This window comes from Bifidobacterium sp. ESL0732 (genome assembly GCF_029395535.1).
Taxonomy (GTDB): domain Bacteria; phylum Actinomycetota; class Actinomycetes; order Actinomycetales; family Bifidobacteriaceae; genus Bifidobacterium.
The window spans coordinates 2,133,846-2,191,516 of sequence record NZ_CP113920.1 but is presented as its reverse complement, the minus strand read 5'-3'; the positions used below and the strand labels follow the sequence as shown (position 1 = coordinate 2,191,516).

44 protein-coding genes and 2 tRNA genes (2 of these 46 cut by a window edge) are annotated in these 57,671 nt (G+C 52.6%); 21 read left to right on the top strand and 25 right to left on the bottom strand.

Annotated elements, in window-relative coordinates; genetic code table 11:
• From OZX70_RS08370 to OZX70_RS08355, 4 genes are all read right to left on the bottom strand, one after another.
• Positions 1–1,348: the 5' portion of a sucrose-6-phosphate hydrolase gene (locus tag OZX70_RS08370; RefSeq protein ID WP_277180697.1), read on the bottom strand. It extends 200 nt beyond the left edge of the window; only the first 1,348 of its 1,548 coding nucleotides appear in the window; it begins with the start codon at positions 1,346–1,348; its stop codon lies off the left edge, out of view.
• A 152-nt stretch (positions 1,349–1,500) separates the two neighbouring features.
• Positions 1,501–2,859 carry an MFS transporter gene (locus OZX70_RS08365; protein ID WP_277180695.1) on the bottom strand — a complete coding sequence of 453 codons (1,359 nt, stop codon included), beginning with the start codon at positions 2,857–2,859 and terminating at the stop codon, positions 1,501–1,503.
• Between the two features lie 445 nt (positions 2,860–3,304).
• Positions 3,305–4,372, bottom strand: coding sequence for a LacI family DNA-binding transcriptional regulator (locus OZX70_RS08360; protein ID WP_277180693.1), 1,068 nt, complete (start codon positions 4,370–4,372; stop codon positions 3,305–3,307).
• Between the two features lie 228 nt (positions 4,373–4,600).
• A complete protein-coding gene (locus tag OZX70_RS08355) occupies positions 4,601–7,543 on the bottom strand; it encodes a BspA family leucine-rich repeat surface protein (protein ID WP_277180691.1) in 2,943 nt (980 codons plus the stop codon).
• Between the two features lie 484 nt (positions 7,544–8,027).
• Between OZX70_RS08355 and OZX70_RS08350 the strand changes: the two genes are divergently transcribed.
• The 4 genes from OZX70_RS08350 (at position 8,028) to OZX70_RS08335 (ending at position 11,436) form a co-directional block, all read left to right on the top strand.
• The gene (locus OZX70_RS08350; protein ID WP_277182185.1) at positions 8,028–8,957 is read left to right on the top strand and encodes a DUF1524 domain-containing protein; all 930 of its coding nucleotides are present in this window, start codon (positions 8,028–8,030) and stop codon (positions 8,955–8,957) included.
• Positions 8,958–9,523: 566 nt separating this feature from the next.
• Entirely contained in the window at positions 9,524–10,579 is a 1,056-nt protein-coding gene (locus OZX70_RS08345) for an NAD(P)-dependent alcohol dehydrogenase (RefSeq protein WP_277180689.1), read from the top strand.
• A gap of 226 nt (positions 10,580–10,805) precedes the next feature.
• Entirely contained in the window at positions 10,806–11,165 is a 360-nt protein-coding gene (locus OZX70_RS08340; protein ID WP_277180687.1) for a DUF1516 family protein, read from the top strand.
• A gap of 198 nt (positions 11,166–11,363) precedes the next feature.
• Positions 11,364–11,436: transfer RNA gene (locus OZX70_RS08335), tRNA-Lys, on the top strand.
• Between the two features lie 83 nt (positions 11,437–11,519).
• Here OZX70_RS08335 and OZX70_RS08330 read toward each other — a convergent pair.
• Positions 11,520–11,849, bottom strand: a complete 330-nt coding sequence (locus tag OZX70_RS08330; RefSeq protein WP_277180684.1) for a metalloregulator ArsR/SmtB family transcription factor — start codon at positions 11,847–11,849, stop codon at positions 11,520–11,522.
• Between the two features lie 76 nt (positions 11,850–11,925).
• Here OZX70_RS08330 and OZX70_RS08325 point away from each other — a divergent pair, with 76 nt between their 5' ends.
• Positions 11,926–12,273, top strand: a complete 348-nt coding sequence (locus OZX70_RS08325) for a carboxymuconolactone decarboxylase family protein (RefSeq protein ID WP_277180682.1) — start codon at positions 11,926–11,928, stop codon at positions 12,271–12,273.
• Positions 12,274–12,570: 297 nt separating this feature from the next.
• On the opposite strand, the gene OZX70_RS08320 is transcribed toward OZX70_RS08325, so the two are convergent.
• Both OZX70_RS08320 and OZX70_RS08315 read right to left on the bottom strand, forming a co-directional pair.
• Positions 12,571–13,557, bottom strand: coding sequence for a 2-dehydro-3-deoxygalactonokinase (locus OZX70_RS08320; protein WP_277180680.1), 987 nt, complete (start codon positions 13,555–13,557; stop codon positions 12,571–12,573).
• 34 nt (positions 13,558–13,591) lie between these two features.
• Positions 13,592–14,227: a bifunctional 4-hydroxy-2-oxoglutarate aldolase/2-dehydro-3-deoxy-phosphogluconate aldolase gene (locus OZX70_RS08315; protein WP_277180678.1), complete on the bottom strand. Its 636-nt coding sequence runs from the start codon at positions 14,225–14,227 to the stop codon at positions 13,592–13,594.
• A gap of 233 nt (positions 14,228–14,460) precedes the next feature.
• Between OZX70_RS08315 and dgoD the strand changes: the two genes are divergently transcribed.
• The 6 genes from dgoD to OZX70_RS08285 all read left to right on the top strand — a co-directional run bounded on the left by dgoD (position 14,461) and on the right by OZX70_RS08285 (position 21,949).
• Positions 14,461–15,612, top strand: a complete 1,152-nt coding sequence (dgoD, locus tag OZX70_RS08310) for a galactonate dehydratase (protein ID WP_277180676.1) — start codon at positions 14,461–14,463, stop codon at positions 15,610–15,612.
• Positions 15,613–15,664: 52 nt separating this feature from the next.
• On the top strand, positions 15,665–16,981 hold the full coding sequence (locus tag OZX70_RS08305) for a sugar ABC transporter substrate-binding protein (RefSeq protein ID WP_277180674.1): 1,317 nt from the start codon (positions 15,665–15,667) through the stop codon (positions 16,979–16,981).
• An 85-nt stretch (positions 16,982–17,066) separates the two neighbouring features.
• Positions 17,067–17,963: a sugar ABC transporter permease gene (locus tag OZX70_RS08300; protein ID WP_277180672.1), complete on the top strand. Its 897-nt coding sequence runs from the start codon at positions 17,067–17,069 to the stop codon at positions 17,961–17,963.
• Positions 17,950–18,783, top strand: coding sequence for a carbohydrate ABC transporter permease (locus OZX70_RS08295; RefSeq protein WP_277180670.1), 834 nt, complete (start codon positions 17,950–17,952; stop codon positions 18,781–18,783). Before OZX70_RS08300 ends, OZX70_RS08295 begins: the two co-directional genes overlap by 14 nt.
• Positions 18,784–18,942: 159 nt before the next feature.
• A complete protein-coding gene (locus tag OZX70_RS08290) occupies positions 18,943–19,764 on the top strand; it encodes an IclR family transcriptional regulator (protein ID WP_277180668.1) in 822 nt (273 codons plus the stop codon).
• Between the two features lie 364 nt (positions 19,765–20,128).
• A complete protein-coding gene (locus tag OZX70_RS08285) occupies positions 20,129–21,949 on the top strand; it encodes a C69 family dipeptidase (protein WP_277180666.1) in 1,821 nt (606 codons plus the stop codon).
• A 158-nt stretch (positions 21,950–22,107) separates the two neighbouring features.
• Here the strand turns inward: OZX70_RS08285 and OZX70_RS08280 are convergent, their stop codons facing one another.
• Together OZX70_RS08280 and OZX70_RS08275 are read right to left on the bottom strand one after the other, a co-directional pair.
• On the bottom strand, positions 22,108–23,145 hold the full coding sequence (locus OZX70_RS08280; RefSeq protein ID WP_277180664.1) for a glycosyltransferase family 2 protein: 1,038 nt from the start codon (positions 23,143–23,145) through the stop codon (positions 22,108–22,110).
• A 159-nt stretch (positions 23,146–23,304) separates the two neighbouring features.
• The gene (locus OZX70_RS08275; protein ID WP_277182184.1) at positions 23,305–24,156 is read right to left on the bottom strand and encodes a TetR/AcrR family transcriptional regulator; all 852 of its coding nucleotides are present in this window, start codon (positions 24,154–24,156) and stop codon (positions 23,305–23,307) included.
• A 101-nt stretch (positions 24,157–24,257) separates the two neighbouring features.
• Here OZX70_RS08275 and ftsY point away from each other — a divergent pair, with 101 nt between their 5' ends.
• The 5 genes from ftsY to OZX70_RS08250 all read left to right on the top strand — a co-directional run bounded on the left by ftsY (position 24,258) and on the right by OZX70_RS08250 (position 33,920).
• Complete coding sequence (gene ftsY, locus OZX70_RS08270; protein ID WP_277182183.1) at positions 24,258–25,592, top strand: signal recognition particle-docking protein FtsY; 1,335 nt, start codon at positions 24,258–24,260, stop codon at positions 25,590–25,592.
• A gap of 472 nt (positions 25,593–26,064) precedes the next feature.
• A complete protein-coding gene (locus OZX70_RS08265) occupies positions 26,065–27,360 on the top strand; it encodes an ammonium transporter (RefSeq protein ID WP_277180662.1) in 1,296 nt (431 codons plus the stop codon).
• Positions 27,360–27,698, top strand: a complete 339-nt coding sequence (locus tag OZX70_RS08260; RefSeq protein WP_277180660.1) for a P-II family nitrogen regulator — start codon at positions 27,360–27,362, stop codon at positions 27,696–27,698. Before OZX70_RS08265 ends, OZX70_RS08260 begins: the two co-directional genes overlap by 1 nt.
• A 598-nt stretch (positions 27,699–28,296) precedes the next feature.
• Positions 28,297–31,575: a hypothetical protein gene (locus OZX70_RS08255; protein ID WP_277180658.1), complete on the top strand. Its 3,279-nt coding sequence runs from the start codon at positions 28,297–28,299 to the stop codon at positions 31,573–31,575.
• Positions 31,576–31,883: 308 nt separating this feature from the next.
• A complete protein-coding gene (locus OZX70_RS08250) occupies positions 31,884–33,920 on the top strand; it encodes an isopeptide-forming domain-containing fimbrial protein (RefSeq protein WP_277180656.1) in 2,037 nt (678 codons plus the stop codon).
• Between the two features lie 48 nt (positions 33,921–33,968).
• On the opposite strand, the gene OZX70_RS08245 is transcribed toward OZX70_RS08250, so the two are convergent.
• A complete protein-coding gene (locus tag OZX70_RS08245; protein WP_277180654.1) occupies positions 33,969–34,157 on the bottom strand; it encodes a hypothetical protein in 189 nt (62 codons plus the stop codon).
• A gap of 272 nt (positions 34,158–34,429) precedes the next feature.
• Between OZX70_RS08245 and OZX70_RS08240 the strand changes: the two genes are divergently transcribed.
• A complete protein-coding gene (locus tag OZX70_RS08240; RefSeq protein ID WP_277180653.1) occupies positions 34,430–35,566 on the top strand; it encodes a class C sortase in 1,137 nt (378 codons plus the stop codon).
• A 207-nt stretch (positions 35,567–35,773) separates the two neighbouring features.
• Here the strand turns inward: OZX70_RS08240 and OZX70_RS08235 are convergent.
• Both OZX70_RS08235 and OZX70_RS08230 read right to left on the bottom strand, forming a co-directional pair.
• Positions 35,774–35,861, bottom strand: a tRNA-Ser gene (locus OZX70_RS08235).
• A gap of 436 nt (positions 35,862–36,297) precedes the next feature.
• Entirely contained in the window at positions 36,298–36,699 is a 402-nt protein-coding gene (locus OZX70_RS08230) for a glycerophosphodiester phosphodiesterase (protein WP_277180651.1), read from the bottom strand.
• Positions 36,700–37,504: 805 nt separating this feature from the next.
• On the opposite strand from OZX70_RS08230, the gene OZX70_RS08225 reads away from it, so the two are divergent.
• Positions 37,505–39,370, top strand: coding sequence for a GH25 family lysozyme (locus OZX70_RS08225; protein ID WP_277180650.1), 1,866 nt, complete (start codon positions 37,505–37,507; stop codon positions 39,368–39,370).
• 136 nt (positions 39,371–39,506) lie between these two features.
• Here the strand turns inward: OZX70_RS08225 and rfbA are convergent, their stop codons facing one another.
• The 7 genes from rfbA to OZX70_RS08190 all read right to left on the bottom strand — a co-directional run bounded on the left by rfbA (position 39,507) and on the right by OZX70_RS08190 (position 47,149).
• On the bottom strand, positions 39,507–40,394 hold the full coding sequence (rfbA, locus tag OZX70_RS08220) for a glucose-1-phosphate thymidylyltransferase RfbA (protein WP_277180648.1): 888 nt from the start codon (positions 40,392–40,394) through the stop codon (positions 39,507–39,509).
• Positions 40,395–40,403: 9 nt separating this feature from the next.
• On the bottom strand, positions 40,404–41,852 hold the full coding sequence (locus OZX70_RS08215; RefSeq protein WP_277180646.1) for a bifunctional dTDP-4-dehydrorhamnose 3,5-epimerase family protein/NAD(P)-dependent oxidoreductase: 1,449 nt from the start codon (positions 41,850–41,852) through the stop codon (positions 40,404–40,406).
• Between the two features lie 83 nt (positions 41,853–41,935).
• A complete protein-coding gene (rfbB, locus tag OZX70_RS08210) occupies positions 41,936–42,955 on the bottom strand; it encodes a dTDP-glucose 4,6-dehydratase (RefSeq protein WP_277180644.1) in 1,020 nt (339 codons plus the stop codon).
• Positions 42,956–43,088: 133 nt separating this feature from the next.
• A complete protein-coding gene (locus tag OZX70_RS08205; RefSeq protein WP_277180642.1) occupies positions 43,089–44,231 on the bottom strand; it encodes an acyltransferase in 1,143 nt (380 codons plus the stop codon).
• A 103-nt stretch (positions 44,232–44,334) separates the two neighbouring features.
• The gene (locus OZX70_RS08200) at positions 44,335–45,387 is read right to left on the bottom strand and encodes an acyltransferase family protein (RefSeq protein WP_277180640.1); all 1,053 of its coding nucleotides are present in this window, start codon (positions 45,385–45,387) and stop codon (positions 44,335–44,337) included.
• A 126-nt stretch (positions 45,388–45,513) separates the two neighbouring features.
• On the bottom strand, positions 45,514–46,284 hold the full coding sequence (locus OZX70_RS08195) for an ABC transporter ATP-binding protein (RefSeq protein ID WP_277180638.1): 771 nt from the start codon (positions 46,282–46,284) through the stop codon (positions 45,514–45,516).
• Position 46,285: 1 nt separating this feature from the next.
• Complete coding sequence (locus tag OZX70_RS08190; protein WP_277180636.1) at positions 46,286–47,149, bottom strand: ABC transporter permease; 864 nt, start codon at positions 47,147–47,149, stop codon at positions 46,286–46,288.
• A 172-nt stretch (positions 47,150–47,321) separates the two neighbouring features.
• On the opposite strand from OZX70_RS08190, the gene OZX70_RS08185 reads away from it, so the two are divergent.
• The gene (locus OZX70_RS08185; protein WP_277180634.1) at positions 47,322–48,155 is read left to right on the top strand and encodes an NAD-dependent epimerase/dehydratase family protein; all 834 of its coding nucleotides are present in this window, start codon (positions 47,322–47,324) and stop codon (positions 48,153–48,155) included.
• A 76-nt stretch (positions 48,156–48,231) separates the two neighbouring features.
• On the opposite strand, the gene OZX70_RS08180 is transcribed toward OZX70_RS08185, so the two are convergent.
• Together OZX70_RS08180 and OZX70_RS08175 are read right to left on the bottom strand one after the other, a co-directional pair.
• A complete protein-coding gene (locus OZX70_RS08180; protein ID WP_277180632.1) occupies positions 48,232–49,320 on the bottom strand; it encodes an acyltransferase in 1,089 nt (362 codons plus the stop codon).
• Between the two features lie 24 nt (positions 49,321–49,344).
• Entirely contained in the window at positions 49,345–51,237 is a 1,893-nt protein-coding gene (locus tag OZX70_RS08175; protein ID WP_277180630.1) for a rhamnan synthesis F family protein, read from the bottom strand.
• A 183-nt stretch (positions 51,238–51,420) separates the two neighbouring features.
• Here OZX70_RS08175 and OZX70_RS08170 point away from each other — a divergent pair, with 183 nt between their 5' ends.
• On the top strand, positions 51,421–52,812 hold the full coding sequence (locus OZX70_RS08170) for a DUF6056 family protein (protein ID WP_277180628.1): 1,392 nt from the start codon (positions 51,421–51,423) through the stop codon (positions 52,810–52,812).
• Between the two features lie 9 nt (positions 52,813–52,821).
• Here OZX70_RS08170 and OZX70_RS08165 read toward each other — a convergent pair whose 3' ends face one another.
• Positions 52,822–54,009 (bottom strand): glycosyltransferase 87 family protein, encoded by a 1,188-nt coding sequence (locus tag OZX70_RS08165; RefSeq protein WP_277180626.1) that lies wholly within the window; start codon positions 54,007–54,009, stop codon positions 52,822–52,824.
• Positions 54,010–54,047: 38 nt separating this feature from the next.
• Entirely contained in the window at positions 54,048–55,007 is a 960-nt protein-coding gene (locus OZX70_RS08160) for a glycosyltransferase family 2 protein (protein ID WP_277182182.1), read from the bottom strand.
• Positions 55,008–55,429: 422 nt separating this feature from the next.
• On the opposite strand from OZX70_RS08160, the gene OZX70_RS08155 reads away from it, so the two are divergent.
• Positions 55,430–56,302: a glycosyltransferase family 2 protein gene (locus tag OZX70_RS08155; protein WP_348519432.1), complete on the top strand. Its 873-nt coding sequence runs from the start codon at positions 55,430–55,432 to the stop codon at positions 56,300–56,302.
• A gap of 22 nt (positions 56,303–56,324) precedes the next feature.
• On the opposite strand, the gene OZX70_RS08150 is transcribed toward OZX70_RS08155, so the two are convergent.
• Both OZX70_RS08150 and OZX70_RS08145 read right to left on the bottom strand, forming a co-directional pair.
• A complete protein-coding gene (locus OZX70_RS08150) occupies positions 56,325–57,431 on the bottom strand; it encodes a glycosyltransferase (RefSeq protein WP_277180622.1) in 1,107 nt (368 codons plus the stop codon).
• A 94-nt stretch (positions 57,432–57,525) separates the two neighbouring features.
• Positions 57,526–57,671, bottom strand: partial view of a hypothetical protein gene (locus OZX70_RS08145; protein WP_277180619.1) — the 3' portion only. The gene runs 760 nt beyond the window's last position; the window shows 146 of its 906 coding nt (coding positions 761–906); its start codon lies beyond the right edge, outside the window; it ends in the stop codon at positions 57,526–57,528.

Genomic DNA, 57,671 nt, shown 5'->3' with positions numbered 1-57,671 from the left:
GCTCGGCGTCGGTGAGCTTGGCGGCGCGATAGCCGCGATCGCCGCGGGCCGCGGCCTGACGGTCGACGACCACCGTTCCGGCCTGCGCGTCATAGGCGACGTAGGTATAAGAACCGTCGGAGGTGGCGTGCACCTTGAGACCCGCGCGCTCGGCGGTGGTGTTCTTCAGATTGATGTTGAGCTCGATTTCCACGGCCTCGGCGTCCTCGTCCACGAGCGCCTCTTCGTTGGCCTCGATGGGGCGGGCGACATGCTCGAACGTGTTGATGCGCAACTTGTCGATCTCGGGCACCGGCACGGTGTGCAGGTCGCCGTCGGCGCCGAGGAAGCATTCGCGCGGCAGGGTCATCTGGCCGCACCAGCCGTCGGACTGCATCGGCGCGTTCTCGCTGAACGGGCTCATCCAGCCGTACATGATGCGGCGGCCGTTGGCCTCGAATGACTGGGGCGCGTAATAGTTCGCGCCGGCGTCGAGCAGACGGAATTCGGTCTCGGGCTTGAAGGCCTCGCCCGGCTCCCAGGTACCGATCATGTAGCCGGCGTTGTTCTCGTTGCGGTTCATGTAGCCCTTGGCCTTCGAACCCATAGCGGAGAAGACGATAACCCACTTGGTGTTGCCGTCCTTGTCCTTCAGGGGGAAGAAATCGGGGCATTCGAGCATGAAGACGTCCGGGTCCGGATCGTCATAAAGCACGTTCTGGAATTCCCAATTGACCATGTCTTTGGAGGTGTAGGCCCAGATCTGGCCGCGATGGTCGGCGGTGGAGACCCCGTGGATCAGATGCCAGACACCATCCTGCTTCCAGACCTTCGGGTCGCGGAAGTGCGAGTCTACGCGTTCGCGCGGGCAGTCGATGACCATACCGAGTTTGTTGAGCTTGGTGGCCTCGTCATCCTCGGCTTCGGCGAGCATCTGGACCTGCCACTGGCCGTCGGCGTCGTCGCGCCCGTTGGTCCAGCGGTGGCCGGTGTAATAGAACTTGAGTTTGCCGTCGTCATCGATCACGGCCGAGCCGGAGAAGACGCCGTCTTTTTCCTGCTCAAGGCTGGGGGCCATGGCGATGGGCTCGCGGCGCCAGGAGACCATGTCCGCGCTGGAGACGTGGCCCCAGTGCATTGGGCCCCACTGCGTGCCGTAGGGGTGCAGCTGATAGTAGACGTGCCAGCGGCCCTTGTAGTAGCACAGGCCGTTCGGGTCGTTGATCCAACCGCCGTTCGAAGCGATATGGAACTTGGGGTACCAGCGGTCCTCGCGCTCGAGGGCGAGCGTTTCGACGCCGGCCTCAGCCTTGGCGAGTTCCTTTTCGTGGTCGCGGATCGGGGTGTAAACAGGAGATTCAGTAGTCATCGTTGATGTCTTTCTCGTAACTGTTATTAATAATTGTTGTTTATTTGCGTAAGGCCCCCACGCCTAATGATGGGTGCGGAGGTCTTGTGGCGCTATGAAATTTTGTGGAAGGCACCGCGCGCAGGTAAATGGGCGCGGTGCCGTTTTGTCAATCAGGCAGGGAGCTGGTCGTTGGCGGCTTCGGCCTGGATGGCCTCGCCCTGAGCCTCGGCAGCCTTACGGTCCTTAATGCGGATGAACGGATCGCCGCCCACCTGCTGATCATCCTTCTTGATCACGAAGTATCCGTAGATCAAAGCGAGAAGGACGATGCCGGAGATGATGAAGAAGGTCGGACGGGCGCCAACGCGGTCGCGCAGCAGGCCGAGCGGGTTGGACATGATGACCTGGCCCAGCTGGGATGCGATCTGGAAGCCGACCATGTAGAGCGTTGCGGACAGCTTCGTATCGTAATGCAACGTGAAGTAGCGGAAGGCGGGAAGGCTGAAGAGCGGGGTTTCGATGGCGTGGAACATCTTGACAACGGAGATCATCACCGGGTCGTGGAAGACGCCGCACAGGCCGATACGCAGGCACATCACCACAGCCCCGAGCAGCAGCGAGTTGCGCACGCCGATGTGGTCCATGATCACCGGGACGATGCCCATCATCGCGGACTCGCAGAACACCTCGGCGGCGTTGAGCACGGAGTACCAGTTATTGCCCTGGGCCGTAGTGGCGAAGAGGCTGGTGTAGTAGTTCGGGAACATCTGCTGGTCGAAGACCGTGTAGAAGGTGTTGGTGAAGAACATGAAGATGATCAGCGCCCAGAGCGAGCCCATGCCGAGCACGGAGACCATTTCCTTGACGGTCGGGTTAGTGCGCGGCGCGTTCGGGTCGGCTTCCTTCTTAAGCTCCTCTTTCTGTTCTGCCGGACGCCAGAAGGCGTAGACACAGATCATGCCGAGGCCGAAGAGCGAACCAAGCCAGAAGTTCAGGCGCATGTCGATGTTGAAAAGCGGGCCTGCAATCAGCGCAACGACCGCGTAACCGAAAGAACCCCAGGCGCGGGACTGGCCGTATTCGAAGCCGAAGTGGCGACTGTAGCGTTCGGTCAGCGCCTCGAAGAGGGAGCAGCCGGCCATGAAGCCCGCGGAGAGGACGACGGAACCGATGAGCACGCCGATGAAGCGGGTGGTGCCGCCGGCTTTAAGCATCGGGGTGTAAATGAACTGGGCAAACGGGCCGACGCAGGCCGCGATGCAGGAGACCACTATGACCAGGCGGCGCTTGATGCCGAGATTGTCTTGCAGAACCCCGTAGACGAACATGATGATCAGCGTCACCGCCGAGTTGATGGAGTAGATGGTGCCCTGCTGCTGAGCGGTCATCCCCAGGCCCTTGGTCGGGTCGGTAAGCCACCGTGAGAAGAAGGACCACCAGATGCCCCACGAGCAGAAGAACATGAAAATACCGAATGAACTCTCGAGATACGAGGGGTTCCGGTACGTCTTGGCGCCTTTGATTGCCATTTCGTCACCTTTCTTTTCGGCACCGCTGCCGCGCGATACCTTTCTTACTTCCGTTCTTGCCGATTTTTTGCGGCATTGCCTTAAGCAAGAAACTTACAAGAAAATATAGGACGAGAATCGATTCACGTCAATTTGTAAATCGTTTCCGGCGTTTTCAGGTAAATAGAAATTATATATTTAAATTAATATTGAATATTTGTCTAATTACTATAAATTGCAGGAATGGTATCCATCATTCGCCCATATTCAGTGACCGTTTTCTAGCATGGCCGGTCGCAGATGCCAGAAAACGGACGTTTGGCCGTCGTCAGCGACCCTTTTCTTGCATTCCGAGGTCGATATACAAGAAAAGGGTCTCTGAGCTGTCGTCACTGGCCGGTTTCTAGCAGACTTGGGTCTGGATGCCAGAAACCGGCCAATGACATTGGCCCGGGGCAGTGCCCGGTCACTTCTTGCGGGCGGCAGTCCCGCGATCGATTACCGAACCGCGCTCAAGCAGGTTGCAGCGGATACGTACGGGGCTGGGTGCATCGAGCGGCGGGATGGCGGCGACGGTTTTCTTGCTTTTGCCTGGGCCAAGGTCGCGGTCTTCGATCATCGAAATCAGCTTGCGCGCGCCCCAATAACCCATTTCGTAATGTGGCAGCGCAATGGTGGTCGGCTGCGGCTCGAAAGTCTCCTTAATGATGCGGTTGTTGTCGATGCCGACCACGGAGATGTCGCGGCCGACATCAAGCCCGCGTTGTGCCGCGCATTGGTAGACATACCAGGCACGGGCGTCGTTGAAACAGAAGAAGGCGTCGGGGTGCTTTTTGTCGAAAAGTTCCGAGACGGCCTTGAGGCCGCCTTTGTTTTTGTCGATGCCGACGTTGAGCTCCGGGTCGACGGACCGGCCGGCGTCTTTGAGTGCTTTTTCATAGCCGCGTACGCGCAGGGGTTCGGCGAGGAGATTCTCGCTGCAGCCAATATAGGCGATACGCTTGGCGCCGGCTTTGATGAGGTATGTAGTGGCGTCATAGCCCATGGCGACTTCGTCGGGGACAATGTAGGGCACGTTCTCGTCTGTTGATGTTGCGTCGATAAGCACGGTGTGTTCGCCTGACAGCGAGGGAGGAACGTCGGAAATTCTGTCATACATCTTGGCGTATAGGTAACCGTCCACGCCGTATCGCTTGAGTGCTGCGATTTCGCTGGTTTCGTTGCCATTGCCGTCAGTGTTGACCAAAAGCATCATGTAGCCTAGCTCGCTTGCGGCGTCTTGCGCACCCAGAATCATCTCGCCGGCGTACGGGGTCGTCGCGATTTCCTCGCTGATGAAGCCGATAGTGTGTGTGCGGCTCGTGCGCAGGGAGCGGGCGAGGGGATTTGGTCGATAGCCCATGGACTTGGCGGTTTCGCGAATGTGTTCGGCAACTTCTTTCTTGACGTGCCCATCTTCGCGATGGTTCAGTGCCATCGAAACAGCGGTCACCGATGCTCCGGCCTCTTTGGCTACCTCTTTGATTGTGGTCATGCGCCCTATACTACTGACGGGATTCGATTCAGTAGCAGTTTGTGCTATGACCAGAGTGCGGGTCGAGGTTGCAGTCGGATAATGGGAGAGCTGATTCATCGACGGCATGCCAGGGAGAAGCGAGGACGGCGAATGGGGAGCCTCCATGCCAACTTACGGAGGCTCCCCATTTACTCGATGAAGCCATACAGTGTTCGTCCGTCTAGAACGCGTCAGCGTGACCGATGGTCACTGCTTGGCGTGGCGGCCATGCGCGCGGGCTCGAGACTTGGCTGTGCGGAGCGTGAGACCGAGCATGGCCATCAACGTGGCTGCAAGCGCCATAGCGCTGATGGTGGCGCCGGTGGCGGAAAGCTTGGCGGCTGGCTTGTCCGTGGCCTGCTTGTCGGTGCCATTGGCGTTGTTGCCCGCTGGCCCGGACGGTTCGTCGGCCTTCCCGAGTTCGAGCGTGTTGGGGGCACTGGTGTTGCCGGTGACGTCCTTGGCGGTGATGATGACCTGATCGCCCTTGGCGACGCCTTCCGGCCACTGCGCGGTGAACGTGCCGTCCGGGCCGCTGATGGCTGTCGTTCTCAGCGGTGTGCCGTTGCGAGTGAGTGTGTCCGGCGTGATCAGCGGTTGCCCTTTGGCATCGAGCCAGTCGAGAGTAAGAGTGACGTCGGCCTCGTTCTGTGGTGTTACGCCGACCAACCCGTTCTTAACGGAGATTGCTTTGCCGGACAGTGTGCCTTTCGCGTCACTGGTCGGCGTGGTGAACGCGAGTTCCGTGGCAACCGGGGCAGTCAAGTCGACTAGGTGTTCGGCGCACGTGTAGGCGGAATCGCCGTCCTGCGTGGTGTGCAGGCGGGCGCAGAATGTGTAGCGTGCGCCGGTGCCGGTCTTGTCGGCAGTGAATGCAGAAACCGGGAACTTGGCCGTCCACTTGTTTGTGGCGGTGTCGAGGCTTGTGTCCGTTGAAGCCGTTCCTTGATTGTCTTCAGCGTCGGCTGCGGTCTTATCCGCAGGCAGGAGGCGCACGTCGACACCGTCGCCGGATTGTGCGCCTATTGTGCCGCCGCCGATCGTGACCGGGCTGGTGGGCGTCTTCCCGCCGACCATCTTGGGTGCATCGGGAACGTTGACCGTTGGCGCAGCCAGACGGTCGAGGTCGATGTAGACAGGAGCACTGGTGTTGCCGGTTGTGTCCGTGACCTGTACTTTGGCTTTGACGGCGTGGCGATTGGTTGGCCAGTCTGCGCTGAATTCGCCGACATGCCCGGCGGCGTCGCTGCTTTGTACGTCTGTCGATGTACCGATGGTTTGGCTCGCGTTGTCGAGCCAAGTGACGGTCACAGTGTCGCCGCTCTCGGGTGTGGCAGTGATGCCGGTCAACCCTCTCTGGGCCGATAGCACCTTACCTGTGACTTTTTGCGAGCCGGAAGCCATCTCGGTAGCCGCAGGCGCGACCATATCGACACGCTCGGTCTTGAAGACGTAGGCGGAGTCGTTGGTGCCTTCGAATGCTTTCGCGCGAATCACGTAGTTCGTGCCGGTTCCGGTGGTGTCGGCCGCGAGTCCGGTGAGGTCGGAGACCTGGAACGTGGCCGTCCAGGTGTTCGCGTCGGTGTCCGCAGTCACGTTTCTGGCTGCCACGCCGGCGTCGTCCGCGTTGCTGGTGCTGCCGGCGGGCAGCAGCCTCACCGAGGTGCCATCCATGTTCGTGTTCGCGCCTAATGCGCCGGCCACGATTACCGTGCCGTCTGCCGCCACGGGCATTCCACCAAGCGACTTCGGGGCGGTCATGTCACGGACCGTCGGCGCGGGAATCCGCTCCCACACCGCATAGAGCTTCTTCATATCGCTCACGCCCCATCCGTCATAGGCGAGTGCGGAGCCTTCGGCGTAATCAGGTGCTGTGGCCGAGGCGCTCGTTGACCAGCCGAGGAACCGGTAACCGGCCCGCTTCAGCGTTCCCGCGCCGGGCATGGTGAGATCCTCTGACGTGCTGTCGGGAATCATCAGCGGTGCGGGAGCCTCGCCCGTCGCGTCGTCGCCGCCGGTGAACGAGACCGCCAATTTCCCGTACCACATCCTTCGCGTGGGGTTGCCGAATCCATAGTTTGGGTCCCCTGTCCAAGAGCCATCCTCATTCGTCCATTCATAGCCACGGTCGTAAGTGAAATGGGTCTTTGGCGTGCACTTCACCATCTTGAGCGAAATGCTGTTATAGAACATGTCGGTCATGCTGGTGACGCTGGTGGTGTCGAACTTGGGGCCTAGGTCGATGCGCTGCAAGGGGTCGCAATAATAGAACATGTGGTCCATATTGGTGACCTTGCTGGTGTCGAAGTTAGGGCCCAGATCAATGCTGATCAGATTGTAGTTGTGATGAAAGAAATCGTGCATATCGGTGACGTTGCTGGTGTCGAAGCTAGCCGGCAGACGCAGGTTCACGGTTGGCGAGAGGGTGTAGAAACTCTCGGAGAACATGAAGCTCATGTTGGTGGTCCTGCTGGTGTCGAGTTTGTCGAGACCGGCGACGCTGTCTATTTGGGTCAGGTTCGAAAGCAGGTATGACGCGTTCACCGGTGCATAGACTTTATTGTCTGTGAGTACCTTGAGGATGTTGCTGCTGTAGTCATACCACGGTGTATAGGGATCGCTGTCCGTTATCCCGCCTTGCAGCGTCCCAGTGCCTTGGCTTGGGTCAGTGGTGCCGAAGTGGAGTGTGCATTCGCCGTCGACCTGCCAGTAGGCGTTGTCGCCCCAAGTGGTTTTGCCGGTGTCGGTGCAGCTGTCCTGCGTGCCGACGATGGGTTTTCCTTGCGGCAAGATGGAAGCGGAGCCGAGAGTGGCGGATTTTGGTGCGATACCTGCGGTTGGCTGGGATGTATCTGAACCGGGCCGGCTTGCAGGCTTGCCGGTTTCTGCGTTCGTTGTGGTGAGGGGGTTGCTGCTTGTCTTGCCTGTTTTCTTGCTGTCTTTGCTGGAGTCGCCGGATAACGTATCGGCCTTGCTGTCTGTTTTATTGGCGTCGTCTGATTGGCTGCCCATTGTCCGTGTGATCGTCACCGATGAGGGCGGCGCACTGACTGGTGTGGCGGCGCTCGCGAATTGTGGGGCCAGAACGGTTGCTGCTGTAGCCAGCAGCGCAACTGAAATGCGTATGATGGTATGAGTTTGATCTTTCATAACTCGGTTCCTTCCGGTTCTGGAGCATGGAAGTGGTTGCGACAACAACAATGTGCCACTGGTGACATGCGCCATATGCAATACAGTTATATCATATATAATAAATGTAAGCAAAATCTAATAAACCTAGATAATTGATGAAGAAATGGCTATTTTAGCTATTTTTCAGCTCTCTTATCCGCAGGTTTATTTCATTAGTCGATTTTCAAGGACGGGAAACCTCCTGCCAAGCGTCATAGAATGTAGTCAAATGAGTATGAACGATGAAGCCGATCGAATGAGAACCGCTGCTACCGCAACTGACAAACGCGCTATGGGCCGTGGCTTCCGCGCATCGGGCGAAGCAACGACAGTGAAAAAATCAGCCAGGACGACGGCCGTGACACTGATGGGGATGCTGCTGGCTGTCGTGCTCGCTACGGCCTTGCTTCCCGGCCGAGCGTCTGCCGTCACCGCTGATCACGGCACTATATATAGTGTCACGATGGCTGAGGCCGATGACCATAACGGTACTGAGCAAGCCATTCCTGTGGCCGATATTACGAACGGCGACCAACCGGCAGCTGCTGTGCTCGAAACATTGCCGGTCAAGGGGCGTGCGCCGAAAACCGGATACAAGCGCACGCAATTCGGGCGCGCCTGGGCCGATGTGGACCACAACGGCTGCGACACCCGCAACGACATTCTGGGGCGCGACCTCAAAGACAAGAAGTTCAAGGCCGGAACCAACGATTGCAAGGTGATGTCGGGTACGCTGGAGGATCCATATACCGGCAAGACCATTTATTTTAAGCAGGGCAAGAAGACCTCGGATAAGGTGCAGATCGATCATGTCGTCGCGCTTTCCAATGCTTGGCAGACTGGGGCGCAGAAGATAAGTGCCGACCAGCGCAAGCAGATGGCGAACGATCCTTACAACCTGCTGGCTGTGGACGGCGATGCGAATCAGCAGAAAAGCGACGGTGACGCCGCGACTTGGCTGCCGAAAAACAAGTCATATCGCTGTTCCTACGTTTCGCGCCAGATTGGCGTAAAGCACAAGTACAATCTGTGGGTCACCAAGGCCGAAAAGGCCGCGATGCAGCGTGTGCTCGTAACCTGCCCGACGCAGGCGGTCCCGGCCGACGATGGCCCGTTCCCCCAGAATGGAGCGGCGTCTCAGGGTGGCTCGTCAGCTGGGACTGCCGTTGAAGGTTCCGGGAATTCCGGGCAAGAGGCTAATGGCGGTGCCAGTTCCGCTCAACCCGCACCTGCCCCTGCGCCTGCCGCGCCTGTAGTTCCACAAAACGGTGGTGACGTCTACTACCAGAATTGTGCCGCTGTCCGCGCTGCAGGCAAGGCTCCGATCTATGCCGGACAGCCCGGTTATCGGGCCGCTTTGGACCGTGACCACGACGGGGTGGGTTGCGAGTGATGGTGGCGGACGGCAAAATATCCTGCCGATATTGCTGTATTGCTGGAAGGTAGCCAACGTCTCGGATAATCTGTCGGTCGATAGGTCGGCAGGTCGGATAGCGTGTCGGTCGATAAGCCAGTGAGCCAGTAGAAGGATTGGATTTTCTGTCGGTCTGCAGACCAGCGAGCCAGTCAGCAGGTGGGATGGTCTGTTGAACGGCGTCGGCAAGTCATCCGGCCAGCGGCCAGAAAATCGTTGCTCATATGGCCGGTTGTGGGTGCCGTTACTGTGTCAAAGGTTTTAAAGTAAATATTTATACAATTTAGGTAAGAATGAATAAATACGAGATGTTCAAGCTGTTTGTGAGATGATATACACCTTCGTAAAACGTTTATATCCCTAGGTTTTACTGTTTGTAGAATGAATATGATGAGTGTATAATTTTATATACCGTTATCGTTTCGGCTCCGATGCTGGGGTAAGAACGATATAATGGCCATGTTTAAACGATTTCGTTTCGATGCCTTTGTATTGTCACTGATTGTTTATACTTGCGTCATTCCGCAGATATGAAAGGAACAGCTATGAAAGCCGTTGTGTTCAAGAAGATCAAGACATTCCCATCGCTCGAGGAGGTCGAGAAGCCGACCCCGGGTCCGGGCGAGGTGCTGCTGAAAGTTGCCGGCGCTGGCTGCTGCCATTCTGACGTTTCCGTGTTCCAGGAATATGACGAGGCTCTGGCCAAGCACGAGCATACCGAGCCTTCCTTCATTCTTGGCCATGAGACCTCCGGCTGGGTCGAGGAAGTGGGACAGGGCGTTACCGGTTTCAAGAAGGGCGATGCCTATCTCATTTACGGCCCTACGGGCTGCGGCCACTGCGCACGTTGCGTGGCCGGCGAGGAGAACTATTGCGAGAACACCGCTACCAACGAATCCCTGGCCATGGGCCTCGGTCGTGACGGCGGCATGGCCGAGTATGTGGTCGCCCCCGCACGCAACCTCGTGCCGCTGGGCGACGCCGATCCGATCAACGCCGCGCCGCTCGCCGATGCCGCGTTGACTCCGTACCATGCCATTAAGGCTGCGCTGCCCCACCTGCAGGGTGGCGGCAAGTACGCGCTGGTCATCGGATTGGGCGGTCTGGGCCAGATTGCCATCCAGATTCTGAGCGCCATCACCGGCGCCACCATCATCGCCACCGACATGAAGCCCGAAGCTATCGCCAAGGCCGAGGAAAAGGGTGCCATCGGCGTCAAGAGCGATGAGCATGAGGTTGAGAACATCCTCAAGATCACCGGTGGCCGGGGCGTTGATGCCGCCTTCGATTTCGTGGGCATTGCACCGACCATTGCCGCTGCTCAGGCAGCTGCTGCCATCGGTTCTCGCGTCACCATCGTGGGCATCGCCGGCGGAAAAGCCTCCTACGATTGGTTCACCAATTCTTGGGAGCAGGAGCTGACCAGCGTCTATTGGGGCTCTTTGCCCGAGCTGCACGAGGTCGCGGCACTCTACGAAAAGGGCCTGATCACCCCCGAAATCGAGACCTATTCGATGGACAACGCGCTCGACGCCTACCACAAGCTGGTCGACGGCAAGCTCTCCAAGCGCGCCGTCGTGGTGCCTCATATGGGTGAGTAAGCTGTAAATCACACTGAATAAGCGGGTGATGAGGCGTTCATAACGAACGCTTCGCCACCCGTCTTTCTTCCCAACAAACTGAAAAATATTTTTCTGTATTTTTAAATCGCAAATTCTGCTATCACGAATCAGTACGCCAACAATGAGCAATGTTGATAGTGAGCGCTGCGACCTATATATTGGGTTATAGCATTATTGATAACTTTTCTTATTGTGGGGAGTACATATGGTTTGGTCTTGGATGCATTTGGTTGTTGGCGTGGTGCTGATTGTCGCAGTGGCCGTGGGGCTGTTGGGGCCCGAGAGGATGACCAAGATCTGGGCGATGATTGCCCGCGTCTGCTATATTCTCATTATTTTGAGCGGGGTCTTTCTGATTGTGCATGCCTGGCCGCATATCACCGTGCTGTTGGTTGTGAAGATTATCCTCGCGATTGCGCTCATCGCGCTGGCGGAAATCGGCTTTGCCAAGAAAAGCAAGGATACGGCATCGGCTGTGGCCATTTGGGTCCCGATTGTGCTGGTCATTGTAGTCATGGTGGTCGGGCTCGTGGTCTCTCACGGCTTCCCGCTCGTCATGCTCTGATTTAGCCGTAATCAGCCGTCTGCAAACTCTTCGTTGGCAACTGGCGGCTGTTGTCGGTTCCTTTTGCTTGGTTGCGCCATAATCGGGGCGATGGAATATCGTCAGTGGCTTATTTATGGCGCAATCGCCTCGGTCGTATTTGCGACACGCAAAAACCGATACGCAAATCGAGAAGTGATTGTATAATGAAGTTTTGTTGCCCCTCTGGCTCAATGGTTAGAGCAGCGTCCTTTTAAGTCGTGGGTTGTGGGTTCGAGTCCCACGGGGGGCACGATTAAAGGCATCGTCGTGAGACGGTGCCTTTTTGTTTTAGCGTCGCGAGATTTTATCCGCTGACTCGCTTTTCCGGAGTGGTCAAGCGCTGCGTTCGTCGAAATTGTTGAGTACGGCGTCGAGCAGGCCGGGGAAGGCCGCGTCGAATTCTGGGCGACGGAGCCTGGCGCTTTGCTGGAGGCCATGGTGGTCCCGCCAGACCAGGCCTGATTCGCGCAACACCTTGAAATGGTGGGAGGCGGCGGTTTTGGTGATGCCCAGCGCGCGGTAGATGTCGCCGCAATGCATCTCGCCGTTGGTGTCGAGCAGCGCGACGATGCGCAGCCGAAGCGGGTCACTCAGGGCGAACATCGCTTGTGATAGGGTGACGTCTTTTGGGTCGGTATGCAGCTGGTTTTTCATAATTTCCATGATACGATAATCATATTAGTTCAATAAACGTTGAACTAAATGCATGATTAATGTTATACAGATAAAGAGGCCAGCAATGATCGACAATGCTATAACCCAGGAAACCGACCGTTTTGTCGCCGCCCGCGATGCATATAAGGAGGCGAGCCCGCAGGTGGTCGGTGATTTTCTTGCCATGAAGCGCGACGCCTTGAAGCCGGGTGCACTCGATGGCAAGACCAAGGCGCTGATCGCCGTGCTGATGGGTGTGGCGCGCGGCAGCGAACGGTGTATTATGACGCACGTTCGGGCCGCCGCCGATGTCGGCGTAACCCGTGACGAGCTCATCGAGGGGCTCAATATGGCCATCGTCTTCGGCGGTGCCCCGCAGTATGGTTATGCGAGCTATGCGTTGAGCGCGTATGACACGTATGCGGCGAAGTGAGTTGCGGATGGAATTTCAGAGACTTGGCACATAAGAGGCTTTGGCTTTGAATCTGGTATTGCAAAAACGCGATGGCCGGTAACCGAAGTTATCGGATACCGGCCATTTTGATTGGGTGTGCAGTTACTCAGAGCTGGCCCAGGGCCTGGAGCTTGGCCTTGAGGCCGGTTGTTTCCTCGTCTGCCGACAGTCATACAGGCAGCGCAAGATAGTACGAATCGCATTGTCTGCTTGGCTGACAGATTGGTTTGCGCTTGCCGGTTCGGGGTTGTTAACGCAAAATGCCCACGGCGCATACTAATTACCTCGGGCAATGGCGATGTATCCCTTTACCGAAAGCGGTATGGAGCCTGTATCGTAATGGTTGACTTGAATGTCAGGCGCTGCTATGGGCATGATGGTGTGGTAAGCATCGTATTCAATGGTTCTGCCTACCACGATGAGTCGTTTTGCACCCCAATGATTTCGGTTTGCCCTCTGAAGTACCCCGTCAATCATGCCACCGGTGAGGACGCCTTGGAAATATGAATGGCGTTGCGCGTCAGTGGACTTGCTGAATAAATCCATAGTCCTGACACCATAAAGCGCGTGGTTAAACCCGCATTCGTGTAACGTACGATAGCCGAGCAACACGAACTCGGGATTGAGCGTCTCTGGCCCTTTCTGCGAGAGGGCTGATTTCAAAATCGTGTGATTGATGACCGCATCGCGTATTTCCCCGGTAATTCCGGAGAAGAAATCAGCGATGCAATTATTTTGAATCGAAATGATTTGCGTGTGGCTTCCGGGTAGTGCCACCATATAAGAAATATGGGGATCTAGTTTGTTGATTAGCCCGAATACCTCTGTTTCCTCTCCTCGTATCATGTGCATGTGTACTGCGTTTTGCGGCGACGTTGGCAGGTCGATGGAACTGTCTGTCCTGATTCCTGGAATCAGCCATATATCTTGCGGAATCACACTATCGTCCCGATATCTCACCAGAGACGACCTCAACTTTTGCAGCGGAACCGGAGTTTGAAGGTGGTCGACTTCGTGCAGTCCGTCGGGGCTCGAAGCCATGCCTGAGATATAGACATGTTCGATATCCGCGGGTTTCAGGCCATTTTCGACGAGAATATCCTGATACAACGCTCGTACTGTTTGTTTGAGCCTGGCTTTGGAGTTGTCAATAGCGGTATTCCGAGCTCCGACAAGTTCGCTTTTTGTGCAGAGCAGTTTGTAATTTTCCAACAGGTAGACCCTGGTGTTGGTCGTGCCTGCGTCGAAATATATGGTGTGCATTACATTATCCGTTAATCTTGGTCGACTATTTGTTCTATTCCTCATTCAGAGAAGAAACGAGTGTCGCGGCCTTATCTTTCATCGCGGCAATGTCGATTATCCCTTCCGAATTCTTTGGGAAGAGCGAGGACCCGATGCCTACACATGTTGACCCGCAGGCTATGAATTCAGCTGCGTTCCGCTCATTTACCCCTCCTACGGCGCACAGGGGAATGCCTGGCATCGGAGCCATGAGATCCTTGATGTATTGCGTTCCAAGACGCTCGGCTGGGAAAATTTTGACGATATCAGCCCCGCGGTCGTAGGCATGACGGATTTCCGTAGGTGAGAACGCTCCGGGAATCGAAATCAGGCCCAGCTTCTTCGTCATGTCAATGACTTCGCCGATGCTATCAGGCGAAAGAATGAATTCCGCCCCGGCGAATGCTGATTGCTGAACGCCCTCAGCGCTCACAACGGTTCCTGCGCCGACGTGGAGGCCTGGCAGGCCCATTTCGGTCACCGTTGATATTCTTTCTGCATTTCCCATATCGGATATATGTGAATCAGAGGCTATTTCCAAGAAACGTATGCCTGATTCGTAAAGGCCATCCACTACTTCTGGAAGTTGTTGCACGTTGATTGATCTCAGAATTGCAATGGCTTGGCCGACGAATTCGTTAACTTTCATTTTTAGTCCATTCTAAATTGAATAAGCGTTCGTCATTCAGTATACATTCGTTATTTAAAAATGCAAACTATTTTATAATTATTATTTATTAGACCCTATTTCATTGTATTAACAGCATTTTAATGATTTCTTTGGAACACATTTGACATTTATGTAGAGTTACGTTATATTATTTTTTATGTTCGTAAATAAGAACACTAATTTATTTACGAACGAGAGTACAAGGAGGTCACATGAAGATAACTGATATTAAAACTTATCTTGTCCCGCATCGTTACGCTTTCGTCTGCATTGAAACCGATAGCGGCATTACTGGATGGGGTGAGCCTCTCGTGGAAGGTAGGGCGAAAACTACCTTGCAGGCGGTTCAGGAATGGCGCGGATATCTTATTGGAAAGGATCCGAGGGATATAGAACGGCACTGGGAGGTCATGTATCGCGGTTCGTTCTATCGTGGCGGTCCTGTGCTGATGAGCGCCATCGCGGGAATCGATCAGGCGTTGTGGGATATCACTGCGAAATCTCTTGGTGTTTCTGTGCATGCAATGCTTGGAGGTTCAGTCAAGGAAAAGGTCAAGGTGTATCGCAGTATTCACGGAGATACGCCGGAGGAATTGGCCGATGACGCACAGCGTGCCGTCCAAGAAGGGTATCAGCTTATTAAGTCCTCTGCGCTTGGACCCATGCATTTCTTGGATTCTGTGGAGCGCATTGATGAAGTCGTTGAAAGAATCGGTGCGGTTCGTGATCGCATCGGCTACAAAGTTGGTATCGCCGTGGACTTCCACGGTCGTGTGCATCGTCCAATGGCCCGCCAGCTCGCCAAGGCGCTCAACCAGTTCCGTCTGGCATTTATCGAGGAGCCCGTACTGCCGACGAATAGGGAGGCACTTCATCAAATCGCTGATGTGAGCGACGCCCCGATTGCACTGGGCGAGCGCCTGTATAGCCGCTGGGATTTCAAGGACATTCTTGAGGATGGAGCGGTTGACATTCTTCAGCCCGATCTTTCCCACGCCGGTGGCATTAGCGAGTGCCACCGCATCGCAGCTATGGCCGAAGCCTACGACACGGCTTTCGCGCCGCACTGCCCATTGGGCCCGATTGCCTTTGCTTCATGCATCCAGACCGATGCCGCCTCCGAAACGGCGGTGTTCCAGGAGCAGAGCATCAATATTCACGATACCTCATCAGCCAATCCAATCTTTGACGTTTTGCGCAATCGTGATGTCTTCCATTACGAAAACGGTTTTGTCCAACTTCCTGATGCTCCCGGCCTGGGTATTGACATAGACCAAGAGAAGGTCGAAGAACTGGCGAAGATTGGCCACGACTGGAAGAACCCGCTTTGGGTTACCTACGACGGCACTCCTATCGAGTGGTAATAAATCAAGTTTCAGTAATAAATAGATTCACCGATACATGGAGGTATCAAAGATGAGAACCAAATTCAAATTAGCTACGGCTTGTATGGTAGCTGGGGCGCTTCTGCTCACGGGTTGTGGGGCAGGCGGTTCAGCGAGCAGCAAGTCCTCGAGCGGTGCAGAATCCAAAAAGGCGCCGGTAACTATCAAATATATTTCCTCGACCATTCTCGAATCTCCGGAAAAGGAATTTGAACAGTCCGCCATTGATGAGTTTAATGCTCAGAAGAATGGTGTCACTGTGGAGGTTGAAGGAGTGGCGGCGAATGACCTCATGCAGAAGTACACCGCTCTGGCAACAGCGAATCAGATGCCTGACTTTTATATGGCCGATATGAAAAATACCACCCAGCTGGTGGATATGGGCATCACCGACGATATGACGAAAATACTTGACAAGAAATACCTGTCCCAATTCGGAAAGGACACTTTGGACGGGTTCACCATTGATGGCAAGTTGAGCGGTCTCCCTTGGTTCACGGTCGCCCAAGGGGTCGTCTACCGTAAGGATCTGTTCGAAAAGGACAAGGTCCAGGTTCCCAAGACCTGGGATGAATTTGTCGCCGCTGCGCATAAGCTCACTCATGGCGATCAGTACGGTATCGCATTGGTCGGTTCCAAGGACGCGAGCGGCGCGGGACGTTTCCAGTATGTCATTCGTAACTTTGGCGTCGATGAGTTCAAGAAGGGCTCTGACGGCAAGTGGAGCACCGATATCGGTGGTCCCAATTATGTGAAAGCCCTGAAGTCCTTCACCGATCTTGATACCAAGGAAAAAGTGTGCCCTCCAGGAGTCACTGAGACGAATTACGCTTCCGCTGTCAATATTCTCTCTTCCGGCCAGGCGGCCATGCTGATTACGGGTTCCAACGCAGTTGGCGCGATTACTTCCAAGGTCCCCGATCTCAAAGGCAAGCTCGGGTCGTTCATGATTCCGACAGTCAAGCGCAATGTCTTCAGCCAGAACGGTTTTGGCTTCTATGTCAATCCTAAGTCTTCCAATAAGGAGGCTGTCGCCAAGTTCCTTAAATTCATGGTGAGCAAGAAGAAGAGCATCGAGTTTTCGCAGCTCACTGGAAGGCTTCCTACGATTGCTACGGCACAGAAGGATCCTTCCATCGGCAAGGATCCGGCGCTGAGCGGTTTCATGGAGCAGCTCAATAAGGCCAAGACTTTCAATCTGCCGACTATTGAAGGTTACGGCGAGGTCAATGATATTCACGGTGAGGCTTATCAATCCGTGATTACTGGATCGGCGACGCCTGAAGCTGCTGCGGCGAAAGCCAAAACAAGGGCTCAAGCGATAGTGGACGAAGCTAACCAGAAATAAGGTGGTTTCGTTGGGATGGGCGTGATTTTCTGGTGTTTCGCCAGTCCGCCCATCCCACCACCTAATTGTGTAAGGATGTATTCTCATGTCACGCTCTGTAAGGCATAATCGTCGGCGAGTCAACGAGGCCGCGCAAGGCATCGCGTTTATCACGCCGACCACTTTGGTTCTCTTTGCCCTTGTTCTATACCCATTCTTATATGGAATATATGTCAGTTTCTTCAAGACGAATCTCATCAACAAGTGGACCTTCGTCGGTCTGAGCAACTACAAACAGATGTTGTCAGGGTCCGATTTCTGGAAGACGCTATTGCTGACGCTTGTTTTCACCGTCGGTGTTGTTGTTGGACATTTCGCATTGGGCTTCCTTTTCGCCAATATCCTGAATAAGAAATTCCGCGGCAGAACATTATTCCGTGTGTTGCTGTTGTTACCTTGGCTTCTGCCTGAGGTCGTGGCGGCGAACGTCTTCAAATGGATTTTGCATCCTACCAACGGCGTCCTTAATTATTGGATGGTGAAGCTGCATCTGCTTTCGAAACCGATTAGTTGGCTTGGAAATCCCAAAACCGCTATGGCGGTGGTCATATTCATCTGTATCTGGAAGGGATTCCCTCTGGTTATGTTGCAGATTCTTGCCGGTTTACAGACGATTCCGGCTGAATTGCAGGAAGCGGCTAGAGTTGACGGAGCAAACGACCGGCAGGTGTTCTGGAAGATAACCCTTCCGGCGCTTAAACCGACGCTGATTGTTGCGCTCGTTCTTGACACGATTTGGTGGTTCAAGCATGTGACGATCATCTGGCTGTTGACTCAAGGCGGTCCTGGCACCAGTACCACGACCATCGCAGTTGACATCTACAAGCAGGCTTTCCAATACTTCCACTTCGGACCCGCTTCGGCGCTCGCTGTGATCGTGTTCGCGATTTGCTTGGTTATCAATTATGTTTACAAGAAGGCTTTGAACAATGAAGAGGACTAAATCCCGCACCATAGGGATGTATGCAATTCTTATCATCGGTGCCATTTTTGCCGCATTCCCGGTATTTTATATGGTTTCGACAGCGTTGAAGCCGATCAGCGAAGTGATGGGGCGAAGTGCTTCGAATATGTTGCCGAGGCATCCGACATTGGAACCTTTCGTTCTGGTATTCAAGGATTATCCGGTCGGACAGTATATTCTGAATAGCTGTTGGACCGCCGGCGTTTCAACACTTGTGGCCATCCTGTTCGCCACATTGGCTGGCTACGGTTTTTCGAGATTCACATTTCCCGGTAAAGGAACATTCCTGCTTTTCATTTTGGCGACTCAGATGTTCCCCTCCGTAATGCTGTTCATTCCATATTACAAATTGCTTGGCTCGTATCATCTTTCCAATACGCTGACAGGGTTGATTCTGGTCTACACGGCCACGGTATTGCCGTTCTGTTCGTGGATGATGTATGGGTATGTCAATGGTATTCCTAAGGATTTGGATGAAGCGGCCTGCATTGATGGCTGTGGTAAGGTGCGGACTTTCTTCCAGGTTGTCGCACCTCTGACGTTGCCGGGAATTCTTTCAACGGGAATCTACGCCTTCGTTACCAGCTGGAATGAGTACATGTTCACGGCGCTGTTCACGTCTTCCGATCTTAAGAAGACTCTTTCCGTTGCCATCGGCCAGATGGCCGGTTTTGATAGCGTCATGTGGAACGAGGTGATGGCGGCATCGGTGATTTCCAGTATCCCGTTGATTGTGCTGTTCATTTTCCTGCAGAAGTACTTCATCAGTGGAATGACGGCTGGCTCAGTGAAGGGATGATAGCTCGGCCGTGCAAAGACGGCAAGGCGGAATGTAAGAGCATGGCATCCAAACCGTTGATATGACGCACTGACCATAGGCGGGAGGATTAACTTATGGTCGTAATAAACTGAGTGCATATGTTTATTTAAGGGTATCCTTGAGTTAAGGATTTCTTTAATGTGTTCAGTGAAAATATATGTGCAGATTCGTGTCTGCACCATATCAGAATGGAAAGATGCCATGGCTCAACCTCACAAAGCCACATTGCGTGTTGTGCAGGTGCTTAATTATGTTCGTACGCATTGTGATAACGGAGCGACTCTAGCGGAAATAGCGAGAGCCTTTAACATTCCCAAAAGTAGTCTGCTTCCTATCATCCATACTTTGCGGGATGAGCACTTTCTTTCCTATGATTCTGTTGCTCAGCGTTATCGCATAGGCATAGGCGCTTATGGGGTTGGTCAAGGCTATATACGCAGCAGCAGTATCCTTTCGGATATCCAGACCGAAATGAACCATATCGTGCAGGCTACAGGCGAGACTTGCTATTTTGGTGAGCTCAATGGTGGTGATATTGTCTACCTGCTTTCTGTTGAATCTCCGCAACCCATTCGCATGGTGGCGACGGTTGGGAATTCTTTACCGGCTTATAGTGCGGCCATAGGAAAAGCCTTGCTCGCCGGGCGCAATATTGAGGAACTCAAGACTTTATACCCTGACGGTCTAAAAAAGGTCACTCCCAACACGATTGATGACTTCAACGTGCTGGACAATCAGCTGAAAGAAATCAGCGAAACCGGTGTTGCGTATGAAAAGGAAGAATCTACTGTCGGTGTACAGTGTGTCGCGGTTCCGCTTATTTGTGATTCGCAGACGAAGGCTGCGATTAGTGTGGCGACACCTTCCTTCCGCATGACGGATAGGAAACGGGCGTTCATCACAGGCTTGCTCAAAGAAAAGCAGCCCAAACTGCAAAACATTTTAGCTGCTGCTGCATGAGTGTTGTGCGTGTCAATTGCCGATTGTGTTGCATTCAGCCGGTTGTCTCTGATTGAGTTTTGAAATCAGAAACAACCGGCTGAACTTGGCTTTGGTCTCTACTGGCTTGATTTTGGGTTACTCCTTGATTTCGATTTTGCCTTTAGTCCCAGAATTTGCGAGCCAATAGGTTTAATCTGAATTGATGTCGGCACACGGCGGGAATTATCTCATTGACCTACGTGCGGTGATGGATTACTTAGGAATGCACGATTTCTGATTCAATTTGCAGATGTACAGGCGCACAGGTGCGCGATTGCGCGTGGGGGTAGTTCGCTTGCAAGATGTCAGTGGTAAATTCTGCGGGGAAAAGTAAGGTTAAAGTATGTCTTGCACAACTTTACTTGTAGGAAAAAACGCCAGTTACGACGGTTCAACGATGATTGCCAGGGACGATGACAGCGGCCACGGCCGTTACGACCCGAAGCGCCTGGTCGCGGTGCGCCCGGAGGACCAGCCCCGGCATTATCGCAGCGTGCTGAGCCATGTCGAAATCGAACTGCCGGATGACCCGTGTGCGTATCTCATCGCGCCCAATGCCTTGAGAAACCGCGGGATTTTGGCCGAAGCCGGTGTCAGCGTCCGCAACGTCGCCATGAGCGCGACCGAAACTATCACTGCCAACGAACGCCTGCTCGGGGCCGACCCGATGGTGGTGCTGCATACGGTTCCCGTCGCAACTTGCGGTGGTTCGGCGGTTGGTGGTGATGACGCTGACAATCAGGGTGCTGCTCACGCAAGTCGTGATTCTCATACTGATGCGAATGCCAAGTCCTCTGTTGCAGAATTTTGGGCCTCAGTAGGTGAACCGAAACCTTACGATCCCAGCATTGCTGACGACATTGCCAACTGCGGTTTGGAGGCTTATCTCGCTGATGATTCTGCCGACGTCAACTCTTCCGAGTCGGCCGATAACAGTACTGTCGCTGAAACTTCCGCAGGGAATGTTGCTGCTGGTTCGTCTACGACTTCCGCCGGCGCTCGCCGCGAAGTTCCCGGTGGCATCGGCGAAGAAGACTTCATTACTCTGGTGCTTCCCTATGTCAATACCGCCCGCGAAGGTGTAATACGTCTTGGCTCGTTGCTGGAACGTTACGGTACCTACGAATCCAACGGCGTGAGCATCTCCGATGCCGATGAAGTTTGGTACGTCGAGACCATCGGCGGCCACCACTGGATTGCCCGCCGTGTGCCCGATGACTGCTACGCCGCCATTCCCAACCAGCTTGGTCTCGACCACTTCGACCTTGACGAGGCGCTGGACGAAAGCCTTGGCAGCAAGCGCGACTATCTGTGCTCCGCCGACCTGCGCGAGTTCATTGTGAACAATCACCTCGATCGCAGCATGGACACCACGCCCGAGCATTTCAAGCACCTCAACCCGCGTAAGATTTTCGGCACCGCCACGCCCAAGGACCATATCTACAACACCCCGCGCGCCTGGTACATGGAGCGCTGCCTGAATCCCAGCGATGACTGGGATTCGCCCAGCGCCCGCTATACGCCGATTTCCGACGACATCCCGTGGTGTCGCGTGCCGGAAAGCAAGGTGAGCGTAGAGGATATGGATAATATTCTGAGCTCGCATTATGAAGACACGCCCTACGATCCGTATGGCCGTCTCGGCACGTCCGAGACCCGCCATCGCTACCGTCCGATCGGCATCAGCCGCACCGGCCACCTCGCCATCATGCAGATTCGCGGGTACGAGCCTGAGGCCTACCGCTCCGTGATGTGGCTGGCGTTTGGCTCACAGCCCACCACCTGCGTCGCGCCGTTCTATACCAACGTGGCTCAGACCCCCGCCTACCTTCGCGAGACCACCGGCGAGGTTTCCACGTCGACGCTTTACTGGACTAATCGTCTTATCGCCGTGATCGCAGACTCGCATTTCGACGCCAACAGCAATGCCATCGAGGCTTTCCATGAGGACATCGCCAGTCGCGGCCACGTTTTCGTAGCCGAGGCCGACGCGAAGTTGGCTAAAACGTCGGATACGGACGAGGCCCGTCGGATCATGGAAGCCGCGAACCAGCGTATGTCCGACTATCTCGAGGCGCGAAGCCAGCAATTGCTTGGCAAAGTGCTCTTTACCTCGAGCGATTTGATGAACAACTCTTTCGCGCTTTCCGACCGTCCGCAGTGAGCGGGCGTTTACTCGGGAATATCAGCTGTGAGTATGAGTATATGAACATAGTTGTCATGGCAGATTAAAAAAGAGCCTGATTCCGCGGTTTGCCGCCGGATCGGGCTCTTTATATATTCAATTTATTCGGATTTTACTTGATTAAATTGGACTTGCTTTTAGTTGAAGCCGATAATATTTTCCGCTACGTTATAGCCCACGCGAATAATCCAGCGCCCGACTGAACCGGGCAGATTAATGGCGCGGGACGGCAGCTGACGGCGCACATCACGTGCGATGCGAGGTGACACGGCCCGTTGGTGTTCCCAAAGCTCCTGCTTGATCTGGTAGTTTGCGGGTTGGCGCGAGAGGATAAGGAAGACGCTGGCGACCACGGATTCGATGGAAAGGAAATGAATCATATAGCGGTAGAGACCGTCGGAAACGTTCTTGCGCTCGGGTGTGGCGGCAACCATCGCACGGTTGACGCGCACCAGCTGGTCCACCCGCCGGATCATCACGTCGGTCTGCACGCTTTGCCCGTCGCGGCCGATGAAGTAGTGGTAGAACGGCGTGCTGATATACATTAGCGATTTGACCCACGGGAACGGCTGATAGGCGTAAATGAAATCGACGTAGAAGGTGTGCTCGGGCAGCTGTGTCTGGGCCGCTCGCAAGACTTCCGTGCGGAAAATCAGCGCGTGCATGATCATGTATTGTGCGATGCCGAAGTGCTTGAGATCGTCCCAATCCAAACGCTTGTCTGCGTCCATTACGCTGTCGAATTTCACGACGTGCTTGCGTTTCTTGCCCACCTTGTCGTAGACATAATCGGTAACGAATAGATCGATCGGCTCGCTGGCGTTGCCTTGCCGACGCATTACATTCATGAGTTCTTTGAGCGACTTCGCGCCCACCCAATCGTCGGCGTCGACGACTTTCAGGTACATTCCTTCTGCGTTGGCAATGCCGGTGTTGACCGCGCCGCCGTGACCTTTGTTGGTCTGGTGAATGACGTGAATGATGTTCGGGTTCGCCGCCGCAAGGCGATCCGCAAGTTCTGGGGTGCCGTCTGAAGAGCCGTCGTCGACAATAAGGACTTCGATGTCATCGCTGTCAGGATTTGCGGTCAACGACGAGACGCAGCGTTCGAGGTAAGTGTCCATATTGAACGCAGGCACTACGAAAGTGAGCGTTTTCGGGCTAGTTTGCGACATGTTTCCTCATTATCGAAATTCGCTGCGTTGATGCGACGAACAAAAGCTAATCTACCATGCAAGTATGAAAATGAGGAGCCTGAGCGCATGAAATGCGGCACTTTCTTCGCAAGTTGTGCCAAAGTGGTTATTAAACTGGTTGTTTATCGTATGTCTAATTTATTTATGACTTTTGCGCCTTCGCGGTTCTTTTGATTCGGCATCACTGGCATTACCGGAATTGCCGTTATTTCTGGCGGGCTTTGCGGTATCGGCATCTTGATTATCCATATCGTCATCATTGTTGCCTTCTGCATCGTCGATGTTGCTGTTGTCGTCGCCTGAATCCTTGGTGTCGGCATTTTTGACATCAGAATCTTTGGTCTCGGCTTTATTGTTGCCTTTGTCGTCGTCTCCTGCGTTCAAGTCATTCTCGAACTTCAGCTTCGGTTTGGCCTGAAGGCGCGAAAGACCGTTCCAGGCCAGGTTGACGATGTGTGCGGCAAGCTGTTCCTTGCTGATTTTCTTTTGGTTCGCAGCCCAGTACTGCCCGGTGAAGACGGTCATGCCGACAAGCATCTGCGCATAATACGGAACGCCTTTCGCGGGCAGCTTATATTGCTTGAATGCTTTTGTAAGGATTTCCTCGACGCGCAGGCTCACATCTCCCAGAAGCGAGCTGAATGAGCCGGCCGGATCAGTGGTGGGGGAGTCGCGCACGAGCACGTTGAAGCCCTCGGAGTTCTCTTCGATGTAGGTGAGCAGCGCCAAGGCCGTGCGCTCCACAATCTGGCGTGGATGAATGTCACCGGCGGAAAGCGCGTCGATAAGGGTGGTCGTCAGCTTCTGCATTTCGCGATCGACGATGACGGCGTAAAGCCCTTCCTTGCCTCCGAAGTGCTCATAAACGATCGGCTTCGACACTTTCGCGGCGGCGGCGATTTCCTCGACGCTCACCGCTTCGTAACCTTTGGCGGCGAAAAGCCCGCGCCCGATGGCGATGAGCTGTTCACGGCGCTGGTACGAGGTCATCCTGGAAGCATTCGACATAGTTATATTGTATGTGACGCTTGAACTAACTTTGCGTCGCGCCTCGCCAATAATCTTGAAGTATGAGTCTTACTATGAATCCCATGCTTATCGTCGTGGCGCTGGTTGTCGTCGCCGTCGTGCTTATTGCTGTGGCCGTGCTGGTGTCGCATTCGCACAAAAAAAACGAGGCGAACGCCCAGAATGCCAACGTTTCCGAAAGTGCGAAAAGCGCTGAAGCCGGGGAGGCGAGCGGTAGCAAAGATAAGGAATCGGTCAAAGCCGCTAAAAATGCCGGGAAAGCAGAAGCTCAAAGTGCCGATGAAGCTGGCAAATCAGCCAATGCCAGTGAGCCAAGCAAGTCAGATAAGTCGGTTAAGTCGAGCAAATCGGACAAGTCAGGCAAAGCAAAAACCAGTGATACGGCGAAAAGCGCCCAGAAAGCCGATGAAAAGAAAGCCGAGAGCGCTTCGAAGGAAGAAACTCCCGCAAAGCCAGATGTCGAGACTCCTGAACCGAAGGCCTCGCGTGCCATTCGTCTCAAGGAGAAGCTCAGCAAGTCGTCGAATCCGTTTGGGCGCGTACTCTTCAATATTCTCGCGAAGGATCAGCTTTCGGAGTCTGATTGGGAAGATGTCGAAGACACACTGTTGCTGGCCGACGTCGGCAGCGAAGCCAGTGAAAAGCTTGTGGACGAGCTGCGCAACGACGCTCGCATCACCGGCACCTCCGACCCGAAAGCCGTGCGCGAAGCTCTGCGCTCCAAGCTCATCGATTTGGTCAATTCCCAGCCCGACCGCGCGCTCAACGCGGACAAGCCGGACGCCAAGAAGCCAAGCGTCATCATCATGGTCGGCGTCAACGGCACAGGCAAGACCACAACCGCCGGCAAGCTCGCACGCCTCTTCGTCTCAGAAGGCAAGAGCGTCATGCTTGCCGCCGCCGATACATTCCGCGCCGCAGCCGCCGACCAGCTCGAGACCTGGGGGCAGAAGGTCGGTGTGCCGGTCGTACGCAGCGAGAAGGAAGGCGGCGATCCCGCGTCCGTGGCGTTCGATGCCTCCAAGCAGGCCAAGGAACAGAACGTCGACGTCCTCATTATCGACACCGCCGGCCGTCTGCAGAACAAGGCGAACCTGATGGACGAGCTCGGCAAGATTCGTCGCGTCACCGAAAAGAACCTGCCGGTCGATGAGGTGTTGCTCGTGCTCGACGCCGTCACCGGTCAGAACGGCATGGCACAGGCCAAGGTCTTCGCAGAAGCTATCGGCATCACTGGTGTGGTGCTTTCCAAGCTCGACGGTTCGGCCAAGGGCGGCATCGTCATCTCCGTGCAGCAGGAACTCGGCGTTCCGGTCAAACTCGTCGGTCTTGGCGAAGGCCCAGACGACCTCGCTCCCTTCGATTCGGAAGGCTTCGTCGACGGCATCCTTGCCTGAGTCTGTAGGATCGCCATCGAATCGTAGCAGGTCACATTTTATCTCGGATGATAATGTGCGGTCTTTTGCATGCCGCCACGGCTGAATCTGCGATGAGAATCAGCATTATCGCTTCATTTTCGTGATTTTGCACGCTGCGCCAAATGGGGTTGCGATGAAAGTCAGCGTTATCGTCTCATTTTGTTGATTTTGCTCGCAGGCTCAAATGGGCATGCCCAGCAGTGGTCATCCGCCGCATGTGGGAGTGGTCGTCTGCTGTTTCTGCCCTTGTCGGCCGAAATCCGGTTCCTGTCGCATGACGACAGCCTCGTTGAATGAACGTAACCATTATGTTTCGATAGTTGCTTGCTTTTTACATCGCCGTAATCTCGCGTCAAACTTCTCCTTACGTTTCCCGTGTTTCATAGCCACATACGGTTCAAGGCGCGTCGAGCCCCGTCGCGCAAAACAGGCCGGAGAGGGGAAACGCGAAATGGATACTGGAAATGCCGCATGGATGTTGGTCTGTGCGTCGCTCGTCTTTCTAATGACGCCCGCGGTGGCGTTCTTCTACGGAGGCATGGTCCGTCGCAAGGCGGTGCTGAACATGCTCATGCTCTCCGCGGGTGCGCTCGCGGTGAGTACCGTGATTTGGGCCCTTTGGGGTTGGTCGATTTCCTGGGGTGGCAAGGATATCGGCGGTGTCTTCGGCGACCCGGCCTCTGGTTTTCTGCTCGGCGACACGATGAAAGCCGGTAAGGACGGCATCTTCACCGCCACGGGTCTCACGCCGAACGGCAACAAATACCCGGTGAGCATTGATGTCGCTTTCCAGCTCGCTTTCGCAATGATCACCGTCGCGTTGATTTCCGGCGCGCTCGCGGAACGCATCAAATACAGCACGTGGATGATTTTCGTAGCCATCTGGGTCACGCTTGACTACGCGCCCATGGCCCACATGGTCTGGAACGGTGGCCTGCTTTCGGCCGATGGTCCGATTTCCAGATTCATCGGTGCGCCCGTTCATGATTTCGCTGGTGGCACCGTCGTCCACATCAACGCGGCGGTCGCGGCGCTGGTCATTGTCCTGTTGATCGGCAAGCGCAAGGACTTCGGCAAGGCCCCGATCCGTCCGCACAACGTCCCCTTCGTCATGCTCGGCGCGTTCCTGCTCTGGTTCGGCTGGTTCGGCTTCAACGCCGGATCCGCCTTCGCGGCCAACGGCACCGCCGGTTACGCGTGGGTGAGTACTTCGCTTTCCGCCGCTGCAGCAATGCTGAGTTGGGGTTTCACCGAAAAGATTCGCACCGGCCATTACACGGCGGTTGGAGCGGCTTCCGGTATGGTGGCAGGCTTGGTCGGCATCACCCCGTCGGCCGATGTCGTCTCGCCGCTCTGGGCCATGGTCATCGGCGCGATTGTCGGTGTTCTGACCTGCCTCGCATGCGGCCTCAAATTCCGCTTTGGCTACGATGATTCCCTCGATGTGGTCGGCGTGCACGGCGTCGGCGGGCTCACCGGCACTGTCCTCATCGGTTTCTTCGGCCAGGGCACGGGCCTTTTCGCCGGTGGCAGTTGGCGACAGCTCGCAGTGCAGTTGGTAGTGGCGCTCGCTGCAGTCGTCTTCTCCGCTGTGGTTACCTTCGTCATCGCCTTTGTGCTCGAAAAGACCATCGGTTGGAGAGTCAACGAAGATGAGGAACTTTCCGGCGTCGATCTTGCCGACCAAGGCGAGAGCGCGTACGATTTTGTAGGTAAAGCCACCGCTCTCCTGAAGGAGATGAAGTAATGAAACTGATAACAGCGATTATTCAGCCACAGAAGTTCGACGAAGTCAAAGAAGCCCTTGCGGCTGCCGGCGTAGAAGGCATGACGGTCAGCGAGGTCAATGGCTGCGGTGAGCAGCATGGCTATACCGAGGTTTACCGTGGCGCGAGTTATTCGGTCAACCTCATCCCCAAGATCCGTGTGGAGGTGGCGGTGCGCGACGCCGACGCTCAACCGTTGGTCGATATCATCGTGAAAACCGCGCGGACGGGCACCATCGGCGATGGCAAGGTGTGGGTGGTACCGCTCGATTCGGTTACCCGCGTGCGTACCGGTGAGCGTGACGCTGACGCCATTTGAGCGGTTGCTGGGCGGTCTGACCTGAACGGTAAGCGTTCGAGTATAACGAATGCGTTGGAAAGCAGATTTACAGGGTTGTTTCTCTGCTTTTCGACGCACGTAGTTTCAGTCTTGCGTTGAAAAGCAGATTTACAATCGACTTTTTCTGCTTTTCGACGCGTAGTCGGATTATTGTCGGTCTCTTTTGTCCTGGAGGTACCGGCGTCGATGCTACTACCTGATTAGATAGAAATAATGGGGCATGAAGAAACGTTTGACACGCCGAATTGGCGATGTGGTTATATTCACATTTAAGGTATGTGGAATGTCGCATTCGTACCTTCTTTGGCGCTGTCGCCGACGAAGTTGTGATATGTAGTCGCTTATGTAGTGCAATAGAAATAGCGCTGGAATTTCAACGATTTCAAAAAACGCAAGAGGAAGTTTACTGCGAAAAAACATCAAAGATGATAAATATTAGTCTAATTATTTAGACATTAAATTATTCTATATGTGAACCATTTTGTCAACTTTATATGGCATCTTTGTCTCTCGTTGTCTAAAAGCGGGATGCGATTCCGTTGGAAGACGACGCGATCGATGAAGTCATGTAGACCGTTTGACGTTCTCGCTTGGCTACCGATACGCAGCAGAAAATTTCATACCGACAGGTACCAGAGAACTTAGCAAGAAGTACGACAACACGTACAACAATTTCGATGTCGCGCGGACTATCGCGCTAGAGGTGATTGTGGTGAAAGGCAACGATGGATACAGAAGGCAAGAGGGCCTCGACGTGTCAGAGCATGGGCAGGGCGTGAAGCGTCGCTATGCCGCGAAGGCCACGACGCGCATTTTCGCCGTGCTGATCGTGCTGGCGACGCTGCTGGCAACCCTCAATGGCACCGTTGCGCCGAGCGAGGCCACCGCGGCCACGCCCGCCAACGACGTCTGCACGACCTTCAAGGACGCAAATAATAATCCCGTCGATTGGCGCTCCACAGACTGCCCCAACTCACCCACGGGCGCGAGCCGCAAACCGATGCTCTTCCAGATACTTGGTGACAACAACTCTATTGACAGTGAGGTTGACGAGGAACGTGTGGATGCGGTGATTCGTGTGGCTCATGGCGAGGTGTCGTATTACCAGAATGGGCAGGACGGCAAGAGAGTCGCGACTACTGCAAGCCACGGTGAGACGGGTCTTAAGATCGCATATAACTATATGGATGGGTCTGACGGAAATGGAGTAATCAAAAACAATTACCGAAATGTTAAGTACGCCGACACCGGCGATGGTATTGATGGTGCGAACGCGTGGGCCGGCAACGAAGACGAGTTCTTTACCATTCACCAGATCAGCCAGATTGGCGACTACGATTACGTCACCATCTCGTTGGAAGGTGATATCAACTATCCCGACGCTGGTGCCACATTGTGGTGGAAGGGAAAGACCACGAAGGAAGAAGGCCGGGTTACGCAAGCTGCCCCAGTCTATGCTATCGTTGGCAAATCAGCGAAAAATGACTCGTCTGATTTCAACTATCTGAAAAATGCCCCGTTGGGCACCAATATCATGGAAAACCAGCAGGTCCATATCTTCCCGGGAACTTGTGCGGGTGATTCCCAAGATGCCTGCAAGGAGCCGGCCGCGTTCCTCTCTTGGGATGGTTACGGGTATTATTGGACTGGAGAACAACCTTATTGGGGCATGGTCACCGATTACGGTTTGGGTGGGAATTTCACGGACACTTCCGGCGCCTCTCATACGACTAATCCCAACAATTATCGCGCTCATCGTACGTCATCGACGCCTCAAGTGGGAGAAGGTATCGCGCCCAAGGACTCGTTCCTCATCAGCTGGTACTACGGGGAGCACAGTGCGCCAACAGATGCTTGCCATCAATACACGTCGTATTGGTATCAATGGGTCGCATTGAGGAATAACGACGAATGGGTGCCCGTAACCGGGCTCACCGGAGATGGTGCCAAATTCGTCACCGGTCAGGATGCTGCATACGAGTCGGGAAGCAAACCATACCGTGCTGACCCTAAAAAGACCAATATCATGGCCTATAACAACAACGATCCCGGCAAGACAAACAAACTCTACGATCCTGACGCCAAGGACCAGCTCCGCGACGGCTCGATCGACTTCGCTAAAGCCAAGAAACTTGACGATGGCACCGAGTCGGACGGTTACTTCAAGCTGGTGACTTGGCCGAATCTCGACGCCAGCGGCTGCGCCACCACGGTGCCGCAGGACAATCCGGGAATCAACTGGAAAATGGTGAATGAGGAAAAGACCAACAAAAGCGGTGATGTGGAGAAGCGCCTGAGTGACGGCTGGACCATGGGCACGGTGTTTTACAAGTACAGCATCTCGCGTCCTGCTCCTCCGGAAATCGACAAGTTCCCGGGCTATGTGCAGCGCTCGAAGCGCATCATTACCGGCACCGGCATCGTCGGCGACACCGTGCAGGTCTACCGTTCAGACCCGAAGAACCCCTTCGATCCCAGTGATCCGCAGAATCTGGACCGTACAGGCATCGCAGTGGGTAAGCCGGTCGTCGTCCAGCCGAAACCCGGCACGGATACAAAGGACGACACGGGCCAGCGTATAGGCATCTGGTCGGTGGAAGATGATGACGACATCGATTCCGACAAGGAGAACGTGGTGGAATACCACGCCACGCAAACCGATACGAGCGCCTTCCACGTCGTCTCGGAGTTTTCGAACACCGCCTACGGCTATTTCCAGCAAGGAATCAACGTCAACCCGGAAATCAGACTGGTCTCCTCACCGCACAGCACTACTGCCGCCGACGGCGTCACCCCTGTTCCCGCCAAAGGCAAGAAAGTAGTCATCAGCGGGCAGGTCAAGGCGCCGCACGGCACTGACCGGATTTGGGTCTATGCCAGGCCGCAGACCAGTGTCGCTCATTCCTCTACCAACTCCACGTCGGTTTCAACGCCGACGGATGGGTCGTCAGGCTCGTCGGAATCGGGGAACGTACCGACTGCCGCGACCAAGAGCGAACCGGACCAGTTGCCGACGGGTATCGATCCGAGCAACAACAACGAGGTCCCGGATCCTTCCTACAAGCTCTGCTATGTCGGAGCGGTACAAGATCTTGACGTCACTAAGCGCCCGGCTGACGGCGATACGGCCATCTCCGACGACGCTTGGAAAGCCAATTGGACGTGTTCCGTTGACCCGTCGGTCTTCCTCGACAAGGATCGTACGGACGCCAATGGCGTGAAGACCTCCAACCCTTACTACCACCACGTGTTGTATGAGATTTCCGCGGTGCGTCAGGACGTTTCGCTTGCCGGCGCAAGTCCGGCTATCGGCAGGGCCAATAACCAGATTATCGATATGATTCCTCCGCTGGTTTCGGTCAGCCAGACCGTAAGACGAGACAAGGGCCTCAGCGGCAAGGTGACGATTCCCGAGACAACCGCCGAAGGTTCGCTGAAACCCACGGAAAACACGGTCGGTTACGATGGCAACTCCGGCATTCCGGTGAAGATCACCTGGCCCAACGGCAGGTCGTCTACGGTGAAAACCGACAAGGACGGTAACTGGCACGCCGACATTCCAGATGGAATGAAGCCGGGCAACATCACGGTGCAGGCCACCGATCGTGCCGGTACGCTGCAGAGCAACCACAACAGGAATATCGACGGTGTGGAGATGGACGGGCACGGCAACGTTTCGAACCTGGCGAAGGCCAAACTCACCGAACCGTTGCCGGCTCTCGCACTGCCGTTCACCGGTTCGCGTTGGTTTGGAGTGATGTTGCTGCTCGCCGGTGTGACGGCGCTGCTGATCGCCGCCTGCGTCTCGCTGGTGTGGTTCCGGTCTCGGGGGCAGAACGCCAGGCACTCTGGGTGAGATACCGCTTGTCTGAGTTGCTGTGAGGTCGCTGTGAGGTCGATACCCGGACGGCTTGCGTTGCAGGGCAATGCAAAAGTCTGGCTGCTGTTGGCCTCATGGCTGCAATCGAGATGACAAATCGGTGGATTGCATCCGCCATTTATTAATTAGACAAATAAATAATAAAAGTCTTATAAATGAAAAAGACCGCTGACTGAACCAACTCAGTGATAATCAAAGATTTGGTCCATGACCGTCGCTTTGCGGCTTGAATGCGTGGGCCGTTATGGAATGAAAAAGAAACCGATAAGAAAGGGTATCCTTCCATGTTGTTTGATAAGACGATTCGTCGTGCGGCAGGGGTCGCGCTTACGGCGGCCACGCTGCTCGCGCTGGCGCCGTTCGGCGTCGCTAACGCGGCCGGCCAGGTCGACGTTTCGACCAAAGATGCCGGGCGCATCACCATGCCGACCAAGAATCAGGAAACCATTGCCATTCACGGCGAGACTGCTGCGATGGCAGGGCATTCCTTCGCTGCTGTCAGAATCGGCACATACGCCTACGCCAGCGCCTCGGGCGACAAGCTCAGCGAGATCGGCGTCGAAACCGACGGGCAGGCAAAGGATCTTGCGCAGTCCGCTCTGGACGGGGTCATCAAGCCTGCCGATCAGGATGCCAAGTACAAGGGCAATCCGGTCGGTGAAGTCGCCTCCAAGTGGCTCGGCTACCACTCCGACAGCGTCGCGAGTGCCAATAAGGACGAGGTCTCCAACAGCGGTACCAAGGCCGATGCGTGGGGCCGCGACGGCAACCTGCGTAAGTTCGTCACTGCTCTGGCCAAGGCCGAGCATGGCACCACCCACTTTTCCGATTTGGTGAAGAAGGCGACTGCGACCAAGCCGGAAGACGTGCAGACCGACAGCGATACTTCCAAGTCGACCGTCACCATTTCGGGTCTTGCTCCTGGCCTTTACGTGGTCGAGGACGTGACTGGGGAGGCGACGAGCGCCAGCACCAAGTCCGGCGCCAACTCCAACTCCATCCCAATGCTCGTGGGCACCGGCATCACCATCGATGCAAACACCAAGTACACCCAGATGGCAGACATGAGAGATCCGCTGGGCAGCATCGAGATGAAGAGCTACAACCCGACCATCGACAAGAAGATTGTGTCCACCGACGCCTCGATCGGCGGAACCGTCAAGTACCAGCTCACCGGCCAGGTGCCGCTGACCACCGGCTTCGACCACTTCATCTACACGATGGTCGATAAGCCTGGCAAGGGCCTGACCTACAAGCAGGGCAGCGAAAAGGTGACCATCAACGGCCATGACGTGGATGCCCAGACCGGCACCGCCAAGGGCTACACGGTCAAGACCGGCGCGTCCAGCGCCGATGGCCGCACTGGCGACACCGACTTCATCGACTTCGATCTTTCCTCGGTCATCACCGACCAGCAGTACATCTGGGAGGATTCGATCGTGGTCACCTATGAGATGACCGTCAACGACAACGCCGATGAGAACGACGGCCTATCCAACGGCGTCTCGCTCTCCTATTCCAACGACGTCAACGACCAGACCAAGAATGCGGCCGCCACCGCCGGTGACGGCGGTGCCGTGAACTCTGGTGCTGCGAACGGTTCCGTGGCATCCGTTTCGCCGACCGACGGCGGAACGGGCGCGAAGATCCACTTCCGCCACTTCAGCCTGCTGAACGCCGACAAGCTCAACGGCACCGTGCTCACCGGCGCCACGTTCACCATCAAGTCCGTGTCTCAGGGTGCGTCCGCCCAGGACGACAGCGAGAACATCTCCTTCCGCAAGCTCGCCGATGGCTCTTACAAGAAGGTCGTCGCCCCACAGGAAGGCGACACCACGGTGTCCACCACGCTGTCCACAAGCAGCAAGGGCAAGATCACCGTCACCGGCCTCGGCGAAGGTGTCTATGAGATTGCGCAGACCAAGGAGGCGACGGATTACTCCCACTCCTTCCTGCCGGACTTCCAAGTCAAGCTTTCCGTGGATGACACCACTCCGCGTCCGTCCGATGCCAAGGTGACCAGTGACGTCCAGTTCCAGGTCAAGGTTTCCAAGGGCGATTTCTGGGGCCTGACCAGCAAGGATGTCACGACCCCGTTCACCGACGGCATCCACGAGGGCAAGACTGTTAACTGGGCTCCCGCCGAATCCGTCGTCGAGAGCGCCGACAACACCAACGCCATCGTGGTGTGCAACGTCACCTCAATCTCGCAGCTGCCGATGACCGGTGGCGCGGGCGCGATCCTCGCCCTGCTTGTCGTCGTCGCGCTGATGCTGGCCACCGCGCTGCTCATCACTGCTCGTCGTAAGATTCGCGAGTAGAGTCGGTAGGCGCTTTCAATGGAAATCGCTTAGCGTGTATCTTGCATCTCAGATGGTCGAGACACGGCGCTTCTGCGTGTTGACGTGCTGTGCGCTAGATGTTGAGTTGACAGCGGTGTGTGTCAAGCGGTTCGCTGATTTGAAGGAGGCGGAACTCGGAGACGGGTCCGTCTCCTGCATTTTGGTGAAAGTATTACGAATTTTGATTTCGATATTCGTGTCTATGGTTTTCGGCATATATTTCGATACCTGAAGAAATACTTTTCCGACGTTTTACGAATACGTTTCCGATACTTTTCTTTTATTGTGCCGATAGCTTTCGCCAACGTTTCGGCTAACTCACCGAACGTTTCCCGAAAGTTTTGCGCGTACTTTTATTTGATGTTTTATGGGCGCTTTCCTGATATTCCGCAGGTATGGTTACCCGATATTTTTTACGGATTGTTATCCGACAGTTTCATCCATACTTTTATTCGCCGAATGGTCCAGGTTCCGGTAGGGAGGCAACGATGGTAGTAGAGCCCGACAACGTTCTGCCGCTGAGATTGCAGATGTTCGAGACGATCATCGACGGCAGCGAGGCGCGCATCAGCCCGTGGCGTCGCAGGCTCGCTGTCATCATCGACGTGCTGATCGTCTGCTGCTTGGTGGCGCTGGTGGTGGCCATCTCGTGGTTCCCGACCATCTGGCTGGTGCATGCCTACCGCGAGAACCAGGAGGTCAACACCGCCGTCAACCGCATCGCGAAGTGGCCGCAGGGCAAGACCATCGACGAATACCACCGCGTGCAGGCCTATAACCGGAAGGTCGCCGATTCCGGGCAGACGACGTTGGGGGAGTTCGCCGATCCCTTCGCCGACGCGGATGGTGCGGGTAGTTCCGGCAATTCCAGCTCCGGTTCCGGCACTTCCGGTGCCAGGAAATCCAAAACCGCCGCCAAACCCAAGCCGCAGAGCGCGAAAGACGCGGAATACCAGTCACTCTTGAACGACGGCACCGGCGTGATGGGTACCATCCGCATCCCCAAGGTCTCCGTGAACCTGCCGATTTATCATGGCACTTCCGACGACGTGCTGCTCAAAGGCGTGGGTCACCTGTACGGCACGAGCTTGCCGGTCGGCGGTAAATCCACCAACGCCGTCCTGAGCGGCCACCGCGGCCTGAGCACGGCATTGCTGTTCACGCGCATCGACGAGCTGCGCCGCGGCGACGTGTTTTACGTGCAGACCCTCAACCGCACCATGGGCTACCGTGTGGTCGGCATCCACGTCATCGACCCGAGCGATACCTATTTATATAAGGTCGTGCCCGGCCGCGACCTGATGACGCTCATGACCTGCACGCCCTACGGCGTCAACACCCAGCGCCTGGTTATCACTGGCACCCGTCAGCCCATCCCGGACCCAATTCCCGACCCCAACAACGCCAAAGGAGATCCCGTGATCTTAGCAATATTGACTACCATCGCCATACTCGTCATCGGCCTCGTCGCCGCGATCCTGAGCCGTGTGCTCCGTCCCGCGAGCCGTCCATCCCCGGTGCGCCACGCCGCGCTTATCGGCCTGCCGTCCCGTTTGCGCGGTCGCCGTTTCCGAAAGAACGCAGGCGCGCGTCACACCGCTACTACCCAAGAAATCATGTATTGATTTTTGGGATTGACCGTGTTCTTCGCGGTTTTTTCTGTGTGGGCTGTCGGCTTCAGTTGACAGCCCACACGACTTTTTGGCCTATAACCCAGCTTCCAAAGGTTATAGCGAGACCATTTCGTTTTAATAACAAAGCAATAACATAGAACCATTTTCGGCAGTGTCATAGATATGACGAAACCCCTTGAAAATCAAGGGGTTTCGGAGTGGCGGAGAATACGAGATTCGAACTCGTGAGGCTGTTACACCAACACGCTTTCCAAGCGTGCGCCATAGACCACTAGGCGAATTCTCCAGCATGCACATTGCCGAGCCTGCAAGCAGACCTCACAACACACAACTTAAATAAGATATCATGAGGTCCCGAGCTTCGCAAGCAATTTCGGCGCCGGCGTGGCGGTTCAATGGTATTTTGTAAGCCAGCGTCAGAAAAGTGCAAGTTGGAGAACGCAGCCTGCACTTTTCTGATGGTAATGCGTGAATTATGCATGTTGAAGAGCGTAATGTGCACTTTTTTGACGGTAATACACGAAAAGTGCGTTATGGATGGCGCTAACTGCACGTTTTGGGCAGTGACGTGAAAAAGTGCAGGTTCGATAGGCTGAAACCACTAATTCTGTGACCTCTTGATTGGTCGAGGCACACAAAATAACGCTATGCTCGCCGAAACCCTCCAATGGAAAGAGTGCCGGCGAACATAGCGTTATCGCATTTGCAAAGACTGGTTATCTTCAGTCTTCCTTGAACTTGATGTCGAAGTTGCGCTCATAGTGCAGGAACATTGTGGCGCCGTAACGGTCGACGTCGCGGTGGGTGAAGAGCATACGAATCGCGAACGCGGTCTGGGCATCGTAGGGCAGGGCCTTGAAAGCCGCGTGTGCATCCCAGTTCGGCGGCGCGATAGCCTTGTCGGGAACGTAGGCATAGCCATAGCCGTCCTCGTCGATATAGCCCATAAACGGCAAATCCCAAGCGTTATGGTCGGTCAGTTCCTTCTTGAAATCCTCGACTTTGGCAAGGGCGTCGTCCCCGATGCCGAATTTGCGGGCTACCTTGTTGGCCTCTGCGGTCTTTTCTGCTGCGGTTTCGCCGTACAGCGCCGGATCAACGACGATGGTTTTGTCATCTGCCATGATGCATTCCTTCCTATCGACTTTCTTGCCAATAGACGACGGGATGTTTTGTTCGAAAATGTTACTATGAACATCCTTTTCGCAAGAACAACTCGTTCAGATCTTTCCGACACTTTGCCGTGCCGACTCACTCAGTGTAGCACACGAGTTTTGGGTGGAGGTTCTGAATTTTGTAGATTTCGTCACTATGCCGCCTATTTGCTATGGTTCCGACAAATAAATATTCAGTTGATGGATTAGTGACGAATAAATGTCGTGAAACTAACATTTAAAATGTTAGTTTTGCTTTATATCATTTAGGTAATTGTTATCAGGTCTGATGATATTAGTGGCAATTGGCCGGGGCTCTCTGGCGGGTCACAATGGGTATTATTCCCGATATTGTTGATTTTGAATAGTGTTGACTCCTATTTAAGGCCACACAACCGATGGTGATGTTGTCGCGTTATGCCGCAACTTTGCCGCTTTGTTTATCTGAATTAGGCAAATTTCGGCAAACGCAAACGGAGATACAGAATGCTAATTCTTAGTCAGAGCGTGATTAACTGTTATGATTTTGCTAATATTTCGTCCCATATATCCCTATTTTTCCTTATAAGTATTACTGTTACATTGGATTGGACGTGATTAGCCCTGCTGCATGGGGCAGCGTTCGTTTTGTTGGACAAAGAATAAAACTGAAAGCAAAAAGATGGTAAACATGTCGGGTCGAGAGCCGCTGCGGAAAGCGCATGGAGCGGATGCGGGCAAACCGGATTCTCGATTGGCGTCGAGCTATCCGAAGACTTATCTAAAGGGAAAGAAAATGAAGAACGGATTAGTTGAGGTGGCCGCCAAACTTGCGGCCGTATTGGCGGCGCCAGCGCTGGGGCTTGCGTTGACAGCGGTTCCGGCACAGGCGGCGACGGACACGAATCTGAGCGGCTTCGATCAGGCCGGCATCGGTTCTGTGTCTTCAGGGGCTGACGGTGACAGGCAGCGCAATGGCTTCGGTGCTAAGACCATCGGCAATCAGAAGGTGTCTCCGGCCGCAGATGCGCCGAAAGACGCCATGCCGGACAACCCGAGCCAGAAGCTGCCCGACAAGGTCAGCGCCGCCGTACCTGATGACGCGACGGTGGTTTCGAAGGATTTGGCCGTGACCAAGGACGGTCAGGTAAAGAATATAGAGACCGGCAAGCCGGTAACCGACCCGAAGGTGGTTGGCACCAAGGATAAGCAGCCGGACCCGTTGGCCAAGACGGATGGTAAGCGATTTATTCCTGTCTCCGCCGATGAAGTGAAGCAGGCCGTCCAAAAGAACGGCGGCGATGCTAATGCGACGGATAACGCGGAATCGGGTTCTTCTTCGGATACTCCCAGCGGTAATAATTCCGCTTCGACCAATGCAAATGCCGCTTCCAAGGTTCAAGCCCAGGCAACGAATAAACCAGTCGGCACCGTGCGCAACGTGTCGTTAGGCAATGGTGATTGGGGTGCTTATTGGGGTAGCTACAACAATACCCCAGCATTCTTCGAGGCCGGTGGCAATCTCTTCGCACAACAGGCCAAAGGTGTGGTGGACGTTTCTGAATATCAAGGCAATATTGATTGGCAAACCGCGAAAAATAATGGTGTCGAAGGTGCAATTATTCGTGTTGGTTTCGGCTGGGGTAATAGGTTTGATTATCAGGCCCAACGCAATATCAACGAATGCAAGCGACTTGGCATCCCCTTTGGCATTTATTTCTATTCGTATGCGGCAACGCCATCTGAAGGTGCTTATGAAGGCTCTGATTTAGTTGGTAAATTACGTAGCGTCGGTGTAAACCCAAGTGATCTGAGCTATCCGATTTTCTATGATCTTGAATATTGGACTGATTCAGGGCGTGTGCCGCCATCAGATTCCGGTACCTACGACGGTATTGTCAATAATTTCTTCATGCAGGTGCAATTGAATGGTTACGGTAATGTGGCTGTTTATTCCTATACATATTATCTAAATACGGCACTCAATTCATACAATATTCGTTCCAGAACTCGTTGGGTTGCAAGTTATGGGGCGCGCACTAATTTTGGATATTCCACCAACGAGCGTGGCTGGCAGTATGCCGACGATGGTAATGTTCCTGGTATCGGGAATGTCGATATCAATGCTTTTGGCAATTATAATTTTGTAAGCGATATTAACCTTTTGTGGCAGGTTCGGCAAGAAGATATTGCCGTAGGAGCGGCTGTCAATGTGCCAGGAAACTTGGAATACAAGTGGCAATCATATAATCTGAACACTCATATATGGACTAATATTGCCGATTGGAATGGTGCTAATTGGGCAGGCTGGGAGGCTGAGCCTGGAGATTTTTGGCTTCACTTGGAAGTTCGTAATGCTTCAAGCCATAATTTGATTGGGACTAAGACCATCTCATTCCGCTATTCGGCAGGTTATGCTGCGATTACGGGGACTTACGCAGGTTATCAGGGCAATGGCATTTTGCTTGGTATGAGTTCCAATGATCCTTCGGCTAGATATGTGGTCAAAATCTACGACTACAACGCGAGGCAATGGGTATCACAATTTTGGGGTCAATGGGCTACTTGGCAACCACATCGGGGTGTGTATTGGACTCACTATGAGCTTTATACATCGGATGGCCGGCTTGCTGACACCAGAACATATGCATTTGGAGTTTAATAAGTTGAGGTAGCCTGCTACATCCTTATGGCAGATAAAATGGGTGGGAATCGAACAAGTGATTCGGTTCCCACCCATTTTGTGCATGCAACTACAATTTTGTACTTATTTGCAAATAATAACAGCCAAAGAAACTTTAAAGATCAGAAGCGAGAATCTTGTTCTCTGCCACCTGTAATAGATGCTGGCCATAGGGGCTCTTGCCGTACTTGTGGGCGGCTTCGAGCAACTGATCGCGGCTGATCCAGTTGTTTTCGTAGGCGATTTCCTCAAGCACTGCAATCGGCAGACCTTGTGCACGTTCCACGGTGCGGACGAATTCGCCGGCTTCATACAGTGAGTCCATGGTGCCGGTGTCAAGCCAAGCATAGCCGCGGCTCAGCGTCAGCACGTTCAGCGACCCATCGTTGAGATACATTTTGTTAAGGTCGGTAATTTCCAGCTCACCTCTCGCCGAAGGCTTGACCTGCTTGGCAAAATCGACCACGCGATTGTCATAGAAGTACAAGCCTGTAACAGCGTAATTCGAAGCCGGATGTTCCGGCTTTTCGACGATGCTAACGGCCTTATTGTTCCTATCAAATTCCACCACGCCGTAGCGTTCCGGATCGTCGACATAATAGCCGAATACGGAAGCGCCATGCTTCACTTTGACGGCACGCTTAAGTACCTGACTCAGGCCATTGCCGTAGAAGATGTTGTCGCCGAGCACCAGCGCGCAGGAATCGCCGTCGATGAAGTCCTCACCTATGATAAACGCCTGGGCGAGACCATCGGGGCTGGGCTGCACTTTGTAGGAAAGGTTGAGGCCGAACTGGCTGCCGTCGCCGAGCAAATGCTCGAAATTCGGCAGGTCTTTAGGTGTGGAAATCACTAGAATATCGCGAATTCCTGCGAGCATGAGTACGCTCATTGGATAGTAGATCATCGGCTTGTTGTAGACAGGCAACAGCTGTTTCGAGGTTACCGTCGTCAACGGATAAAGACGTGTGCCCGAACCTCCTGCGAGAATAATACCTTTCATGGTGCCTCCTTAGTCCTGATTGCGCTTGTGGTTTGCCAGATACGTTTCTAAAAGCTCTTCCCAATTCGTAGGCTCAAAACCAGTCTTGCGAATCTTGGTGAGATCCAGCGCGCAGTGGTGCGGACGCTTAGAACCGCCGGTTTGGGCGGCATAAGTATCTACAGAATTCGCGTCGATGTATTTGGTATCGACTCCTTCAAGCTCAAAGATTTTGGAGGCGATATCGTACCAAGAAGCAACGCGACCGGAACCAGTGAGATTATAAGTGCCATAATCGCAACCGGAGTCGAGCAGATGGAAGATGCCCTTGACCAAGTCTCCGACGAAAGTCAGGCGGCCACTTTGGTCGTTGGGTGCCTGTGCGGTCTGTTTTTGCGTTTCGGCAGCTTGCTCAGCAAGGCCGAGCATGCGGGTCACAAAGTTCTTTCCATCGCCGACGATCCAACTGGAGCGGATGATGTAGTGGCGGGGGACAGTGGAAACGATGGCATCGGCCGCGGCTTTGGTCTCGCCGTAGACTCCGAGTGGAGCGAAACCTTCATCCTCCGTGTGTTGCTCGGTGGTTCCGTCGAAAACGTAATCGCTGGAGATGTGAACGAGAGTGATGCCGTGACGCGTAGCAACTTTGGCGAGATTCGCAACGCCATTGACATTTGTGTTCCATGCCGCCTTGCGTCCTGCCGGAGTTTCGGCCTTGTCTACCGCTGTAAAGGCTGCAGTGTTGATGATGGTGCCGTAAAGGTCCCAGTCATAGTTCTCATAAGCGGCAGGATTGGTGATATCGAACGTATCGGAATCGACAAATTCAAAGCTGTCGAGCTGATGCTCCTGAACATACTTACGGATTGCATGGCCGACTTGTCCGTTGCATCCGGTGACCAGCGTGCGTTTGGGTGCCATGGGTTTGGCGTCCTTGAGCATCGGGTGATGCAGGTCGGCCTCGCTGCGCTCGCTCTCCTCCAGCGGAATGGGCCAATCGATATGCAGATCCGGATCCGCGAGATTGACAAACGTATACGTCTTCTTCTGCTCCAGCGACCAGTGCGCGTTCACCAGATACGTATAGACCGTACCATCCTGCAGCGCCTGGAAGCTGTTGCCCACGCCACGCGGCACATAAATCGCGCGAGACGGATCAAGACGGGTCGTATAGACCTGACCGAAGCTCTCGCCGGGGCGTAAGTCGACCCATGCGCCGAAGATCTCGCCGGCCGCTATGCTGATGTACTTGTCCCAAGGCTCGGCGTGGATGCCACGCGTGACGCCTTTCTTGTCGTTATAGCTGATGTTGTTCTGCACCGGCCCGAAGTCCGGCAACCCCAGCGCCGTCATCTTGGCGCGCTGCCAGTTCTCCTTGAACCAGCCTCGGTTGTCGCCGTGTACCGGCAGGTCGAACACCAGCAGCCCCGGAATGTTCGTCTTAGTGACCTTCAGGTCCTTTTCAAAATCAAATGCCATATCTAGCCTCGCTTGCGTTACGTAATTGCCGAACTATTTCAAGACAAAACGCGCCACACCTTTCGGGCGGCGCGCGACGAAAATCATTGGCCTTGCTTCTTGTACTTGGCCTCGGTAGCCGCCTTGGCGGGCCTCCACCAGTCCTCGTTGTCCGTGTACCACTGAATGGTCTGCCTCAGGCCAGATTCGAAGTTCGTGTGCTTTGGCTTCCAGCCCAGCTCGGTCATAAGCTTGGTCGGATCGATGGCATAACGACGGTCGTGGCCGGGGCGATCGCGCACCCAGTCGAATGCGTCTTCAGGTTGACCCATCACGCGCAGAATATCATGTAGAACGTCAAGGTTGTTGCGTTCTCCGTTCGCGCCGATAAGGTACGTCTCACCGATCCTGCCCTTGGTGAGGATGGCCCAGACAGCGCTGGAATGGTCCTCGGTATGGATCCAGTCGCGCACGTTCAGGCCGTTGCCGTAAAGCTTCGGACGCACGCCGTCGAGAATGTTCGTGACCTGGCGCGGGATGAACTTCTCCACATGCTGGTACGGGCCGTAGTTGTTGGAGCAATTCGAGATCGTGGTGCGCAGGCCGTAGGTGCGATGCCAGGCGCGAACCAGCATGTCGGCACTAGCCTTGCTGGAGGAGTACGGGCTGGACGGACGGTACGGCGACTCCGGCGTAAAACGATGAGGGTCGTCCAACGCAAGGTCGCCATAGACCTCGTCGGTGCTGATCTGGTGATAACGCACGTCGTACTTGCGTCCGGCTTCAAGCAGACGGTACGTACCAACGATATTCGACTGAATGAAAGGCTCAGGGTCGGCGATCGAGTTGTCGTTATGGGACTCCGCAGCGTAATGCACGATGGCATCGTGGCCGGGCACAATCTTGTCAAGCAGTTCGGCGTCGCAGATGTTGCCATGCACGAACTCGACCTGATCCTCGGGCAAGCCGGCGATGTTCTCGATATTGCCAGCATAGGTCAGCGCGTCGAGCACGGTGACGTGCGTTTCGGGATGGTTCTTCGCCACCCAGCGCACGAAGTTCGAACCGATAAACCCGCAGCCACCGGTCACGATGATATTCTTAGGAGCAAATTCTTCAGTCATGCTCACTATTCTACCTGTGTGCGCGAACCGCAAACGCGCTCAGTTGATAACTACAAGGTTCAAGCACAAATATGCGGTATTCGGCCTTATGACGAACCCACATGCACCAAAGGTTCGGCTTGGTATTGTTGGCTTATTGTAGCTCGTTGCTGGTTTTGAGTGTTTGGTTGTTCTTAGCTATTTTTTGGGCAGTCCAGTTCCATATGGCTTCGAACCAACGACCCTTATGCCGGTCAATGGTGAGTTTGAAAATTGCCGATTTAATGACATCAAGCAGGATACATACCACGCATATGAGCAGGACCACAGCTATTGGGTAGACGATGGCCATTATTCGGCTTTGGTAGTACGGTCCGTAGTCGAATACGCTTCTCCAGATCCAGTCTCGAATCGGGACGAATTCAGTGATGAGATAGATAGCGAAGACGTGCGAAGCAATCCAGTTGATGATTCGGCTTTGGAAGTGCATATGCGAAAAGAGAACGAACCATCCAAACGCTTGTACCAGGATGCCGAGGTTCATCATTTTAGGGAAGATAAAAACCGAAGGATTCTGCGAGAAAACGGTGTCTGCAGTCGCTTCCTGAATGCCGATGACCAAATAGCCGAAAGCGAGGCAAGCCAAGCCGATTCCGAGGGAAGGAAGCTGTTCGTGGTACCAACGTAGATAACAAACCAGTACCAAAAGGCACAGCATTTCCAAGAGATCGTCGTTGATCATAAGATTATTGAGCCCAGGAATATCGCCCATGATCGGGCCAATGAAGAAGATTATGCAAGCAAGAATGAAATGTTCTCGTTGGGTGAGCACCCCTAAAACCTTGACCAGCATGGGCAACATAAGAAGGATAATGACGTAAACGGTCGCATACCACCAGTGATTGGTAAGTAGCGGCAGGAACATTTCCAGAATGAGGGTTGTGTTGATCGGTGTAAGTCTGAAGATTATGCAGGCAATGCCTAAAACCAGGGACCAGAATAAAAGCGTTCGTTCGAGAATCCATGAGCGTTTTGCAGCACTATGCAGAGTGATTTGTCGGTGTGGTTTGCACAAAAACCAGATTGAAAGCGCGAAGAACAAATCGACGCCGACCCGCCCTTCGGTAGCGAGAAACGTCTGAATCAGCAGTCGTTTCCTGCTTAAAGGTTGGGCGTATAGGGGAAATTTATTGAAGAAAAAGAAGTGATGCATGATAATCATCACCATGGCGACGATACGCAGCAACTCTAGGTTCGACTGGCGAACTTGAAGCTTGCGACCTTCGTTTTCCTTCATTGACGCTCCCTGCGGTCTTATCTATACAATACCGAATACGATATTTTGATCAGTGTGAAAACACGTATTTGATTCTAATTGAAAAATATATGTCTTTATGAATTTAGCTCCCTGATTGTTTTGTTTTCATCGAGATTTTCGACCAAAGCAATTCGAACCAATGGCCTTTATTACGGTCAACGGTTAACCTGAAAATTGCCGATTTTGCTATATCAAATAAAATGCAGATTGCGCTTATGAGCAGGGTGACGGCAATAGGATAAAAAATGGAAGCCAGTCCATGATAATAGGGACCGTAATCGAATATGGTTCCCCACAGCCATTGTCTGATTGGTATGAATTCGGTGATCAGATAGATAGCGAAGACATGCGATGCGATCCAATTGACGAACCGACTGGAAAAGTGCAACTTTGAAAAAAGAATGAACCAGCCGAATGTTTCCAATAAAATACCCATGTCCATCATTTCGTAAATCTGAAATCCGAAATAGGCTTGGACTCCGATGATCAAGTATCCCATTGCCAAGCAAATCACGCCGATAAGAGGTTTGGCCGGTTCGCAATGATACCAGCGAATATACGTTACCAGGGTCAAAAGAGCCAAAAAGCTCAGTAATCCACTATTAAGTAGGTGATGTTCGAGTCCGGGTATCGTTGACATAACAGGGCCGATGAAAATGATGATGGCGCACAGAATCAAATGCTCTTGGCGTTTCAAACAGGCAAGACCTTTGACGACAAAAGGCATGAGCAAGAGGATGACGATATAGCAAGTCGCATATCCCCAGTCATTGCTCAAAGTCGGAAGAATCGTATTCAAGATCATATAGATATTTTTTGGCGCGATTTCGGCGACTATACACGCTATACCGAGGACGGCTGACCAGAAAAGCAGAGTACGTTCAAGAATCCAAGCTCGTTTTGACGTATCGTGAAAAGTGAGCTGACGCTTTGGCTTGCATAAAAACCAAATGGAGATTGCGAAAAATATGTCGACGCCAACTCTGCCTTGGCTGCCTAGGAAAGTTTTAAGGACGATTCTTTTGAGTCCCATCGGCTGCTGGTCGAGGGAAAACTTGTTGTAGTAGAAGAAGTGGCATAGGACAATCATCATCATTGAGAGGATGCGAAGCAACTCCAAGTTCGATTGACGCATCGTTTGCTTGGATTGTCCGGAATTACCTCGTTGTAAACCTTGCAATTCTTTCCTCTAATTTAATTGTTGTTTTCCCAATCAGATAATTGTCTATGCAAATCTAGACAACTTCAAAAGACAGCAGTATTACAGGTTCTGCCGCATCACGTTGAAAGCCTCTTCCGGGTCACCGTCGAAGATGACGTGGGAATGGGCGAGGACGATGCAGCGATGGCATAGTTCCTTGATTTGGCCTTCACTGTGGGAGACGATGACCATGGTCTGGCCTTGTTTCTGCTGTTCTTTGAGGCGCTCGATACACTTGTGCTGGAAGGCCTCGTCGCCGACGGCGAGGATTTCGTCGATTAGGAAGATGTCGGGATTGCTGTAGACGGCAACAGCGAACGCAAGGCGCAGGAACATACCTGAGGAGTAGAACTTCACTTCGGTGTCCATGAAAGGCTCGATTCCACTGAACGCCACAATGTCGTCATAGCGCTCATCGATCTGCTTTTCGGAAAGCCCTAAAATGGCTCCGTTGAGGTAGACATTTTCGCGTCCTGTGAGTTCTGAGGCGAAGCCTGCGCCAACCTCGATAAGGCCTGCGAGTCTACCGCGAATCAAAACATCTCCGCTGTCGGGCTGCATCACACCTGAAATCATCTTGAGCATGGTGGATTTGCCTGAGCCGTTGACGCCGATAAGGCCTACAGTTTCGCCCTTGTCGATAGTGAAGGAAATATCGTCAAGAGCATGGAATAACTGATCGTGATGTCGTCTTTTCTTTGGCGTGAAAAGCTTGATGATTGATTCCTTGATGGAGGAATTGGCTCGCAGTGAGAAGTGTTTCGAGACATGACTGACTTGGATGGCCACATCTTCTGGCAAAGTGAGTTTAGGATTTGTCTTTTTCTTCATATCAGATCTCCTGTGCGAAGCGACCTTCAAGATGTTTGAAGGTTAGCTCTCCGATGATGAGGAAAAGCAACGAAACGAGGAGACTTTCTCCGATTCGCATCGGCCAAGCGCCTGCAAATTGGAATGTCCTGTCAGTGGCTCCCCACCAGAAACCACGGTGGAAGGATTCCACGCAGATGGCGATGGGATTGGCATAGTAGAGTTCGAGAACCCACCATGGTACGTGGGCGGCGACCATCTGCCAAGTGTAGAAGCATGGAGCGGCCCAGACGGTAATCATGGCTACCAAATCCGTAATGTTTTCGGCATCACGATAGAAAACGTTTATGGAACCGAAAAGCAGGCCTAAGCCAAATGCGAATAAGCAAATTGAGACAAGCCCCGCGAAGGCAATGAGCAGGCCTTTGAGGTCTGGACGCCAGCCCATGAGCGCGGCACCGATAATAAGCACTACAAGCTGCGGAAAGAAATGGACGAATGCTACTCTCAGTGAGGCCAACGGGAACAGTTCACGTGGCAGGTAGATTTTCTGGATAAGTCCGGAATTGCCGAGAATCGAACGTGTACAATTGCCAAACGCTTCGGTGAAGAAGTTGGTGACGATGACACCGGCAAACAGGTAAACGGGGTAGACCTGAATGTTGCCGGCGCGTCCCATGCCCATAAACACGTCCATGGCCACATAGAAGACGATGAATTGAGTGAGTGGCTTAACGTATGTCCATGCCATGCCAAGCCAGGAACCGCGATAGCGAATCCTCACCTCTTTCTTGACCAGCAGGTCAAGAAGGTAAAGGTAGTGGGGCACATCCAACAGCCCCCTGCTTTTGCCTGGATGTGAGACGATTTCAGATTCTGCTGTCATCGTGACCTTTCCGATACCTTTGCCGTTTTATTCGATTTTACGAGCGAACAAATTAATTTTAAGCTCTGGCATAGAACTGTAGCGCAAGAGTCATGGTTGATTTGTGAAAAACCGAACTTCTTCTACAAACTTGAGTCACCTCATTACGTCTACGCTGATAGACTAAGGAACTATGTCAAAAAGAATTCTTGTAACTGGGGCCGGAGGCTATATCGGCCGCCATGTGGTGAAGGCACTCTTGGACGGTGGCCAGGAAGTTATCGCGGCTGACCGGCATCCTCGGGATATAGACCCACGCGCCAAGCAGGTGGCGATTGATCTTTTTGCTCCCGATGATGATTTGTTTGAAAAGCTGGGAAGTCCAGATGTCTGCCTACATATGGCTTGGCGTGATGGTTTCAAGCATAATTCCGATGCGCATATGGGTGATTTGTCGGGACATTACCGCTTTATCAAGCAGATGCTTGACAGCGGCTTGAAGCAGATTGCCGTCATGGGCACGATGCACGAGGTCGGCTACTGGGAAGGCGCGATCGACGAGAACACGCCTTGCAACCCCGCTTCCATGTATGGCATTGCCAAGAATGCGTTGCGTGCTGCGACTTTGCAACTGGCTGACGAGCATCATGCCATTGCTCAATGGATTCGTGCCTACTACATCGTCGGCGACGATTTGCGCGGAAGCTCGATTTTCTCGAAACTGCTTCAGGCAGCACAAGACGGTAAAAAGACCTTCCCGTTCACCATGGGCAAGAATAAATATGACTTTATTAACGTCGATGTGTTAGCTGAACAGATCGCAGCTGTAGTTTCGCAGGATAAGATTAACGGAATCATCAACTGCTGCAGTGGCGAACCTGTTTCGCTTGCCGATCGCGTTGAGCGCTATATCAAAGAAAACAATCTTGATATCACGCTTGAATACGGTGCTTTCCCTGATCGTCCGTATGATTCGCCTGCAGTGTGGGGCGACGACACCAAGATTCGCCAGATTATGGCCAAATAAATAATTTATATGTTATTGATAAAGGGTAGAACCTGCTGTACAAGTAGGTCCTACCCTTTATCAATATGACAACTATCTAGGTCGATATTTTTGTAGCTGGAGAATCGGTTTTCTTAAACATTCGCGCGACATACTGCTTGAATTTGGAATCAGCTTGATATAGCAATATTGACAAAATCATAATAACCACACAGTCTGCGAAGAAAAGCACGTAGGCTCCGGCCATATATTTTGCATATCTTGATGCCTTGACTATAGTAAAAATCTGCTCGATTACCACATGGTGGGTAAGGAAAATGGCATAAGAATATTTAGATATGGTGCCGATGAGAACTCTAATGGGCTGACATTCAAGTAGTGGTCCTATCCATGTCAGAACTAGGAAGAAAGCCACCCCTGTCAAGGTAACGGTCATGATGGGATTTGGAATGGGGTTGAAAATCTGCTGAAGAACAAGAAGAACGATTGAGATAATTCCTGTCAGTGTGTTCGTCTTGTCGAAATATTTTACGAAATACATACCAAAAAGAAGTTCCGGCAGGCGAGATGTCGGTAACAATTCAAGTGGAAGAATACGGAAAGTTGGCTTCAAGATTATTGTCGCGAAATACAGCGCAAGAACAATCGCAGCTGTAACGACGGGGTGCTTTTTCACCCCATAACGAAGTAATGGGAAAAGCAGATAAAAAATGATGATGAATCCGATGAACCATTCCCCGGTTGTCGCAAATGTAATATAACCAGCAGCGGCAGCATAACTGTCCACTCCGAAAAATGAGAGGATAATCGTCCAAAGTGGTGCTTTTACTGAAGGCACGCCGCCATTTTTAATGTAAAGAAAAGTATTGGCGAAAAGGAAGGCAAGCCAAAACATTGGAAAAATAGACTTGAAACGCTTCCAATAGAATTCCTTAAGATTGAGATGCTCTGCATCCCCGTAGGTGTACATGAGTGCGGCACCAGAAATGATTAGGAATTGCGACACACCTAAATCGCCAAGAAAAATGTGAAAGGGTGAGTTGACGAAAATCGGGTGTTTCAGCAATTCCGGAGTATTAAAGTGCGTAATCAGTATGAAAACAACAGAAATTGCTCTTACCCAATCAAGGTAAAAGAGGCGAGGCTTGCGTGAAGGTTCCTTCTTCCGCGCTACTTCTTTCGTCAAGATTTATTCTTCCTTATCATTCCGCTATGAGTTGACTTGTTTTTTGCGTGCTTTGACGATTTGCGGTCCGATGATTGGCGTGCGTTTAATGAGATTCTTAATGACACGCAACAAGCTTTTGCGGAAGCGCTTGCCGTCCTCGACCGCCCCCTTGGTTTCCTCTAGATTCTTCTTCATCCAAGGGTCGGACACCGCGCGGGTAAGCTCTCGCATACCGAATGCAAGGTTCGTGATTTCGATACGTGCAAACCTGTCGGAGAAGATATAGGCTGGGAAATACCCGTTGGATTGGGGAACGTAACAGTACGAACGTTCAATGTAATGCAGAAGCGTATTGTCGATTTTATTAGGCTCAGGGGGGAAGTCCTCGTACTTCCAGTTTCGGTCGAGCAAGCCGCGCATCGCTTCCGGCCTGAACCAGAACATGGTGCCAAGCGGTGCGACCGCTTCTTTTTTGACATCAAGAGGAACATGAATGCCGAGTGTCTTTTCAAGGAATTTTTTCGTTCCTTTATAATTAGGGCCCCAAGTGAACGTGAAATTGGGGAAATAGTCACCGTGATTCGGAGGTGAAGGCATGGCAATGCCTAAGCGTGGGTTGTCTTCAAACAGTTTGATGACATTCTCCACGTATTCCTTAGTGGGCAGCATGTTTTCAAAGCATTTGTAGCGGAATCCGTCACCGACTGATTGCGGCGAAACCTGAGTCACTTTCTTGTCGTGCATGAAGCAGACATAATCGTAGTTAAAAAGATCCTTGCCGCCACCAATAAGCAAGGCGCTGACATCGCGTCCGCGATTCTGGATGACGCGTATATCGATGTTATAAGGCAGATTGTTTTTATCGCAATAATCCTGAACGATTTTAGCGTTTTCTTTACTGCCGACGGTGAGAATGAGGTCGCTGCCTTCAGGCATTGAACGAGCGTATTGCATGGTCTGATCGAGGAGATCCATATAATAAAGGTGCATGACAAGAGCAATTTTTTTACCCTCGGGAAGCTTTGCTCCTTCATTTTGTGACAGAACGTAATCCAGATGCAGATTCTTCATCAGATCCGCCAAATTCATGCTTCGCAACGCATTTTGCCAGATTAGATCGGTGTCATAATCGGTGTGGTCGCGCAGATATTCGAAGAGATCCAGGGCAGGGTTGCCAACAGATTGGGAGATGACGTCGCCATACCATTGAAAGAACGAGCGTCGTTTGATAATCGGGCAACGCTTCTCTTCCACCAGCTGCTTTGCTGCGAAAGTAATGGGCCCATACGAAAAGCCCTCAAGGTCATCAGTGTTGACGTAGACATCCCACTTGAAGCCTTTATCCGCAAAGCGCTTAGTGAAGAGGGATTCGTGGTAACCGACCGAGTCGTAGTAGTTTTTGATTTCCGGCAGATTGTCCCAATAGTCGCGGAACGCTTTGCTAGTGTGCAGGCTCTTACGATAGGCATGGAAATGCGACTGAATGTGTTCGGGCAGATAGTCGAACGGGCTACGACCGAAGGGATCCTCTTCGACACGGTGGAATTTGGTGATTCCCCAGAAATCGAGGTCCCGCTTGTCCATTGCTTCAAACATTTCAGAGAATGGATAAATGGGACCCATAATGGTGGCGTTGAAGAGCACTATTTCGTCAAATTTTGCGAGTTTATCCCAGCCGTAAGAATCCATTGCCGTTTTATAAGCCCAAGCGTCATATCCTTTGTTGACACGTACAATGAGCTTGGTACTATCCACAAATTTAAGCAGTTTCACGCGGCTTTCGTTGGTAAGTTTGCCGTTAACAACCACGGTGAAATCGGAGAAGAACGGTGTAAGACCTTCGAGGAGAGTCGAAATGTAATCGTCAACGACGCCATCTTCATCGTAAAAGAAAAAGATGCCGAGACGATTCACGCTAGTTTCAGACAATTTCATAAGACTTTGCTGCTCCTCATAGGCATATTCACAACGATGACTTAACTTTACACGTAACCCAGAAAATTTTGCTTTTTAGGCAGTCAGAGCCTTATCGAACAAGTTGAATCTGGAATTTGCCAGCGGTAGGGCTATAGTTAGATTGTTTATTCCACAGTACCTACAGGATTGGAAGGAAACCTTTTGAATCGTGCACAACTGATCAAAGTCCTGCATAAAGATAAGTTCCGCACAGGTGTGGCGCTATTCGTTTGTTGGCTAACGACTTTTGCGATTTCCTTCCTTGTTCTTCGAGCCCCTGGCGACGATGCCAAATATGCCCGTGAACTACGCCGGATGAATGGCTTCCAATGGGTGATTATGCGCTACAAGACTTGGTCAGGGCGTGTGTTCTCTGAAGCCTCGGCAGCTTTTACAGTTCCATTCCCACAGACAGTCTGGCGCTTTTTCAATGCCTTATTTCTTACCTTGCTGGTTTATAGCATCGTTCGAATAGCGTTTCACAAAGTTCAGGCTAGTTCTGTTCTGTTTGTTTACGCATCATATTGGCTTCTCGCGCCGACGATATTGCTCAATTCAAGTTTCTGGCTTGCTGGGTCGGTTGTCTATCTATGGCCGTCCTCTTTGGCGGTTTTCAGTGGTATTCTTTTGTCTGATGCGGTACGTGGCCAGAACACAAAATATAAATTCCTTTATGTGATAGCTGCATTCTTGGGCTCGATGGGGGTTGAACAGATTGGTCCGTGTGTCGTCGCTTTTTCTGTGATTGCCTTGATATACATATATGTCAAACATCATAAGGTAAACGTCGGAGTCGCTGCTAATGCTTGTGCTTCGATTGTCGGATTAGTTATCGAAATCGTATGCCCTGGATCTAAGTTGAGGTCCGTCAATGAGACTAAGCACTGGTATCCTGACTTCGATCAGCTTTCTGTAATGACGAAAATCAATAAGGGTGTTGTCTGGCAATACGGCGAGGTTGCCAATTATTTGTTCGGCCTGATTGCTTTTATGACTATTGCAGCGGTTATTTCTATCGTTGCTTTCAAGCGTGATGAGTATGCTGTTGCCCTACAAAACGATTCCTCATTGAACGAGCAGCACATCTTGCAGCCTCTTGACTATGGCCTGATGGGGATTATCACTGGACAGCTCATCCTTCTGGTCTCGGAACCCAAGATGCAGCTCTGGACGTCTCTTTTCATATTCAAAGTTCACAGCCCGGACGAACCCGTTGCTGACTGGCTTTTCCCGTATGTATTCTGGACTGTTTTCGTAGTCTGCCTTGTTGCTCTTTTGATGAGGTTCCTGGAGCAGAAGTATGTGGTTCTCTTTTTGGTGTTGGCCTCAATTTGTGCCGGCATGGTTATGTATTTCTCTCCGACGATTTATGCAACCGGTGCCCGTAGTATGTTTGTTACTGCTGTGTTAATCATCATTATATTAGCGATGATCCAAAGTAAGTTCAGGAATAAGGTTGTCTATATCGCTATCTTTATTCCCGCGATTCTTAATATAATTAGCTTTATTACGAGGATTGTAAGAGTTGGTTATCAGCTTTATATCTTCGGCTAGGATAAACGCCTAACCGATTGAGTCTGATATTTGGGGGCTATTCTGCAAGGTTGGGTATATCAAAAGAAGCAAGCTCGTTGACAGGCAAATTAGATTAACACAAGACAGGATTGGTAACGGCACACTCGCACCAAAGAGGTATGTGCCGTATGCTGCTGATGCTGTTAGTTCTAATACAAACGCGATAATCGAGAATTTCGGGCGCATTATCGCGACGATAACGACTAATATCTCTGCCAGATAGCCATAACGTTCGTGCATATCCGGCAAAAAAAACACAGTGGTTAGTACAAGTACAAAAGCCATAACAATATTGGTTTGTGAATCGGTATCGAGGTGCAATAACCCGAAAATGAGTAGTGCGAGTATAGCAATTCCTGCAAGTGCAATCGCAAGCAAACTCGAAGAACTATAGAAATCTGATTGTTGTGGTGAAGCAATGAGCGGCCAAAAAGAAGGATAATTCAGAGACATTGCCTTATATGTAGAAACTTGATTGAAGTAAATAGTAATGATTTCTATAGGATTTCTACCTACGAGTAAGGCAGGTATTGACAATACAATCATGGGAATTATTGCCAACAGTAGATATAAAAATTGCTTAAAATTAGAGTTTTGCAATATTTTGTAGATAAAGTAGGGCAGGATAAAGACTGTTTGTAGTTTGAAAGCAAATGCTAAGCCCAGGAACAATGAGGAAGGTATTAACTTGTTTTTTTCGGCATAAGTAATTGCTAAGATGCAGAATGAAGCATAAATTGCGTCGCATTGCCCCCAAATAGATGAGTTCCAAATCGTTGTTGGCAAGAGGAGAATGATTGCATAACCCAAAACTGGAGTTGAGATGAATAAATCTTTTGAAGGCACGAAGGTCCTGATAAGAAAAGCGACGCTTGCGGCAAGTACAAAGTCAAATAAAATCGAGACACTTTTGTACATCTTTACTGGGTTAAAAGGCAAATATGAAAGCAGAGCGATGATTGTTTGATAAGGAATTCCATAATCTCCGATTTGGTGTTTAAGCGATAACAGTCCTCCACCATTTTGTATTTTTTGAAACCAAGGAATCAAAAATACTTTCATATCCGCCGTGATGAAGCTCAATCCGTGAAGTCGCACGACTAGGGCGATCAATGTGAAGAAAACAATTTGAAGAACCGGTAGTTTCGCGATTTTTAAGAGCTTTTTTGTCTGCATTTTGTTTCCCGTGCTGCGAATTTCTTGATGGAATATAGTCAGATTGTTTTTTCGATAATATATCGCGGCCGTTGCTTGACTTCCAAGTAGATGCGGCCGATGTATTCTCCGACGATGCCAAGCGCGGTGAGGATGAGTCCGCCGATGATCCATAACGAGCACATGATTGAGGCCCATCCGGATTGGGCGTGGCCGGTGCAAAGAGAAATAATGGTGTAAATCAACATAATGATGCCGACTATGACGGATAGTCCTCCGACCGCAGTGATGGCGCTAAGCGGCTTGACGGAAAACGAAGTGACGCCATCGATGGCAAAGGAAACCATCTTGCGCAATGGGTATTTTGATTTGCCGGCAACTCGTTCGGAACGCTTGTAATAAACCTTTGCTGTTTTAAAACCAAGTGAGGGCACAATACCGCGAAGGAAAAGATTGACTTCGGAATACTGTGACAAAGCGTCCAATGCGGCGCTGCTCATCAGTCGATAATCAGCATGGTCGGGAATGGTCTCGGTACCCATCCAGTGCATGAGGTGATAGAAAGCATGTGCGGAGCCACGTTTGAACATGGTGTCGGTGTCGCGGTTGTCTCGTACGCCATAGACGATTTCGGCACCCTTTTGGTATTCCTCAATCATCTTATCGATGGCGTTGGGATCGTCTTGCAAATCAGCATCCATGGAAACGGCTACGTCCGCTTTTAAGACTCGTGCCTGCATAAGACCTGCGTACAAAGCATTTTGGTGGCCTCGGTTATGAGAGAATTTCACGCCGTGGAAAAGCTCAGGCTCTTGGTCATGAAGTGCGGTAATCTCCTGCCAGGTTTTATCGGTGGAACCATCGTCAACAAGTATGATAAAGCTGTTCGCATCGATTGCTTGTTCTTTTTTTAATGTTTTGAGTTTATCGCGCACTACTTTTGAGGTTTGTTTGAGGGCATCCTCTTCGTTGTAACAAGGGATGACCAGCGCCAAAAGTGGCGAAGGCCTCAGCGAGATAACAGCTTTCGAATCATCTTTTAAATTGGATGAGGTGTTGTCCAAATCATTGCTGAGGCTCTTAGGTTTCCCTTGTCTAGTCATGTATCCAGCTTATACCGTGGTGTGTCAAAAATGAAAGAAGGATTGGATTCTGTTTCGCCTCCTAAGTTTGGTTTGTTTTCGTTTATATCGTATAGGTCATTGCTTCATTTGATTCAGGTTCATAGCCAGTTTTAAAAAAATCTGCATCGCTGCCAAAATTTAGAATACAAGAAATCGCTTTACGGCTATGACTAAGAATAAAGACTGGATATGAAGAATCCGAACTCATCAAGTCAATTTCGACAAGATGAATATGACATTAGTTTATGTGCAATAATTTGGGGTATAACGGCAAGAATCAGAAACGTTGGTGAGAAAAGATGCGTATAGCAGCGGGAATGGTGACGTTTAACCCCTCTTTGGACGATTTGCGGGCCAGCGTGCCTGCGCTGCTGAAACAGGTCGAGGCGCTCATTGTCGTTGACAACGGGTCGGGCAACGTGGAAGATATCGCAAGTTTTGTGGCCGGGTATCCGCAAGTCACGCTGCTGCGTAACGGGAAGAACCTCGGTGTTGCTGCGGCATTGAATCGCATTTTTGAGTGTGCTGAAAAGGCCGGGTTCGACTGGGTGCTCACGCTGGACGATGATTCTGAGATTCCCGATGGGATGATTGATGGATACCGACGTTGTTTGAAAGATCGGCAAGACCGGGAAGAAGGTTCAGCCAAGGTCGGCATCGTTTGCCCCTTGCTCGTAAATCGCAAGGACGGCACCGTTTTTCATAGCAAACGCAATGAAAATGAATGTATTACGTCTGGTAGCCTGACCAATGTCGTCGCATGGCGCGAGATTGGCGGGTTTGACGATTGGCTGTTTATCGACGGGGTGGATTTCGATTTCTCGCGTCGTCTGGTGGCTGCGGGGTATCCGATTGTCGAGTGCAAGGCCGTGGTCATGCCGCATCAAATCGGTGAAAGCCGGACTGTCAACCTCGGCTTCAAGCATCCGATCGCATGGAATCACGCGCCGTTCCGCTGGTACTATATCGAGCGCAACGCTTTGTATATCGATAAAAAACTGGGCACGTATTCTTGGCTTCATTCCGTGGCGAGGATTGCCCAGGACATGCTTATCGTCTTGCTTTTCGAACGTGACAAAGGCAAGAAAATCGGCGCAATGCTGCGAGGCTGGCACGCCGGCAAGTGCAAGATTCGTCAGATGAATGCTTCCAAGAACGGCGTCAACAAGAATAAGTATGGTCTGCAATAAAAGAAGGACCGGCTTAGTTTTCTCACCTCATGTTCTTGATTTCGCGGTCGTAGACGAACTTTTCGGCCAGGCGAATGGTGCGGAGTGTTGCGCATTCGAAGCGCTGTAACGGACTGAGCTGCTGCAGAACTTTTGTGGTTTGTTCGTTGTCGCTTTGGGCGATATGCAATGTCTGTGAGATTTTCTTTTCTGAAGATGAGACTGCGGATTTATTGCTGGCTCCGTTCGCATTAGTGGTGTCATTTTCCGTCGATTCCAGTTTGGCAGCTTGTTGCTCATATTTGTTATTACTTACCAGCGTGTAATAGCTACGTGCCGGGAGCACGTGCGCTTCGCGGCAGATGTCCATGTTCTTGAGCGACGCGGCGACGTGGTCGTGGTAGAACGAGGCGCTACGCATGTTGTGGGTCACCGAATCCGGGCGTTGCAGCCAGTTGTAGAGGTTGACATCGATGTCGGCCACTTTGTCCATCCGCGCATAGAGCTTACAGGCGGTGGCGGTGTCCTGCGCGTAGACGCCCTCGGGGAAGCGGATGCCGTCCCAAAGCTCGCGGCGGTAGAGGCGGCACCAATTGGCCTCGTTGAAGTATTTCGTTTCGGTGGCGCGGCCCAGTGCCGTGCCGAGAAGTCGCAGCGATTTGCAGAATACTGTCTGATAAGCGTGAAGTGGATGCGAGAAAACCGTAATCTTGCCGGGGACGGAAGCACCTTTTTTGGCTTCGGCGGCGACCTCGTCAAGCTGCGAAACTCCGAATTGATGCCAACGCGCCTTGCTCATGTCAGCTCCAGTGGAGACGAGCGCATGCAGCAGCAGCTCGATGTTGCGTCGGTCGAGGATATCGTCGTTGTCCGAAAATGCGATGTACTCGCCGTTCGCCGCGTCAAGCCCGGCATTCTGCGCCTTGCCGATACCGCCGTTGGCTTGGTGAATCACTTTGACCCGTTGGTCCGCGCCCGCATATTCGTCGCAGAGCTCGCTCGATCCGTCCGTAGAGCCGTCGTCGATGAGGATGATTTCAAGGTTCCGGTGGCTCTGCCCCAAAATCGAATCCACGCAATAATGCAGGTAATCGGCCGCGTTGTATACAGGCACAATGATGGAAACGAGCGGTTCTGCGGTATTGGTCATGCTCTCAAGTGTAGATACTGGTAACGAATCCCGATGGGGTGTGGTGAAAAACTTGAACACAGTTTTACCATTTTCAGGATTTGGCATGCTTTTGTTAATATGCTGTATTAGCTGTTCGGCTCAAGCAACGAATACAGCTAATGCTTAAGTAGACGGCTCCATAGCACCACATCAGAGTTGAAATAAAATTCACAAGGGTTAACGGTAAGTTGTTAGGGAATAGGCGCAAGAGATAAGCCG

Bases quoted from the DNA above. Each gene is read 5' to 3' on its own strand.
- OZX70_RS08265 (WP_277180662.1), top strand. From the start codon at position 26,065: ATGGATACTGGAAATGCCGCATGGATGTTGGTCTGTGCGTCGCTCGTC.
- rfbA (WP_277180648.1), bottom strand. From the start codon at position 40,394: ATGAAAGGTATTATTCTCGCAGGAGGTTCGGGCACACGTCTTTATCCG.
- OZX70_RS08185 (WP_277180634.1), top strand. From the start codon at position 47,322: ATGTCAAAAAGAATTCTTGTAACTGGGGCCGGAGGCTATATCGGCCGC.
- ftsY (WP_277182183.1), top strand. From the start codon at position 24,258: ATGCTTATCGTCGTGGCGCTGGTTGTCGTCGCCGTCGTGCTTATTGCT.
- OZX70_RS08285 (WP_277180666.1), top strand. From the start codon at position 20,129: ATGTCTTGCACAACTTTACTTGTAGGAAAAAACGCCAGTTACGACGGT.
- OZX70_RS08190 (WP_277180636.1), bottom strand. From the start codon at position 47,149: ATGACAGCAGAATCTGAAATCGTCTCACATCCAGGCAAAAGCAGGGGG.
- OZX70_RS08290 (WP_277180668.1), top strand. From the start codon at position 18,943: ATGTGTTCAGTGAAAATATATGTGCAGATTCGTGTCTGCACCATATCA.
- OZX70_RS08350 (WP_277182185.1), top strand. From the start codon at position 8,028: ATGGCTGAGGCCGATGACCATAACGGTACTGAGCAAGCCATTCCTGTG.
- OZX70_RS08345 (WP_277180689.1), top strand. From the start codon at position 9,524: ATGAAAGCCGTTGTGTTCAAGAAGATCAAGACATTCCCATCGCTCGAG.
- OZX70_RS08355 (WP_277180691.1), bottom strand. From the start codon at position 7,543: ATGAAAGATCAAACTCATACCATCATACGCATTTCAGTTGCGCTGCTG.
- OZX70_RS08240 (WP_277180653.1), top strand. From the start codon at position 34,430: ATGGTAGTAGAGCCCGACAACGTTCTGCCGCTGAGATTGCAGATGTTC.
- OZX70_RS08155 (WP_348519432.1), top strand. From the start codon at position 55,430: ATGGTGACGTTTAACCCCTCTTTGGACGATTTGCGGGCCAGCGTGCCT.
- OZX70_RS08175 (WP_277180630.1), bottom strand. From the start codon at position 51,237: ATGAAATTGTCTGAAACTAGCGTGAATCGTCTCGGCATCTTTTTCTTT.
- OZX70_RS08300 (WP_277180672.1), top strand. From the start codon at position 17,067: ATGTCACGCTCTGTAAGGCATAATCGTCGGCGAGTCAACGAGGCCGCG.
- OZX70_RS08200 (WP_277180640.1), bottom strand. From the start codon at position 45,387: ATGCGTCAATCGAACTTGGAGTTGCTTCGCATCCTCTCAATGATGATG.
- OZX70_RS08295 (WP_277180670.1), top strand. From the start codon at position 17,950: ATGAAGAGGACTAAATCCCGCACCATAGGGATGTATGCAATTCTTATC.
- OZX70_RS08150 (WP_277180622.1), bottom strand. From the start codon at position 57,431: ATGACCAATACCGCAGAACCGCTCGTTTCCATCATTGTGCCTGTATAC.
- OZX70_RS08325 (WP_277180682.1), top strand. From the start codon at position 11,926: ATGATCGACAATGCTATAACCCAGGAAACCGACCGTTTTGTCGCCGCC.
- OZX70_RS08165 (WP_277180626.1), bottom strand. From the start codon at position 54,009: ATGCAGACAAAAAAGCTCTTAAAAATCGCGAAACTACCGGTTCTTCAA.
- OZX70_RS08315 (WP_277180678.1), bottom strand. From the start codon at position 14,227: ATGAAAGTTAACGAATTCGTCGGCCAAGCCATTGCAATTCTGAGATCA.
- OZX70_RS08275 (WP_277182184.1), bottom strand. From the start codon at position 24,156: ATGACCTCGTACCAGCGCCGTGAACAGCTCATCGCCATCGGGCGCGGG.
- OZX70_RS08320 (WP_277180680.1), bottom strand. From the start codon at position 13,557: ATGCACACCATATATTTCGACGCAGGCACGACCAACACCAGGGTCTAC.
- OZX70_RS08330 (WP_277180684.1), bottom strand. From the start codon at position 11,849: ATGGAAATTATGAAAAACCAGCTGCATACCGACCCAAAAGACGTCACC.
- OZX70_RS08250 (WP_277180656.1), top strand. From the start codon at position 31,884: ATGTTGTTTGATAAGACGATTCGTCGTGCGGCAGGGGTCGCGCTTACG.
- OZX70_RS08260 (WP_277180660.1), top strand. From the start codon at position 27,360: ATGAAACTGATAACAGCGATTATTCAGCCACAGAAGTTCGACGAAGTC.
- OZX70_RS08360 (WP_277180693.1), bottom strand. From the start codon at position 4,372: ATGACCACAATCAAAGAGGTAGCCAAAGAGGCCGGAGCATCGGTGACC.
- OZX70_RS08305 (WP_277180674.1), top strand. From the start codon at position 15,665: ATGAGAACCAAATTCAAATTAGCTACGGCTTGTATGGTAGCTGGGGCG.
- OZX70_RS08365 (WP_277180695.1), bottom strand. From the start codon at position 2,859: ATGGCAATCAAAGGCGCCAAGACGTACCGGAACCCCTCGTATCTCGAG.
- OZX70_RS08245 (WP_277180654.1), bottom strand. From the start codon at position 34,157: ATGCCGAAAACCATAGACACGAATATCGAAATCAAAATTCGTAATACT.
- OZX70_RS08225 (WP_277180650.1), top strand. From the start codon at position 37,505: ATGAAGAACGGATTAGTTGAGGTGGCCGCCAAACTTGCGGCCGTATTG.
- dgoD (WP_277180676.1), top strand. From the start codon at position 14,461: ATGAAGATAACTGATATTAAAACTTATCTTGTCCCGCATCGTTACGCT.
- OZX70_RS08195 (WP_277180638.1), bottom strand. From the start codon at position 46,284: ATGAAGAAAAAGACAAATCCTAAACTCACTTTGCCAGAAGATGTGGCC.
- OZX70_RS08215 (WP_277180646.1), bottom strand. From the start codon at position 41,852: ATGGCATTTGATTTTGAAAAGGACCTGAAGGTCACTAAGACGAACATT.
- OZX70_RS08280 (WP_277180664.1), bottom strand. From the start codon at position 23,145: ATGTCGCAAACTAGCCCGAAAACGCTCACTTTCGTAGTGCCTGCGTTC.
- OZX70_RS08230 (WP_277180651.1), bottom strand. From the start codon at position 36,699: ATGGCAGATGACAAAACCATCGTCGTTGATCCGGCGCTGTACGGCGAA.
- OZX70_RS08340 (WP_277180687.1), top strand. From the start codon at position 10,806: ATGGTTTGGTCTTGGATGCATTTGGTTGTTGGCGTGGTGCTGATTGTC.
- rfbB (WP_277180644.1), bottom strand. From the start codon at position 42,955: ATGACTGAAGAATTTGCTCCTAAGAATATCATCGTGACCGGTGGCTGC.
- OZX70_RS08205 (WP_277180642.1), bottom strand. From the start codon at position 44,231: ATGAAGGAAAACGAAGGTCGCAAGCTTCAAGTTCGCCAGTCGAACCTA.